The following is a 57,671-nucleotide window of genomic DNA, read 5'->3' as shown; positions in this document are numbered from 1 at the left end:
ACGCTTTTTTTGCGAAATATGATTTGACTCATGAACTCTTGTCTTTTGAAGTTGTCAAACAAGAAGCAGACTCCATGCTGGTAGCTGCACAGCAAAAAACAGTGAACCAAGGACAGAATGACTATCGCGACCATATTACCCAAGCCCATCATACCTTTGTGCTCGAGAATGGGCAGTGGAAGATTAAAGAAACGGTTATGACAAACACCGAATTCATTGATTAAGGAGTATCTCTATGAAAACATTTCAGAATTGGCCTGATCATTACCCCGATCCTAGCTGGTTTATTCATGATCGGTTTGGGTTGTTCATTCATTTTGGCTTATTTAGTATTGGTGCACGCCACGAATGGTTTATGACCACCGAAGAAATTGCCCCCGAAACTTATCGAGAAACTTATTTCGACCAATTTAATCCCAATTTATTTGATGCTGCTGTTTGGGCCCAAACAGCTAAAGATTGCGGTGTTCAATATATAGTCTTTACTACGAAACATCATGAAGGGTTCGCCCTATGGGATAGTGAATGGACCGATTATAAAGTCACCAATACACCCTTTAAGCGAGATTTACTCGCAGAATTATTGCCTGCGTTTCGTGATGTGGGAATCAAAATCGGACTCTATCATTCGCTGATTGACTGGTACCACCCTCATTTTACGATTGATGGATTGCATCCTCAAAGAAGTGACTTAGCCGCTCGAGAGTCCAATTCTCAACGGGATATGCTTATTTATCAAGATTTCATTGCTGGTCAAGTGACCGAACTATTGACTCAGTATGGTAGGATCGATTATATGTGGTTCGACTTTCCTTACAGTCATCGTGATTGGGGCTGGTCTAAAGGAAAAGGAACAGAAGACTGGGACAGTTCGCGACTGGAAAAAATCTGTCGGACACTCCAACCGGATATGCTGATCAATGATCGCTTGGAACTTGGTCGGGGAATTACCACCCCTGAACAATTTCAACCAGAAAAACCACTGGAAAAAGACGGTTTACCTGTTCTTTGGGAAGCCTGTCAGACAATGTACGGGACTTGGGGCTATGATCGCGATGCGTTGGAATGGAAATCAAGTGATATGTTGGTGAAAATGTTGATCGATACGGTTTCAAAAGGGGGTAATTTTTTATTGAACATTGGTCCTAATCCCCGAGGAGAGATCGATCCGCGGGCAGTCAAACGAATGCAGGCGATTGGTGCATGGATACGGCTGCATAAAGAAGCTATCATCGATTGTGGTCCTAGTAAATACCCGGTACCTAAAGATTGTCGTTATACTCAAAATGGCAAGAAACTCTATTTGCATGTATATAGCTATCCCTTCAAACATATTCATTTGCCGGAAATTGCTGATCAAGTTCGCTTTATCCGCTTCTTGCATGATGGCTCTGAAATTTTTTATCGTGGCTTTGATCCTAATGAAGTCATCACTTCTACGGAAGCTGTCATTGCTCCTAATGATCTAGTCGTCACGCTGCCGGTAGTGCCACCTAATGTTCTCATTCCAGTCCTTGAGATTACATTGAAGTGAAAAGAGTAGAACAAAGAATACCGTAAAGCGCTAGACAATATCTCTAGCAAATAGACGGCAGACAGTAAATCTTCCTCGCAAACCCACGACGAAGATTCACTAGACTGCCGTCTACTATTTAAGTACTTGCTTTAAATACTCGCTTTAGATACTCGCTTTAGGTATTCTCTCCATGTATTCTTCTTAGGAATCTCTTCTTATCGTCCACTTTAAAACAAGTCACGTTTTCCTAGAGAACGTTTCGCTTTACTGCTCTTTAGTCAACAACGACTGCCATTTCTGAAATAGTTGGCTAAAGGTTTCTTTCCCTGGATCTGTTTCTTCATAAACTTTTAGGCTAATGATAGCTTGCAGCCAAAAAGCTTCTGTGATCACTGCCGCACCTTCTTTTGCATCTGGGATATCTGCCCAAATCGCTAATGCGATCGCTGGGGTTTGTGCTAGTTGTTCTTGGGTCACTTGCTGTCCGTTGGCAAAAGTCGTTAATGTAAACTCATCGCTTATTTTTTCATAGGTCGGATACGTATACCCTGCAGCTTCACCTACTACATAATAAAAGAAATTGTCATTGTGATTGATCACAGAATAGCCTTTGTCAAAATAAAGAGCGACTGGTGCCATATTTTGATTCCAGCGTGTCCAATAGGAAATCTCACAGTTTTTCGTTAAGGAAAGCTTTTCCTTTCGATTCAAACGATAAAACCCATCATTCCATACACGAACAACAAAACCTAAGTCAGTCACATAGTCCACCAAATCATTCACATACGCAATGAATACTTCAATCCCACTTGCTTCTGGTCCATATGCTTCTTTGGCAGCTTCAACTAAAGTCGGAAACTCTTCTAGACGGTCAAAATCAACAAATTCATCCGCACCAATATGGAAATAATGGCTGTCTACAAATAGCTCTGCGTATTCTTTGTAAATCTCTCGGATGAAAGCGACAGCTTCTTGGTCAAGAATGTTCAATGCCCTAGCATCGACCTCACCAGTCGCGTTAGGTAAACACCATTCGGGATGGGTGGCTAAGACTTGCTTGAGATGTCCTGGGGAGTCAAAATCAGGAATGATCTCGATACCGTAACCTTTGGCATATGTGATTAGTTCTCGGATCTCTGTTTTTGTTAAATGTTCGGTTGATACAATCTCCGGAAAACGTTCAGACTCGATTCGAAATCCTTCATTTTCTGAAAAATGGACTTGCAAATGGGTGAACTGAAAAAAAGCCATACTGTGAACGAGTGCTTTTAGTTCTTTTAAGGAAAAATATTTGCGGCCAATATCGATCATTAGGCAGCGCTCCTTGATTTGGGCGGTGTAGCTGTTTTTTTGTTGTTTCTTCGTCACTTGATTCAAATAGTAGGTTGTCAGACCATAAAATAATTGCTGGGGATCTTTCGCAGTAATCGTTTTTTGTTCCTCATCAAGAATAAAATCTGCCGTTAGTGCAGGTTCGATCTTAATTTTTGGTTCCTCTTCTAATGAGACACCAATAGAAGTATAAAGTTCTCTCGCTTTTTGAGTCATTTCTTTCATTGTCACATTTCCCTTCATTTTTCGCATTTTCAGCGTTTTTGGTTGATTTTGCGATATTGTCCTGGTGTTACACCAACGATCGTTCGAAACTTACGCGTATAGTTCGAGACATCATAATAACCGTTGTCCCGAATGATTTCTTTGATCGGTAGATCGGTTTCGACTAATTCTTGTTTGATTTTTTCTAACCGCAGTTCTTGGATATACTTAGAAAATGTTTTGCCACTTTCTTTTTTCACAAATCGGCTAATATAAGAGACAGATACTTTAAATTCTTCCGCAATAGATTCCAATGACAGCTGAGAAGACTGAAAGTTTGCTTTGATGTAAGCAAAAATCGTTTCATTCAACTCCGATTCTTGATTTTGTGGTCGATCCCTCACTTTTTCGCAAATATGCTGGACCAATTGTTGCAACACCGTTCCTAGCTGCATCAGAGTGGTAAAATCTGCATGTTCGGCTGCAAATAGCAAAATCTCCTCTCCCACTAATTCGCCTCCCGTTTGTGCAACCGTATTCAATAAATAATAGCCATACATCTTTTGGACCGGCTGAGATCGTTGTTTACTTAACCCGTCTTTGATTAACCAATGCACCGTTTCAATTGCGATATCGCTATTTCCTTGATTCAATGCTTGGATCAGTTTTAATTTTTGACTGTCGGGATACTGGATCGCCGAGCGTTGTTCTTCTGCGGAAATTTCAAGGTAATAAATGATTTGCTGGTTGTTACTGACATGATAATCCAATGCAGCTAATCCTTCAATATAAGATTCATTGATAGCCGTCAATTCATTGACGATGGTTCCCACCCCAATTGCTGGAAGCAGTCCAATCGCAGCTGCTATTTTTGCCGCGACTTCTTGAACGATCTCTTCCTGTTGGTATCTGTGATCAAATCCCACAGTCAATGCGATCACTTCAGTGGAAAGGATCTCGGTGGCGTAGGCTGTGTACCCTTGGCTGCTGATTTCTTCAATATAGTCAATCAGAAAACAGCTCTCGCCGGCTTTATATTTTGAAGCCACGGTTTTGGTATCGATCGTGATGACAAAATAATTGTCCGCAGGAAAATGAATATGAACGGCTTCGATCAGCCTTGCAACTTCTTGTTCCGAACGCAGACGACCGCTCATCAGCTTTCTAAGAACTTGTTCTCGAGCATGCGGTGTCTGCATCTGGATTTCTTTATGCAGTTCCTGCTGTTCTTCTAAAACAGCAGCCAATGTATTATGAACATCATCCATCGAATTGACCGACATCTCCATATCTTTATGGAATTCTCGAACCAAATGTTCGATTTTGCGGATCGGTCGATAATTTCTGATCCCCATTAATGTAACAGCAATGATCCCCACGAATAGAATACACATAAAAATAAGAATGAAATGTTCTTGAACGCGATTGACCAGCGATAATGCTTGTGATGGATTGGTTACCGATACCACTGAGATATGCAGTTCCTCATTGGGAATTGATTGAACGAGGTACTTTTGCTGATTAAACTGAAAGGTGTCCTGAGTGGTGATCTGAGCCATTTCTTGGGGATCATTCAAAAAAACTGTCAAATCGTTATGATTTGTGCTAGCTAAAATCTGAAACTCATCATTGATCAAATAATTCGTACTCGCACCATCACTATTGGTCAAGTCCAGCATTTTTGCTAAGCTGGCTTCTTTGATCTCATAAATAGCTGCTCCATAGACAGTCAGTTCATCATTTTGTAACGGCACAATGTAGAAGAATCGGGAATGATGCCGTGCCAATGATGCCCCTTCGATAGTCAGCAACGTTGGATAAGCTTTCTCTAGCTGATCGATCAGCTGTCCTTGCTGCATATCATTATCTGGGATTACTTTTTCTAAGAAACCTTCGACGGATAATTTGCCAATCGAAGAAAAAAAGTTCTCCGGTTCTTCTTTATAGTATAAATAAACTTCTTCGACAAACTCATTCGTGATCTTGTAGGTTTGCAGGCTTGCTTTGCCTTCCTTTGAATAATAGGGATGGGTCAAAAAATTTAATGAGAGTTGATGGTCATCCGTCATTTTCTGGGTCAGGTAGTTCAATTGAAGGAAGTTGTTCTCTAAGGAGTATTTCAATTGAATCAACTGATTCTTTGCCGTTAATGCAACCTGTTCATTGATACTTTTGACAGAAGTCGCATACCAAATCCACGAGACCGTTAAAAAGGGGATCAGGAATACCAGCAAGTAGGAACTGATTGAGCGCGCGATCCCTCTGAACGTGTTTTGCCCGTTTTGATCGTAAAACTTTTTCACTTTTATCACCTGACCCTTGTTTCATTCGCTGCAATTTAAACGCTTACATAATAAGAAAATAGAGACTATTTTTTTATTACATTTTTATCTTAGAATTGCAACTGTTTTAACTAGTTTTCATTTCAAAAGTTTGCAGTAACCAATTGTAGCAAGCACCAATCAAATTGGACTCATTCCCAAACTGGCAACAGGCAACATTTGGCAATCGAACTGTACTAGGAATCTGCGCTGCAATCTGCTGAATCTTCTTTTCTAATAGCGGCAGTAAAAAGTCGCTTTCACTGATTCCGCCTCCAATCAAAACAATTTCTGGATCAAGAATGTATTGTAGGTTGTAGCAGGCCACGGCTAGCTTTTCAATAAAGCGATCCACCCAAATCGTCACTGCCGGATCGTTTTGCTGGTAGTAAGCAACAACTTTATACCCATCAATCGAGGGATCTTTTTTTTCGGCTGCAACTTGTTCTACCAATGTTCTTGTTGCACCGGCAATACTCCAAATTTCCCAATCTTTCTTTTCGACTTCAGGAAACAGCATATAACCAAACTCGCCAGCTAAAAAGTGTTTGCCACGAATCAACTGGTTATCGACCATCAATCCGCCTCCCACAGAGGTACCTAAAACAATGACAGCAAAACTGCTAGCGCCTCTTCCTCTTCCCAGCCATTTTTCTGCTAAAAGCGCGCAATTGCCATCATTCTCCGCGATGACGGGTTTTTGATAATAGTCCGTTAAGAAAGAAACCATGCGATTACCAAATCCCTCATAAAGCGGTGAATCCATCCCAATCTGTTGTGTCACTGGATCGACTAATCCTGTCGTACTAATAGCAATTCCGGAAAAGTCTTTTGGATAGTCATTATCAATATGTGAAATCAATCGGTCGATCACAGTTGAATAGTCTTTATTCATCGGAAAGCTTCCTAATTGTATTCTTTCTCCGTGACTATTCAACAACCCCGTCTTGATCATTGTCCCTCCGATATCTACTGCAAGAATCTTCATTCCAACGCTCCTTTGCTTGTATGTGCTTTCAGTATAAGCATTCTCTAGAAACAGAAGCTATATGTTTTTCTTGCAACTATGTGTCAAAAATCGCACATAACAAAAAGGCTGAAGCAATTCGCTCCAGCCTTCTAAATTCAGCTTTTTTATACTCCGATAAAAAACTAGAAAAATGTGTGAGTCAGTGTGATTTTCACAAAGATCTTTCTTCAAAAAATTTTCTTCGAACTATTCTTGCTGAACATCGCTTTCCGTTTCTTCTTCATACAAACTCGATACGGTCGTATACCATTCAAAAATATGGGTAATGATCACTTTTGCCGCAGCATATACCGGGATCCCCAGAATCACGCCGACAAGTCCGAAGAGTTTACCCGAAGTCAGCAATACTAATAAAATCGTCACGGGATGGATCGACAACTCGTTTCCTAAAACGAGTGGTGAGATCAATCGCCCTTCAATAGTCTGTTCGATCACAAAGACGACCAGGACTTTCACCAACAGGACAGGACCACCGACGATACCCAAAAAGACCGCCGGAACCATCGCTAGAAAAGAGCCTAGGTATGGAATCAAGTTCAAAAAGCCAGCTGCGATCCCTAATGTGATGGCATAATCTAGGCCGATCAAACTAAAACCGACCATAAACATGATGGCTACTGCAAATGCGACTGTTAGTTGCCCTCGAATATAAGAAGAAACTTGATCATTCATCTCTTTTAAAACCGTCAATGATGGTTTACGCATTTTTGTCGGCAAAAATTTCACGAAATAAGGTGCTAACTGTCGTCCATCTTTTAAAAGATAAAAGAGAATAAACGGCATCGTTATGACAGCCAATACCACCGTTGCAACGGCCCCAAAAAAGCTGCCGATATTTTGAATCGTGCTCCGTGATAAGTTTTGAATGATGTCGGTCATTGATGCAATCAACTTCTCATTAGATGCTTCCAATTGATCTTGAACTTGTGAGAAAATCGGATCGGACAAAATCTCATTGACTTTATTTTCAATGATATCCAAATATCCGGGCAAATTCTCAACGAAACTCATGGACTGTTCTTGGATCTTCGGCACAATCACCACAACGCCCCAGACGATCAATCCGATGACCAAAATAAAAAGACCGAAAATACTATAGATGCGTTTGATTCCCTTTCGTTCCAGATAATCAACCGCAGGATTCATCAAGTAATACAAAATCCCCGCCAAAATGATTGGCAATCCAACAATCGCCAGAAATTGCCAAATTGGCTCAAATAGATAGGATACTTTCGTAAACATAAACAAGATCAATAAGACGAGTAGAACCACTAATAGACTCGTGACTGCTTGATTATTTAAAAACCACTTCCAAAACCAGGACAAAGGGCGCTTCTCTGTTTCCTTCATTTCCCCGCCTCCTACTTGTAGATAACTTTCATACCAACTTCAAGGGTCGGCAAATTGAAAGGTTCTAAATAGATAGCGCTGGTCAGTTGCTCTTCGGGTACTTCATCGAAGATAAATGTCACATGCTGGATCGTTTGCAAAATTTGATTTGCGATAGGACCGACATGTGTCACGGTGTACGACTGATCCCCAAAAATAAGTGTATCGCCGTTTTCTACGACCAAATCTTGAGAATCTGGAATCGATTGGATCACTGAATACTCCCTTAAGATCTCTGTTGCTTGGTCGCCGAAAAAAATCAGCATTTTTTCTTTTTGATCGATCGCTTGTGGCCCAATCGCTTTGATTGTTCCTTGTTTCATACAACAACCTCCCCTTTATGTTCTTTTTTTATTATAACATAAGAAGTTTTTCTATCCGCCCATTTCCGCATTCTATGGTAGAATTAATAAGAAATCAAACTATTAGGAGGCTTTTTTTATGTTGCAAACGATCTACCTAGGCACTTATACGCGTCGCGAAAGTAAAGGGATCTATTCGATCACTTTAGATACAGAAAAAGAACAATTGGTCGACTTGACCTTGCGTGCGGAAGAAAAGAGCCCAACGTATCTTGCCCGCAGTAAAAAAGAAAGAGTTTATACTGTGACCGAAGTTGATGGCGCAGGCGGTTGTGGTGCTTATACGCCTGAATTTGAGTTATTGAATACTGTGACCGAAGAAGGCGCACCATTGTGTTATGTAGCAGTAGATGAACCTCGTCAACTTGTTTATGGTGCTAATTATCATAAAGGTGAAGTAAACGTCTACAAAATATTGGCGGACGGCAGTATTGAAGCCACTGATCACATCTATCATGATGAACCTGTTGGTCCTCACGAAAATCAAGACAACCCTCATGTACACTACACAGACTTAACGCCGGATCAACGCTTAGCTGTATGTGATCTTGGAACAGACCGTGTGTATACGTATGACGTTTCTGCTGAAGGAAAATTAACAGAAGCGGCTGTTTATGGTGCAGCTGCCGGAACAGGCCCTCGTCATTTAGTGTTCCATCCTAACCACCAATATGCTTATCTGGTAGGAGAACTAGACAGCTCTTTGACTGTTTTACGCTACAATGAAGCTGATGGCAGCTTTGAAGAAATCCAAAAAGTACCGACTTTACCAGAAGATTTCACCGACTTTAATAGTGGGGCTGCTGTCCGAGTATCAAAAGATGGACGTTTCGTTTATTCATCCAATCGTGGACACAACTCTCTCGTTGTCTTTGAAGTAACTGAAGATGGCGCTGGATTGAATTTCATTCAACGTCTATCAACGGAAGGTGACTTCCCGCGAGACTTTGACTTGGACCCAACCAACAAATTCTTAGTTTGTGCCAATCAAAATTCCGACAACTTGACTTTGTACCGTCGCAACGCCGAAACTGGTGAACTCACTACTATTCAAAAAGACGTTTACGCGCCTGAATGTGTTTGTGTCTTATTTGAAAAATAAAACGATCAGGAGGACTCCCCCATGTTTGATAAAACACCCATCGAGCTTTTACTGAAAGATTTTTCAAATATTTATAATAAGTGCCAGTCAACTTATGAATTGGTCACTAGCCGTCGTTACAATGAAGCCCTCGTCTTATTGACTACGGCTGAAACCTATGCCATTGCAGAAAAAGCCTATATTCGTTGTGATACCTTTAAAGAATTGCAAACATCCGAAGTTACTGGCTTCTTTGATGCTTTTGAGATTTACTATTTTGAATTGAAACAAGTCCTTTTCCATGATGACGATGACTTTGTTTCTCTTAAAAGTCGTTTGGAAAAAATGAAAGAAATGTATGAAGCATTGACAGCCGCATTCAATTTGTTATGATGGTACCAAATAGACGAAAAGGTGATCTCATGAACCAAGAAGAAGTGCTTGAGCGCTTAAAAGAAGAGTTAGAACTTCCTTTTTTCCAAGCAAAATTAGAGGAAAAAAACTATAGCGAAGAAGACTATCAGCAGGTAAAAGCCGATTTGATTCGCTACTTCGATGAATATGTCCGCAATGTAGAAAACTAATCTGATTTTCTTTTACAAGAACATAGAAAGGGTCTGTGTCATAAGTAGCAACTAGACAAGACGATCCGAGGATAACTGGGTGTCATCCATCGTCTATTGGCGATGGAAACTTGCTGAAGCGCAAGCACAGTCTCATTCTCCTCGGAATCGTTCGTTTGTTGCATGACTTATGTCACAGCCCTTTTTGGCTTTTTAGTACACGATTTTGAAATTCTGATTCGTCTCAGCTTCTAGTACTGGGTGTTGTTTCAAATAATCAGCAATCAATTCAGTCATATCCACTTGGATCTCCCGTACAATTTTGTCGGCTGTAAACATCGCGTAATTCCCACCGCCTACCGCTCGGTATTGATTTACGACAACTTCCAGCTCCTGTTCCGGCGTGATAGGCTCATTATGGAACAACAAGCGTGTGATTCGTTTGCCAACTGGCTGGTTCATATCAATCGTATAGTCGATTCCTTCGTACATATCATAATTGTAGTATTGCGGTTTCGGCTCGATAAAGGCTGGATTAAAGACGATTTTCCCTGCTTCGACGGCTAAGTAATTCGCTGTCTGTTCCAACGCAAGACGCAACTCTGCTCCGGTCACTTTTACGACAGCCAATGTATTAGGATAAATATAATTCGTGATGACATCCCGCATCGTGATCGTTGTACCGAAGCCTTTCCCTTCATTATTGAAGAGCGCTGTCCCAGATATTTCCGCTCCGCTGGCAGCCATCTGAACGCGATTGATAAATTCCACGTATGGATGTTCCACGATCCGTGCCTGCATCGGATCAGTAATTCGCATATCCCCGTTCACTTTCCCTAGCGGCTGATCCAACCAGCTTTCCAATTCCGTCTCAATTGGTTCGATCATTGCCAAAATTGCTTCATCGGCTGAAACTTCTGCCACTGAATGCAATGTCGCTTGTTGATCCGTAATCACTGTTTGTCCCTCTTTTTTCTCTATTGTTAATTGGATTCGGCCGATTTGGCTGCCCCGATAACCTGGCTGGACCACAGGGACCCCATTGACAATGGCGGCGATTTCCCGATGTTGGTGTCCAGTAAAGAAAGCGTCAATCCCCGGCACCTCTTGCAGTAACTCATAGCCTTCATTCTCTCCGGTCAACAATTCGGTGGCTTCACCGGTTACCAAATCTTTCTCAAAACCGCCATGATAGCTGACGATGACAAGATCTGCTTGTTTTCTTAGCTCTGGCACATATTTTTTTGCCGTTTGGATAATGCTTTCGAACCGCATCCCCTTGATGGTAGCTGGTTGTTCCCAATGAGGAATATACTGGGTCACCAATCCCAACACCGCAATCTTAATCCCATCTTTTTCAAGGATCGTATAGGCTTTGCCGAAATAGGGCTGTCCCTCTTCATTTAAGATGTTCGCTGCTAAAACAGGGGACTGATAACTAGCGATTGCTTCTTGAAGATACGTTAATCCATAATTAAATTCATGGTTTCCTAAAACATGGACATCGTATGCCATGTGATTGATCACTTTGGTCAATTCTGCTACCGGATGCTGGCTTTTGGCAATATAATAACTCAGTGGGGATCCTTGGATAAAATCGCCATTTTCGATCATTACAACAGGACCATCGGCTTCGGCTTTTAACTGCTTTAGTTTCGTTGCGACTTTCGCTGCCCCAATAGCCAGATCGTGGTCGTCGGCGAAATTAGTTGGGTAGACATAGCCGTGCATGTCGCTGGTTTCAAGAAAGGTGATTTGCATTTTCTCATTACTCCTCTAACATTTATGTAAAAGAGACCGCAGGGATATCTGACGGTCTCTTTCGGGTTGATAGGGTCATTGTCTGGCCCTTTTACGAGCAGAACTATTGATTCCAAACATCCTCAAGTTGTGGAATGGAATCTTTAATCAATTTATCGGTATCTTTGTCAGTATTCGACAAAATATTCTCCATGATGGAACGAACTTCATTGTAAGCTGAGTCTGCATTTTCAATTACTGGGATCGAGAAAAGTTCTTTTGTTGCTTCACTTAACTCAGAAGCAACTTTCGTATCTGGATTGTTCTTGTATTCATCACTATCTAAAACAGATTGAACAACTGGCATGTATCCTGTTGAAACTGCCCATTCTAATTGTGACTCAGGAGAAGTCAAAAACTTCATGTATTCAAAAGCAGCGGTACGTTCCTCTGGAGATGCACTTGTGAACATATATAAGTCTGTTCCTTGTTGTAGATTGATTTTTTCTGGGCGGGCAGAGACACCATATTCAAATTTGCCTTCGGTGTCTTTTTTGACATATCCTTCTCCAGCAATCGAGCCGATGAACATCGCAACTTGTTCGTTTGCGAATGGTCCTGAAAGATATTGATCGGATCCAGCAATACGGAAGTAGCCGTCTTTCACACCTTCCGCATAATAATTGATGACTTCTTTCGATTCATCGCTGTCTAGCTGTAAATCCTTGTTAAAATCAACACCTTTGTTCTTCATGCCAATAGCATAGTAGTTATTCAATGAATCAAAGCCAGCACCAACAACGCTGCCATTTGATTTTTCGTAAATTGTTTTTGAAGCTTCTTTTAACTCATCTAATGTTGTCGGTACTTCTACACCATATTCTTTTAAAAGATCTGCATTGTAGAATAACATTTCCGTTGATTTGTTGAAAGGAATACCATATTGGACACCATCAATTTGTGCACCTTCTAATAATGAAGAGCGAATTTCTTCTTGGTCACCCCAACCAATCGTATCATTATCGATATACTCGCCTAAATCAACAAGCATTTCATCTTGAGCTGCATTCCAAAGCCAACCTGGATACGCTTGTGTGATGGTTGGCAAATCTTTTGGTGAAGGTAGTGTCGAATTGATTTTCGCCTGCAGATCGGAGTACTGAGATTGATTTTGCAGTTCTACTTTCACATTTGGGTTTGCTTCCATAAACTCATCTGTCAGTTTCGTCAGTGCTTCTTCTTGTGCACCATTCATTGCATGCCAGAATGTGACAGTAGTATCTTTCGGAACCTCTGTAACGATCTCATCGCTGCCTTTTGCACTGTCATTTGAGCCATTGTTGCCGCATGCCCCTAACACTAAAGTTGCCGCAGCCACTGCTGCAAATGCTAGTTTTTTTGATTTCATTCTTTACTCTCCTCTATCCTTTTATAGTTCTATTTTCTCGCCACGTTCTGGCAATATTCTTTCGCCATACGGATTCACCAGTTTCTCTGGTTTCAAGGTATGGATTGGAACCAATCTTTTTGGTTCGATCCACGCAATAATCTGATCAAGATCCTCAGGAACTGCGTGTCCCGAAACCGGTAGCCGTACAAACTCAATTTCCAGCTTTGCTAACAAAGCGAGAAACTCTTCATAGGCAGGATCAAAAGCCCCCAACGGTTGTGCATCGCTATGGATATACAGACTGCCTGGTTGTAAATTTTCAAAATGGTCAACTGCTTGCCAGACATACTGGCCAGTGTCGACACATAAAGAACGATAATCAATTTCTAGCGCAGGATCTAACTCTGCTAAGGAAGCTCCGCCTTCAACCGTGTAATAGGGAACTTCTCTGTCAAAGATTTCTTTCAGTAATGCTGCTTGGTGTGCTTCAAGGACGATCGTTCGAGGACAAGCATCCACCAAAGCTAAAAAGCGCTCTACATTGGCAGGATAGCCGTTGAAAGTGATTTGCCGTTGTGGATTTTTTTCGACCAACTCGACAAAAGCCGCTACCAATTCTTTCTCACTGGCTACTTCGATAGTATCTGGATCGCTTTCTCTTTCAGGAAAACTGATACTGACTCCTTCCATCATCAATAGATCCGTGTGTTTGGCTAACTGACAAAATTCTTTTGTCCGCTCTGGATGATAGCCATGCAACCGCAAATCGCCCGTATAGGCAATAAAGTGATCCGGTGTTCGAATCAGCAATGCCGCGGCACCATAGGCGTCGTGGTCCACAGGAACGATCTCTACTTCGATCTCACCAACTTTGATTACATCGTGGGGTTCCAAGCCAATCATTTCCCGCACAAAGGCAGGGGCTTCATGAGGAGTAGGAATCAAAAAATCACCGGTGCGATTCAATGCTTTTAGGATCGCTTTGGTTTCTTTCAAGGTATACAAAGGGATTGCAGGGTCCAAATAATTGACCATCTTTGAATGATCAAGATGGGCATGAGATAGAAAAACAGCTGTTTCTTGATAGTCCTTTTGTTCTGATCCATGATACGTATAAGACAGACGAGGATCATAGACATTGCGCAATTGCGGGACCCAGCGATGATCCACTAAGGTCTGTAATGCTTCGTCGGGTAATGGCTGCTCTGGGTGATACTCCGAACCAAAATCGAAGAAAATATGGGCATCTTTGTATGCCACTTCGATGACGGTGCCGCCGATCGTGAGAATACCACTGTGAAATTTAACTGTTGTTTTAGCCTTTGATGCCATCTTTTGCCACTCCTTTAATAATCTCTTTTCTAAAAATCAAATAAATGATCAAAATCGGAATGACAGTCAATGTCGCAGCTGCCATCTGCAAATGAACATCGCTACCGCTTTCTGATGTGAAGGCCGCTAGCCCATTGTTCAACAACCGATATTTTTTTTCATTCGTGACTAACAATGGCCACAAGAAAGAATTCCAGCTCGAGATAAAGGTCAAGATGCCAACAGTCACTAGTGCCGGTTTAGACATTGGGATCAATATCCGCCGTATGTAAGCCATATCGCTTGCACCATCGATTTTTGCTGCTTTATAAAAGGTATTCGAAATGCTTTTCAAATAGCCATTCAGGTAATAAATATAAAAGATACTTGTCAGAAAGGGAATAATCAACGCACTGTAAGTATTCAACAACCCCATTTGAGCAATCGTGTTGTAGTTGGTAAAGATGATTGATTCATAAGGAACCATCAATAAGGAAATCATTAGAGCAATCACAAGCCCTTTGAATTTGAATTCCAAACTAGTCAATGCAAAAGCTGCCAGAATAGCAGTAATCAATGTGGCGATAGTCGTGACTGCTGAAACAAAGACTGTATTCAGAAAGTAACGGAGAAATGGTGCTTTGGTAAAGACTTCGGCATAGTTGCTCCATTGAAAGGACTCCGGCAAAATCGTAGGCGGAATACTGGTGGCCTCACTATAAGTCATCAGTCCCGCGAGAATCATATAAATAAACGGAAAAATCGTGATGATCGCTAAGAGCGCCAAAAAAATCAGAGAGATGAGGGTTACGACTTTTTTCATCTTATTCCCCTACTTTCTTTAAAATTTTATTTTGGATAAAGGTCACCGCCAAAATAATAACAAAGAGAATCACAGTCGCAGCCATTGCGATCCCAGGACGGCCCGCAATATGGAATTTGTCATAAATATAATAGACAGCTGTGGTTGCGCTTTTGGCGATACCGGGTTGACCACCAAACAAGGCATAGACTTGTGTATAGACTTTAAAGGCACTGATGATATTAACGGTCAACAAGAAGGCAAATGTCGGAATCAACTGCGGAAAAGTAATCTTGCGAAAAATCTCCCAGTTATTGGCGCCAAACATTTTTGCGATCTTATAATGTTCTTTGTCAATGTTACGCATCCCTGCTAAGAGAATAATAATATTGAAGGCCAAACTGCTCCAAATCCCAAAAATGATCAGTGTCGGCATACTCATATTGACATTATCCAGCCAATTGACGGCGGGAATCCCCACTAAGCCCAGCAAGTAGTTGATGATCCCATAAGACCCATTAAAGAAATAGCGAAACACAATCCCAATGGCGATGGTACTGGTGACATACGGCATAAAGAAGATCGTCTCAAAAAAGCTCTTATGTTTCACCTTTTCAAAGATGATCCAAGCGATCGCTAGTGAAATCACTAATGCAATAGGAACCACAGCGAATGCAAACCAAGCTGTATTCTTTAGCGCCTTGAAAAACACTGGATCCGTCAGCACTTTTTGGTAGTTTTCTAATCCGGCATATCGCTGATTGATCAATGATCCTTTTTGAAAACTCATAAACAATGAACGAAATAATGGATACACACTAAAGAGCAAAATAATGACTAGTGAGGGCAATAAGAACAGCCAAGCTTTGGGTTGATTTTCGGGATTATAATTTTTCTTGAACATCAATAAACTCGCTCCCCTTTTTCATCAAAGATGAACGCTTTTTTGTAATTGAAGTCAAAAGCTAAGTGTGCTCCTTCTTCAATGATTTCTTCGATGCTAACGATCGATTTAACGTGGATGTCAGCCAGATCAAAGTTCAAGATCCGTTCACGACCAATTAGTTCAACACTTTTTATCTCGGTATTGAATAATGGTGTTTGGGTCGTCGTTAACACATCTTCTGGACGGATCCCTAAAGTATAATGACCATCTGTCAACGGTTTCTTGAAGCGGATATCCACGAAGCACTCTGTAGGGATCGTGAATTCTGGATGATGCATGACACCATCTGTCACTTCCACTGGCAAGATATTGATAATTGGGTTTCCGATAAACTTTGCAACGAATAAATTATTGGGTTCTAAATAAAGATTTTGCGGATCATCATTTTGCTGGATCACGCCTTCATTCATCAAAATGATTTTGTCACTGATAGACAACGCTTCTTCTTGGTCATGAGTCACAAAAATCGTCGTGATCCCAACTTCTTTGACTAAGCGACGAATCTCCTCGCGAATCTTTAAACGCAAACGCGCATCTAAATTACTCAATGGTTCATCCAGCAATAGTACTTCAGGATTTTGGACTAACGCACGAGTGATGGCAACCCGCTGTTGCTGCCCACCAGACAATGTACCAGGTTTTTTATCCTTCAATTCTTCAATATTGGTCAGCTGCATATATTTTTCAGCAATTTGCTGCGCTTCGTTTTTCTTGATTTTTTTATCACCAACAGTCAGTGGAAACATGACATTTTCTAAAACGGTCATATGAGGATACAAGGCATAATTTTGAAAAACAAAGCCGATATTGCGATCCTTTGGCTCCGTTTTCACCACGGAATTTCCGTTAAAGCGGATATCCCCATCTGTCGGACTCAACAATCCAGCGATCAAATTCAAAATCGTTGACTTCCCACAGCCACTAGGCCCAAGTAAACAAACAAGATCGCCCTTCTCGATCGTAAAATCCACCGCTTTCAAAGCTTCAAACTTGTTGTCAAAGACCTTCTTCAACCCAACTACTTCTATCAAAAAAAGAACCTCCATTATTTTTCTCTTTGCCGCTTTTGTTCGACCAGCAAGATAGGAACACAAAAACAGCTGAATTCTTACAGGCTGTTGTCAAACGCTCAAAGAAATTCGATTTTTATGATAACAAATGAATATTTTTATTCGGTACTGTTATTGTAAATCTTTTGTAAAACCCTTTGGTAATTATGAAAGAAATTTTAATTAACTAGCAGAACGATGAGAAAAAAATGAGATTGTTGAACGACAGAATATTGCATTGTAAGGCTTTTTTTCTTGCAAAATAAATAAAAAATCCAGCTAAAATAAATAAAAAAAGAAAAAACAGGCACCTCATTTATTATTTTTTATCTAGACCACTCAAATCAAAAAAACAGACTAACGATCAAAATAGGGTAGCTTTCTCAAAAACTCACCACTTTAAAATAACAAAATCGGGATAAGATTTAAAAAATCCTATCCCGGTTCGATTTATGGACGCGCTAGATCTGTATGTCCAAGCAAAAATTGTTGTGTAGTCACTTGATCCAGAAAATGGCGATCATGTTCAATGATCAACAACGTCGGTTGGACAAGTTGGATCACTTCAGCTAACTGATTCTGATTAAAGACATCCAGATAATTCAAGGGTTCATCCCAGATAAACAGCTCAGCAGGGGTTGCCAACGATTTTGCCAATTCCACACGCTTACGCTGCCCCATACTCATATCTTCGATTCGGGTCTGAAAGACATTTCGCTCCACGCCCAATTTCTTCAGATTATTCAACAATTCTTGATAATCCAATCGGTGTGATTCAGCAAACTCAGTCAAGGTGCCTCGATTATCCTCGTAATTTTGGCGAACACGACTGATGGACAAATGTTGCGGCATCCAAACAGAGCCGGTGACAGTTCCAGTAAAATGACCTAATAGGCCAGCCACTAAACTCGATTTGCCAGAACCATTTGCACCCAAAATACCAATCCGGTCACCAGCTTCGATGGTAAAATTCAACGGATCAAACAACGGTTGCTCATACGTCAATTGCAAATTTTCCACTCGCAGCAAAACTTTGTGATGCGTGGCTTTAACATTCATAGAAAGGGGATCGATATATTCGATGTCTTTCAACAACTGTTCTTTGACTTGTGCTTGATCTTCCATCCGCTTGACGATTGCTTTGGATCGTTTCATCGTTCTGGCTGCCCGAGCACCAATCGCTCCTGTGTCATAGACTGCTCCACTGCCTTTTTTTGTTGGTGATCCCAGTTTATCTCGTTCCCGTCCTCGTGACCATTCTGCTTTTTCGGCAGCCGTTTGCTTTAAACGGCCGATCTCTTTTTTCAGTTTAACATTTTGCTCCTGTTCAAACTGATCTTGCCGTTGCTTTTGTTCTTCGTAAACAGAAAAGTTCCCCTGATAAATCACTAGTCGGCTTTTTTCAATCGATAAAATGTGATCCACCACTTCGTCAACAAAGTGTCGATCATGGCTGACGACGATAAAGCCTTTTTTCCGTTTTAGATAAGCAGCTACATGAGCACGAGCTGTAATGTCTAAATGATTGGTGGGTTCATCGATCAACGGAAAGTGTTCCTCATCGATGAACAGTAGTGCAAGTAAAACTTTGGTTTGTTCCCCACCAGACAATGTCTCAAATGGACGCCAGAGGACATCTGGATCCAACTGAAGCAAATTTAACTCTCGCTCGATCTGCCATTGCTCAAAGTCACACAGATCTTGTAATGTATCATAGGTTAGTTGTTGCGGATCTGCCACTGGTTGAGGAAAGTAAACGAATGCTTGCTGATGGGTGATAGTCCCGCTATAAGGCAATTGGTCTTGCAGTAATTTGAGTAAAGTAGTTTTCCCCCGACCATTTCGACCGATCAAACCTAATTTCCACTGGGTATCGATCACCAAATCAGCTTGATCGAACAGCAGATGATTCTGAGTATCGAAGCCAAAACTTAATTGTTCTATTTTTATATTTGACACTTTTGTACCTCCTGTCTATCTCTAGACAAAAACCGCGCCTATTTTCAGGTCAGGTTCCAGAAAAGTACACAAAAAGACCCTCCAGAAAAACACACCAATCCTGAAAATCTGCACACTGCTCCCTAGAGAACATGATTCTATGCAGCTTCCAACAAATTGGTTAGTTTTTCAATGGAGGATCCCTCATTTCGTTTATAAGTTGTTTTCAGTATAGCATCTACCGCGAAAAACCGCAATTGGCGATACTTGTTTTTAGATTAGCAGTGAAACGATACTAACAAACTGTTAGGTAAATTTATTCACAATGTCTTTTGCAGTCATTTTATTATTTTGAGTAAAAAAACATTTATAAAAATAAAAAAACCATCAGGTTGGTTAGTCCTGATGGCAAAAGGAGTAAAATGAAAAATAAAAAGGTTGTTGGTTGTGAATTCATTATACATCCACCATCATCATTTTACATAAGAATAACATAACATTTAAATTAAATAACTCTCGTTTAATAAACGAACTTTATCATTTTTTTAACAAGAGTGCTGTCATCCGCTGAATTGCAAAAGAGATTTCATCAGTGGCTTCGTCTTGTTTTTTCTCTGCCGCATCGAAAGCTTCCCGATCGACCCCATCAGCAATACTTAGAATCATTTCTTCACAGCCAGCAACATACTTCGTATATGCTCGTTCAAATTTCTTGTGGATCCCCATGACCGTTGCAGGCGGGCGTAATTTAGAGATCTGTTCCAGCATCAAACGATATTTGTCCGTTCCTTTTTTAAAGGACGCTTCGATTGTTTCCAGACGCTCTGGTGATAGTTCAGATTCCTTTTTTTTATCGAGAGCCTGACGAATCTCTTCATAATTCGGATTCATGGTTTCCCCGATTTTCTCTGTCTCTTTCACTAGATCATTGATTGTTTGTACATAAAAACCTAAATTCGGTCGCACGATTCATTCCCCTACTTTCTTCTTAGCTATCTTTTATTTTACCGTTTATTGCCAAAAATGAAAAGGTCGGCAAAAGCAGATTGTTCATTCGCCCCTATTATTCATTTACGACGATTGGTGTGAACAAAAACCGCAGTCAGAATACTCTGCCTGCGGAATAAATTTAGAGACTGCTTATTTTTTGCCCATTGCACGTTGGACAGCTTTAACGATCTCAACGATCGGGATGATCGCGAAGGATGCACCTAGAACGATTCCCCATTGATAGAGATCTAAATGAGCCACTCGGAAGATGTCATTTAATCCAGGAACAACAATGATGACCATCATCAATGCAAAAGAAAGCAAGATTGCCCAGTTAAAGGTTTTGTTGCGGAAAGGTCCCACTTTGAATAATGATTGGTAAACAGACTTAACGTTAAAGGCATGGAACAGTTGCATCAATCCTAGTGTAGCAAACGCCATTGTCAATGCATCCGCATGGATTGCATCATAGGTATCGTGTACCGGCCATTGAATTGCTGACCAGTAGACGAACAAGACCGTTGCAGCTTCCAAGATCCCTTGATAGATGATACTGCTCATGACTCCACCAGAGAAGAAGTTCGAATTCCGGCCACGAGGGGCATGCTTCATCAAATCTTTCTCAGCTGGCTCCATTCCCAATGCGATTGCAGGGAAAGTATCTGTTACAAGGTTGATCCACAACAGATGGATCGGCAACAGTGTATCCCAGCCCCATAAGGTAGCTAAGAACAATGTCAAAACTTCACCTAAGTTAGCCGCTAACAAATATTGGATCGCTTTTTGGATGTTTGAGAAAACTTTTCGTCCTTCTTCAACAGCCACAACGATTGTTGCGAAGTTGTCATCAGCCAGAACCATATCCGAAGCACCCTTAGATACTTCAGTCCCAGTGATTCCCATACCAACACCGATATCAGCTTGTTTCAGTGCTGGCGCATCATTGACACCATCACCTGTCATAGCGACGACTTTGCCTTCATGTTGCCATGCTTTCACGATCCGAACTTTATGTTCAGGTGAAACCCGTGCATAAACCGAGTAATGAGTCACTTTTTGTGCAAACTCTTCATCACTCATTTTGTTCAATTCAGCACCCGTCAATACAGCTGCGTCATCACCAGGCTTGATGATTCCTAGACGTCCAGCGATTGCTTCTGCTGTGTCTCGGTGGTCTCCTGTGATCATGATTGGACGAATACCAGCTTCTTTAGCTACTCGCACAGCATCGGCTGCTTCAGCCCGTTCAGGGTCGATCATCCCTACAAGACCAGCAAAGACTAGATCATTTTCTACGATTTCTGATTCCAAGTTTTCTGGTACTGTATCTACATACTTGTATGCCATTCCCAAGACACGAAGCGCTTGTTTGGCCATATCTGTATTGTTGAACAAGATTTTTTGTTTTTCTTCTTCAGTCATTGGTACTTCTTGTCCGTTCAACAAGACTTTTGACGCACGTCCCAATAAGACATCAGGCGCGCCTTTCACTGCAACTAAGTAACGACCATCTTCTTGTTCATGGATCGTACTCATCAATTTACGATCAGAATCAAATGGCAGATCCGCTACACGAGGTTCTGCACTCACTTGATCTTTCACATGGAAGCCTTGATCCATCCCGAATTGAACAAGTGCTGTTTCAGTAGGATCACCAATCAAGTTGCCTTCCTCACCGAACTTAGTATCATTCGCGAAGTTCATGACTTTCAGAGCCATTGTATCCAATGGAATGTCTTCAGAAGCAGCATGTTGCTTGTCATTGACATAAAGTTTTTCAACTGTCATTTGGTTTAGTGTCAATGTACCTGTTTTATCTGATGCGATGATGTCTGTCGCACCCAATGTTTCTACTGCCGGTAATTTACGAATAACAGCGTTTCGTTTGGCCATGACTTGCGTGCCTAGTGCTAAGATGATCGTTACGATCGCTGGCAATCCTTCTGGAATCGCAGCAACCGCAAGAGAGATTGATGTCAGCAACATGTCGACCCAAGAAGTATTATTGAAGATCGTACCAACAAAGAACATAATTACGGCGATCACGATGATGGCGATCGTCAAGAATTTACCAAGTTCATTCAAGTTACGTTTCAACGGCGTTTCCGTTTCTTCGGCTCTTGCTAACATACCAGCGATCTTACCGACTTCTGTCGCCATCCCTGTATTGACAACGACCCCTTTTCCCCGTCCATAAGTCACATTACTGTTGGAGTAAGCCATATTGACACGATCACCGATCCCAACATCTGTTGCATCGATCACAGTCAATTCTTTTTCTACGGGTACCGATTCACCAGTTAATGCCGCTTCTTCGATTTTCAGAGAACTAGCTTCTAATAAGCGTAAATCAGCTGGTACCACATCGCCGGCTTCTAAAAGAACGATATCTCCGGGAACCAGTTCATCGCTTTTGATCGTCACCGTATGCCCATTTCGTAATACATTGGCATTGGGCGTTGACATTTCCCGCAACGCTTCGATGGCTTGTTCGGCCTTCGCTTCTTGAACCACGCCCATGATCGCATTGATAATAACAACGGCTAAAATAATGATTGAATCGACGATTTCATGTGACACGACAGCAGAAATGATCGCAGCGGCTAACAAGACGATGATCATCAAATCTTTGAATTGTTCAAAGAATTTTTGAGCCATCGATTTTTTCTTACCTTCTTCTAATTCATTGGCGCCATATTGTGACAGACGACTTTTGGCTTCGTCATTTGTCAAACCGTTGGCATCGGTTTGCAGCTCTTTCAGAACAGCCTCAGCTTCTTGTGCATAAAAAGCTTGCGAGAGTTGCTCTTTTTTATTCTCTTCAGACATGTTTTTCCTCCTTTATTCTTCTTCCTTCTTTATTGTACATGAAATGAAAAAAAATAGACTCATGTATGCACTAAAACACATACACGAGTCTCACTATTTAAGGCAACACCAGAAATTTCTTTCAGGATGGTGATGTTGCCGCAACGATAAGCTGCCAGTTACTCCCTCATGATCATCTCAATAAAGACCATTATACAAAATGTTTCATTCGGTTGCAATTTCATTTTCTGAAAAAAGAACAGAAATGATTAAATACTGTCTCGCTTAGGCAATGATTGATCCGTTAGGCATTCCCTTTGGAGCTTCAACGATTTTTAATCGTCCTTCGGTATCTTCCGCGGAAAGGATCATCCCTTGACTGATTTGCCCCCGCATCTTACGTGGTTTCAGATTAGCTACGATTACGACTTTCTTACCAATCAAATCTTGCGGCTCTGGATAAAACTCAGCGATTCCTGACAAGATTTGTCGATCTTGATCATCACCCGCAGCTAAGCGAAATTGAAGCAGTTTATCTGCTCCTTTGACTTTTTGACAGTCGATCACTTCAGCTACTTTCAATTCGATCTTGTCGAAATCATCGTATTTGATCTCTGTTTTTTCAGAAGCAAGAACCGTTTCTTCTGGGTTCCATTTGACTGTTTCAGCAGTGCTTTGCGTTCCTTCCGCCATTTTCTTCTGGATATAAGCGACTTCCGTCTCTAATTCCAAACGAGGGAAGATTGGCGTTCCTTTAGCCACTACTTTGGTATCACTAGGAAATTCACCGAACCGCAAGTCTTTCAAGTCCATGGCTTCTGAAGTTAAGCCTAACTGATGGAAAATATTTGCCGGTGTTTCGGTCATGATCGGTTGCAGCAAGATTGCTACGATTCGCAAGCTTTCTGCAAGATGGACCATCACACTGTCTAATTCTGCTTTTTTCTCAGGATCTTTGGCCAATACCCACGGTTGTGTTTCATCGATGTATTTGTTGGCACGAGAGATCAACGTCCATACTTCCGACAATGCAGTACTGAATTCCATCTTGTCCATTGCTTCATGGTAGCGACCTACGACGTTGGCTGCGGTTGTTGACAACTCACTATCGTAAGGAGTTACTTTTGAGGCATATTTAGGAACGATTCCTTCACAATACTTATTGATCATAGCGATAGTGCGGTTTAATAGATTACCCAGGTCATTGGCTAGATCATAGTTTACCCGGGAAACAAAGTCTTCTGGTGTAAAGACGCCGTCACTGCCAAAAGGCACTGCCCGCAGCAAGTAGTAGCGCAAAGCATCCAAGCTATAGCGCTCAACAAGCATCTCTGGATAAACGACATTGCCTTTAGATTTCGACATTTTGCCGTCTTTCATCATCAGCCAACCATGACCGAAGATTTTTTTAGGCAATGGCAAATCTAATGCCATCAGCATGATTGGCCAATAGATCGTATGGAAACGAACGATTTCTTTCCCAACCATATGAACATCTGCCGGCCAGTATTTTTGGAACAATGAATCGTCATCGGAACCATAGCCTAGTGCTGTAATATAGTTTGATAAAGCATCGATCCAAACATAGACCACATGTTCAGGACTCGCCGTTACTGGAATCCCCCACTTGAAAGTTGTTCTGGAGACAGCTAAATCTTCTAAACCTGGCTTGATGAAATTATTGATCATTTCATTCTTACGGGATTCAGGTTGGATAAATTCTGGGTGCTCATCATAATATTGCACCAGACGATCTGCATATTTGCTCATGCGGAAGAAGTACGAAGACTCTTTTACTAATTCTACTTCGTGGCCGCTTGGTGCTTTCCCACCGATCACATGTCCTTCTTCATCACGATAAACTTCTGCCAATTGCGTTTCTGTGAAGTATTCTTCATCAGAGACAGAGTACCAGCCTTCATACTCGCCAAGATAAATATCTCCTTGGTCCAATAATTGTTGAAAGATTTTTTGGACTGCCTTTTTGTGATAGTCGTCCGTTGTCCGGATAAATTTATCGTAGCTGATGTCCAATGTTTTCCACAATTTTTTGACATCGGCAGCCATTTTATCTACATATTCTTGTGGATCAACACCTAGTTCTTCCGCTTTTTTTTCGATTTTTTGCCCGTGTTCATCAACACCAGTCAAATAAAACACATCAAAGCCCATTAGACGTTTATAACGTGCTACTGCGTCGCAAGCTATCGTTGTATAAGAATTTCCGATATGCAATTTGCCGCTTGGATAATAGATTGGCGTCGTAATATAAAATGTTTCTTTTTCAGCCATGGGCGTATGTCCTCCTTTTCACCTGTAAAGTGTATACTAAGGTAGTATACCATAATTTTCTGTGAGTTTTTCCTTTTTTCTTTTGCCCAAATTGATGAGATAATTTTACTATCAGCTCCTTTTGGTTTATGAGCTGTTTTTTTGCTATAATAGGAATGAACGTTTGAAAGAGAGGGTTTTTCGCTTGAAAAAACAACAACAGCGCTTCATGATCTTAGCTGTTTTAACGATCATCCATTTGATTTTTTCTAGTTTTTATTTGTATTTTTACGGCTATTTCAATGGGCAAAATCTAGCTAGCTTCTTTGTGGTCATCACATCATTGCTTCGTTATGGGTTCCTGCTATGGATCGCTGTGTGGGGATATTTAGCCATGAAGCACACACAAAAAGCGGCATTCTTCTATTTAGCACTCTTTTTTATCAATTTGATTTTTCCCTATTTTTTTAACTAATCCATCATCATTATTATTTCATCATATCAGGAGTAGGAGACAGGAATGAAAGAATTCACCTCAAAAACAGCAGAAAAAGAGTATTATGAAAAAGAAGCTTCTGAAGCAGAATTTTTAACTTGGTATCGCAGTCAGGACCAGCCAAAATATGAGAAGCCTTCTGTGACAGTCGATATGGTCTTGATGTGTTACAACAAAGAAGAAGAAGAACTGAAGATTGCACTGATTCAGCGAAAAGGGCATCCCTTTCGAAATTCTTGGGCTTTACCGGGTGGTTTCGTCAATCCGAATGAGTCAACTGGTCAAAGTGTCATTCGCGAGACGCAAGAAGAGATCGGCGTAACCATCTCAAAGCAAAACATCGAACAACTCCATACCTTCAGCACACCAGGGCGAGACCCGCGGGGCTGGGTCATTACGGTCAGTTATCTCGCTTTTATCGGCGAAGAACCTTTGAGCGCTGGGGATGATGCCAATCAAGTCCGCTGGTTTTCATTAGAGAGAAAGGCGAACCAAATCTTTTTATCTAGTGGCGATGTTGAGATTATCTTGGACCTAGTCTCGGGACAATCTGTCGGTAAGGATACATTGGCTTTTGACCATAGCGCGATTATTTTGAAAGCATTTGAACGAGTGGCAAACAAAATGGAACACGAACCACAAGTACTGCTGGTTCTCGGCGAAAGCTTCACGATCACTGAAGCACGTAAAGTCTTCGCTAAATTTTTGGGGATCGATTTTAAATTGATTGACCATTCAAATTTCAAAAAAGCCATGCTTCAATATTTCACGGAAATCGGTGAAAAGCCCGTCGGTATTGGACGCCCTTCGAAAATCTATGAATTGAATGCTGATGTGCTTGGCGACAAAATGTAGGCCGTGCAAAGAGGCTGCAACACAAGCAAACAAGAACCGAAACGATAGACGAATCACTTTCAGCTGAGCATAAAGCCAGCGTCTGTGGGTTTGTGTATCGTTTGGGTATTTTTTGTTTTGCGTGACGTCACAGCCTCTTCGCTGGTTAATCATAATTAGTGAGCAGAATTCCTAGAAACAAAAATCCAAAGATTTTTTCTATCCCCTAGGCGATCCCTGGCGCTCCTCCCAGTTCGTTTCACTTTCGATTACACGCAACATTTGCGTCATTTTTTGACAATCTTTGGCCGACAAAGAAATAAATCGGACTTCTTTGCCGTACCACTCTGCTTTGTACGTGATTTTACGAATAAACTGATGCCAGTCGCTGACTGAAAAATTCCCTGTAGATCTACAAGTCTCATCGATCAGCCGTTCCAAAAAAATCGTATCGTATTGTTTGACCAGATGAAAGGTTACTTGATCGATGTATTCTTTTTTTTGATCACGATGCGCTCGATATAGCTGAGAAACTTTTCCTTTTTGTTTTTGATAATTACGAGCATGACTAAGCACCATTTTTTTTCGTTTGACAGCTTTTGCTTTCACATTTAGTTTTCGTTCTGCACGGGCCAGCCTTTGTTGAGATTTGATGGCATTGGTACTGATAAAGGGTAACTGTGCATTGGCCTCTACCAACACTTCTGGATGATAAACCAAGGCAATCTTTCGTTGGTTCTTCGGCAAGGGCTGAATTTCTTCGATGCAAAGAATCGAAATATAAAATTCAGTATTGTTTCTTGCAGAAATCGTCGCCGATTTAATCTGACCATTGATTGGCCGATGACGCTTGACTGCAACGAATGATTTCAATTTAGGCAATTTCAACTGATCATCGACCAAGTAGATCGTATGTTGTTGATTGTTTGTCGTATACGATTGCCAAATATTCTTTTTCGTCTTCAGTTTAGGAAAGCCTGCTCGCTTTTGAAAATAGTTGCGAAAAGCCCGTTCCAAATTGCGCTGGGCGTTGGCCAGTGCCAAACTGTCGGTCTCTTTTAAAAAAGGATACTCTTTTTTTAATTTTGCAGGTGTTAGTTTTTCTTTTTCTGCATTTGTAGTAAGTTCTTCCATCTTTGCTTTTAGCAATTGATTATAGGTGAAGCGTACGCAACCAAACGTTTGGATAAAGAACTGCTTTTGTTCCTCTGTAGGATAGATCCGAAATTTGTATGCTTTTAAAACACTCAGTTTCATCTCCTCCTAAACAGGTCTACCCCTTTTTTTGTGCCAATTTTTTCTGATACTGTGCCGCTTCTTCCTTCGTAGCATAAATAAAATGCCCCTCTGCGATTTCTTCCATGGCACGAGGCTTGTCATCTGTTGGTTCGCTGACGTATTTGATGCGCTTCCGTTCTCGTTCATGATCTGGGTCTGGCAGTGGAATCGCCGACAAGAGACTCTCTGTGTACGGATGGACCCCATAATGATAGATTTCATCACTAGAACCTACTTCCAAAAGTTTACCATTATGCATCACACCGATGCGATCGCTGATATGTTTGACCATTGATAGGTCATGGGCAATGAATAGATAAGTCAGCTTATGTTCTTGCTGTAAATCTTGCAGCAAATTGACGATTTGGGCCTGAATCGAAACATCCAGAGCCGAAATCGGTTCATCACAGATGATGAACTTGGGATCTACCGCTAGTGCTCGGGCAATCCCAATCCGTTGCCGCTGTCCTCCGGAAAATTCGTGGGGATAGCGAGTTCCATGACTTGGGTTTAAACCAACAGTTTTCAACAAATCATCTACGCGCTGGTTGCGTTCCTTTTCGTTTTTTGCCAATCCGTTGATATCGATCCCTTCAGCAATGATATCGCGAACTTTCATTCGAGGATTCAATGATGCATACGGATCTTGGAAAACCATTTGTACTTCTCGACGGAAATCAGCTAAATCTTTTTTGCCTTTGATTTTCATGACATCTTGTCCATCAAACAAGATTTCTCCTGCCGTGGGATGATTCAGTCGAATGACCGTTCGACCAGTCGTTGACTTCCCACTACCGGATTCTCCTACTAGTCCAAAGGTTTCTCCTTCATAGATCTGAAAGGAGATATCATCTACAGCCTTGACTTCGTCTTTGCGGCCGACATTAAAATATTGTTTTAAGTTCTTTACTTCAAGCAACACTTTCTCCAATGGGTTCTCCTCCTTTATACAGATGCCTGTCTAGTTTTTTCTTGGAATTTTTTCCAACGAATCAAGATTTCATCCGGAGGGGTAACCTTAGGAGCTTGCGGAGCTAAAAGCCACGTAGCTGCTTTATGGGTCGGTGAAACATCAAAGAATGGTGGTTGCTGTTCGGCATCGATCTGCAAAGCAAACTCATTTCTAGGATAAAAAGCATCCCCAGTCGGCGGATCCAACAAATCTGGTGGTGAGCCAGGAATCGCATAAAGACGATCCCCCGTCCCCTCCAAGGTAGGCATGGAACCTAACAGCCCCCAAGTGTAAGGATGCTGTGGATTATAGAATATTTCTTCTGCTGTTCCCACCTCTACGATTTTGCCGCCATACATGACGGCTACCCGATCTGCCACATTTGCTACTACTCCTAAATCATGGGTAATAAAAATGATCGATGAATTGATTTTTTGTTGGATATCTTTCAACAACTCAAGGATTTGGGCTTGAATCGTTACATCCAGTGCCGTAGTCGGCTCATCAGCAATCAGGATCTGTGGATAACAGATTAATGCGATGGCAATGACGATCCGTTGCCGTTGTCCCCCTGAAAATTGATGCGGATAATTTTTCAAACGCTTCTCAGCATTCGGAATCCCTACCAGATTCAAAAGATCCAAGGCTTGTCGGAGTCCTTCTTTTTTACTAAGTTTGTTATGTTTCATCAAAGATTCGGCCACTTGTTTGCCGATGGGCATCGTCGGGTCCAGAGAAGTCATGGGATCTTGGAAGATCATCGCAATTTCTTTTCCGCGAATCTTTTGTAGTTCTTTCTCAGATTTCTTGAGAATATCCGTTCCATTGAATAGGATCTCTCCATTATCTATATTGGCGTTACTAGCTAATAATCCCATGATACTGCGGGTAGTTACTGATTTCCCACTACCGGATTCGCCAACGATCGCTAGTGTTTCGCCTTTGTATAGTTCGAAACTGACATCGCGGATCGCTTGGACTTTCCCTGCAAAGGTATCAAAGGAGATCTCTAAATTTTTCACTTCTAACACTTTTTCCATAGCAATCACTCTTTCATTTTCGGATCAAAGGCATCACGGAGTCCGTCAGCAAGTAAGTTGAATCCGATCATAATGACCGACAACGTAACCGCCGGCACCCACATTTGGTAAGGCAAGAATAAAAAGGTCTTGTACCCGTCGCTCAGTAACATCCCTAGCGATGCTGAAGGCGGCTTTAAGCCCAAACCGATAAAGCTTAGAAAAGCCTCGAAGAAAATCGCTGATGGGATACTGAACATCATCTGGACAATAATCACACTCGAAATATTCGGCAAGATATGCTTCATCGCAATCTTCATACGGCTCTCACCTAATGTCGTAGCAGCTAGCACAAACTCTTGATCTTTTAATTTCATTGTTTGCGCGCGAACGATCCGAGCCATTGGAATCCAGTTGGTGATAGCCATCGCAGCTACGATCGAAAAGATTCCTGGTTTGAAGACGACCAGCATCAAAATCATCACCACTAGATTCGGAATCCCAGAAAGGATCTCTAAGAAACGTTGCATGATATTATCCACTCGTCCCCCTAATAAACCGGAAATCAATCCATAGGTCACGCCAAAGATGATATCTAGCAAAGCGGCAATAAAGGCAATCAATAGCGAGATTCTCGTTCCGACAAATAAACGGCTCAACAGATCCCGTCCTAGTCCGTCGGTTCCTAGTAGATAGTAAGTGCCTTCTGGAACATTGGCAGCAGCATATTTATCAACCAATTCACCACCAACCATTGCATACCCATTTAATCCTGGGAGATTGAGTCCGGGAATTTTGGGAGGCAGATTCGTGAACTTCACGTTTTGCGCAGTAGGGTCATGGGGAGAAACAAAGATCGTAATAATCGAGATTGCAATAATGATCAGCAATAGTACGATCGAAAATACAGCTGCTTTGTTTTTCTTCAAACGGCGCCATGAATCTTGGAAAAAGGTCAGCGATGGCGCAGCAATTGCTTCTCGTTCTTCTTTGGTATTTTTTTGTAACGGCTGAAATTTGGCTGCATCAATGGCAGCTACTTGATTGATTGTTTTCTCTTCCATTAGCCACGGCTCCCTTCTGACACACGGATACGCGGATCAACGATACCATACAAAATATCTACCACTAAAATCACAAATACTAACATGGCAGAGTACAAAATCGTGACTGCCATGATTGTTGGATAATCATTTGTCATGATTGATTTTACGAATTGTTCGCCAATCCCCGGAATCGCAAAAATATTCTCAACAACCAATGAACCCGTCATCAATCCAACGGCTAAAGGTCCTAACAAGGTAAGCAGCGGGATCAAACTGTTCCGCAAACCATGCTTGAAGGCGATCTCCCAGCGGCTCAGCCCTTTGGCACGAGCCAACTCAACGTAATCACTGTGGAGCACCTCGACCATCTCGGTTCGAATAAAGCGGGCAGAGTCTGCCAGTGGCGACATGGCTAATGCGATCGTTGGCAAAATCGTGCTTGCAAAAGTTTCCCATTTGGCGATTGGCAAGACACCTAATTTGATGGCAAAAATGTATTGCAGCAAAACGGCAAAGACAAAGTTCGGAATCGAACGTCCCAAGATCGCTACTAGCGTTGACGTCGTATCAATCCATGTATTTTGTTTCATAGCGGAGATCGTCCCTAAAATGATACCGAAAAAAGTCCCAAAAATAATTGCCTGCAGCCCCAATTGTAAAGAAGGACCAATCCGACCAGATAATAGATTCGCTACCGGTTGATTTTTGAATTGGAATGAAATTCCAAAGTCGCCTTTAACTAAATTCGTCAAATACAGCCCATATTGAGTAATCATCGGTTTATCTAAACCTGCTTGTTCATTCAATAAGGCAATCTGTTCGGGACTCAGTTTTTCTGCATTGGTATAAGGTGTTCCTGGTAAAAATTGCATTAAGAAAAATGTGATCGTGGCAATCAACCATAAGGTCAATACCATATAGAATATCCGTTTCAATAAATATTTCAAAAAACCGTTCACGCGTCTTCCCCCTAGGTATTTTGACTTCTTATCAATAATTATGTAAATTAAGTAGTACGAATCATTAAAAAGGAGTCAACTTATGCGGATAAAAAAAAGTAGTGGGCTGATCGCCCTCATATGTACCCTTATTTCCATTAGCTGGTTGTTTTTCAAAAAGGAATTGACCCTGTCAACTATCTCGGATGCACTATTTCTTTGGGCTTTATTCTTCTTGATCATCGGCGGTTTTCTTTGGGTCTTTGCCTCTGGCTTCTTTGATCATTTCCAATATTCAATGAAAAAAGCTTTTTCCAAGAATAAAACCGATTACCTTAAACTCTCCGATGTTGGTAAACAAAGCTATGGCTTTTGGCTATGGCCAGGAATTTTTTTACTGCTACTTTCTTTGCTCTTTTTATTAATCAATACTCTTTAATTTAGTAACCTATCGTTTCGTGTCTTTTGTCGACTGCCTTTCTGCTTTAGAAAAAAAAGCCGGCTGAGACTGTATTCAAGAGAAGATTTCCATACGTGACAAATAGTGAAGCACTTGGCATTTTGGAGAAGCAGCAGCTTCTCCATTTTTGTTATGCTTGTTATTCCAGCTATTCATCGATAATCGTCATCTTGTATCCAGTTACTGTCCCAGCCGCTAGGCATTCAAGTGGTTATTCAATCGATGTCCACTTGTAATCGTATTGTGCGCCTGCTGCATGAGCAACGACACCTTTTACATTTGGTGCACGTAAATGAGCTTCTGCTTTTTGGTAAACTGGGATTACTCCTTGTTCACTCATGATTAGTTTCTCCGCATTGACTAAATCTTCCCAACGCTTTTCTGGGTCATTGACGTTAGTCGTACTTGCCGATTTAATCAAGGCATCATACTCTTCATTGCTCCATTGACCACGGTTATATGAGTTGCCAGTCGTGAATAAGTCTGTAAAACTGCTAGCATCTGCATAGTCAGCTCCCCAACCACCCATCAACATATCAAAGTCTCCAGCGTTGGAACGATCCAAACGAACAGAGAATGGTACGGGGCTTAACGTTACTGTCAAACCATCCAATGTTTTTTGCAATGTATCTTGTACATATTCAATGATTTTCTTCGTAGAATCTGTATCAGAGGCTAAGATATCAAATTCAAGAGAATCGATTCCCAATTCTTCTTTAGCTTTTTCCCAATGCTCTTTGGCTTTGGCCTCATCATATTCTAAAACACTGCCTGCTGATTTAGTAAAATCAGTATTGTCGGATGGGCTAAAGGTCATGCCTTCTGGTACTAGACCTGTCGAAGCAATTGAGCCGTCCCCTAAAATCGATGTCACTAAAGCGTCACGATCAATGGCATACGAAATTGCTTTACGTAAATTTTCATTGCGGAATGGTGATTTTTCATCGCGTTGATTGACTTCAAAATAATAGGTCGTTGCTTCTGGTTGAGAGACAAACGCTTCATCATTGGCCATTTGCTGTGCAAGTTCCCCTGTAAGAATGACATCATCAGCTTGACCATCTTGGAACAAGTTCAATGCAGTCGCTGATTCTTTAACAACACTCACATTGATGGTTTCTAATTTCACTGTATCTTTATCCCAATACTGATCATTCTTTTCGTATGCCCATTCGGTATCGGTTCCTGGTCCATCAAATCCGGTAAGAACAAAAGGTCCATTATAAACGGCATTGTCGCTCGTTGCCGCATATTGATCCCCGTGTTCTTCAACAACCGCTTGACTTTGTGGGAAGAAAGATGGGAATGCCAGCAAGTAGTCAAAGTAAGGAGTGGCCTTTTCTAATGTGATCTCTAACTCATGATCGCCAACTGCTTTGATTCCTAATTCAGACGGATCTTTCTCTCCGGCTGTGATAGCTTCCGCATTTTTTACTGGTGCGTACAAGTAGGCATACTCTGAAGCCGTCTCAGGCTTGACTGTTCGTTGCCAACCATAGACATAATCAGCTGCTGTTACAGGTTCGCCATTTGACCATTTTGCGTCATCACGCAATTTGATCTTATAAGTCAATCCATCTTCACTGACTTCTGCTTCTTCTGCTGCTCCAGCTGGCTGCGGTTTGCTGTCAGCGTCTAAGCGGTACAACCCCTCATATACATTATTTAGCGCACTGAAACTGATTGTATCTGTCGCAAGGGACAAATCGGCACTTGGCATTTCTTGTTGAACCACAACATTGAATACCTGTTCCGCATTGCTTTCGCTGCTGGCAGCTGATCCGCTGCTTGAATTATTTGAACCACCTGTGGTACAGCCTGCTAAAACTAAGCCGCACACAGCAACCAATCCATATGCCCATTTATTTTTCATCCTGAACTACTCCTTAATTGATTTAATTTTCAGAATAATCGCTCTTTTCTGAAGTTAGATTAGATTTTAATTAATAATTATTAAAAAAGCAATCTTTTTTTGCAATTTTCAGCATTAAAAAACACGATAAAAGACAATAACTTTGAAGAATTTCTACTAAATATTCCTAGAAAACTAATAAATATGCTACTTTCATCTTCTTCTCATTTTTATTTTAAAGACCATTTTTTCTTTTAAAAAAAACAAAAAGAGTTGTGTCATAAGTTAAAAAAAACAAGCATATATCCGAACAATCAATGAAAGACACTCACTTTACAGCCGTGTCTTGTCGCTAATCTTGATGATTCTTGCGACCTTCATTTTTGATCATTCGGATATCATTTGTTTTAACTTATGTTCCAACTCTTGACTAGTTTTAAGAAACATCTTAGCCACTATAACTGTCTGTGTCCGTTTTGACAAGCAATGTTCAACTAGAAGACTTAAGAAACTAGCGATTCTCCGCCAGCAGCAACAACTTCGTCTCGCAAAAAGGCAGTCAAACGCTCACCTATTTGTTCATCTGGATGACGGGGATCAACTAAGCTGATCTCTTGCTGCCAGATAGTGTCGCTTTTTTGGAAGGCACTCACAAAGCCGACCAATTGCTCACCTTCAATAGCTGCAATGACAACTTTATTCGGCTGCAGTAATTCTTCTGCTGTCCGCTGCTCTTTTTGATAGGTAGACGGATAAATTAGAACGGCTAAGTCGATCAGCTGATCACGTAAAATATAATTCTCTCTATCAAATTCAGTAATGATCATGATTTGCCCCCTTCGCATTTCGCGTGTTCCACTAGATGAATTCTATCAATAAATCGATAAAAAGACGAATAAATGACTTTCCGCGCTTCATACTTGCTCGTTACTTGAAATAAATAAGACCAGACAACATCGGCCTATTCTCGCAAGCAACCTATCCTCTTACAAGTTATATTCCTAGTTGTCTGATCTATCTATCGTTAAATCAATTCGTTTTAATTGACAATCTGTTCGTGCCGCTTAATGAATGGCGCCCCCGATTGCTTTGATGTCTTCTTTTCCTTGATAATCGACAATCGCACCGATTGCCGCTTCCAATCCTTTCGCAATATCTTGTAAGCTCATAGCCGGTTGACCAGGCTTGTCAACAACTTGCTCTGGAATGAATGGGACATGAATGAAGCCCCCTTTAAGCGTTGGGTATTTTGTATCGATCATGTATTGTACTTGATACATGATGTGGTTGCAGACAAATGTACCGGCAGTATTTGAAACAACAGCAGGAATCCCGGCTTCTTTCATCGCAGCTACCATTGCTTTGATCGGCAACTGACTGAAATAAGCAGGTTGGCCTTGAGGCTGGATGGCTTCATCTACTGGTTGATTGCCTTCGTTGTCTGGAATACGTGCATCATCGACATTGATCGCCACTCGCTCAGGTGAAATAGCAAAACGTCCGCCTGCTTGTCCAATATTCAAAACAACATCAGGTTGGATCTCTTCAATTTTAGCTTGTACAACTTCAGCTGATTTGCCGAAAACAGTAGGAATCTCTAATTTAACTATCTTTGCTCCGTTGATTTCTTCTGGTAATAATTTAACAGCTTCCAACGCTGGGTTGATTGCTTCTCCGCCAAATGGATCAAATCCTGTGACTAAACATTTCATATTGATCATCCTTTCTATTCCTTTTTACCACTAAAATGCCCAAAAGTACATCAATCCGATATGGATCACAATTAGCAGCACGGCAATCGGTGCTTGGGTTTTGATTACTGCATTCGAATTTTTCATCTCGAGTAATGCGACGGGTAATGCATTGAAATTGGCTGCCATCGGTGTCAACAATGTTCCGCAAAAACCGGCAGTCATCGCCAGTGCTCCTGCTACAACGGGATCTCCCCCTTGAGCGATTACGAATGGGACACCGATTCCGGCAGTAATGACAGTAAATGCCGCAAAGCCATTTCCCATGATCATTGTAAATAAAACCATGCCTAAACAATAGGCAATCACACCAATCAAACGATTGCCTTCGGGTACTACACCTGAAATACCATGGGAGATCACTTCTCCAACACCAGCAGCATTAAAAATCACGCCTAGAGCCGCTAGTAATTGTGGCAAGATACCAGCAGTACCGACTTGTTGGAACATACGATCGGAATCATCCAGCACTGTTTTTGGTTTAGCAGAGGTCAATACCATTGCTAAAATCAACGCCAAAACAGAAGCGATCCCGATCCCAACTTGTCCGCCTAAAGGTGTGTAGGAAATCGCAACTGCGATGACTGCTAGCGAGATACAAGGGATAAAAATCTTACTGCCGATTCTTTCGGCGGCTTGTTCTGCTTTTTGTTCATCGACATCCACGATTTTACCAATTCGAACTTGCTTGAAGAACGTCAATACACCCATACAAATAATGATGATCCCATCAATGATGTAAGGAATAAAGTTTCCGAAAGCAAAAACGATACCAAGTAAAAGCCAAAATGTTGCTGTACCCAGTCGTGTTGGATGGGTCGCATCTTTAAAGACTCGAACAGCAGTCATGATTGACAAGAGACCGATCAAAATATAAAAGAATTCTAAAATATTATTGATGATTGCTTCCATTTACTTTTCCTCCTTTTCGCCATATTTTTTAGACAATTTGCGATCGAAAGCCAGATTTGAAAGGGTAGCAATGACTAAAACGATCAGCGCGATAGGGATTGAAGCCTGTGCAATTGCACTGGCGGCTACGTCATAACCCAATGATTTTAACGTTCCAGTGATCAATAAAACACCCGAAGCCGCCACAAACGTATTTTGGGCAAAAAAGTTCCCGTAGTTCTCATTAGCTGCCGCCCGAGCTTTGATTTTTTCCTGATCTGCTTCTTCTAGTTCGCCATACTTGTTCTCCGCTGCGGCTTGCGCCATTGGGTTAACGATTGGACGAATAAATTGCGTGTGTCCTTGGATCCGAATCGAGAAGAAACCTGCTAGTTCTCGAATAAACAAATACAAACTTAAAAACTTGCCTGGGGTCAATCCTTTGATTTTTTCAATCAAAACAACGGCCTGTTGTTTCAATCCAAAGCGTTCTGAGATTCCTACCATTGGTAGTGTGAGTAGGAATAAGGTCACGAGACGATTGTCTACAAATGCCTTTCCTAACATTGATAAGAAATCAGTAAAATCTATCCCCGAAACTAATGCGGTTGCTAATCCTGCGATCAGAACAACGGCGATCGTGTCGAGTTTCAGCAAAAAGCCGACAAGAATTACCAAAATACCAATCAATTTGATCCATTCCATGGAATCATCCTTTCATCATGTGTGTTATTTTTATTTCTATCAATTCTTATAGTATAGACGATTTTTCAAGCCATGAGTATCGGAATTTTGAAAAAATCCAGAGAAACCGCTTTCCTTTGTTGTTATCCAAAACAATTTTTTTCTGAAATAAAAAAATCAGCAAAAGCAGGAACCGCACCCGTCTTTGTCTCAGATCTGGCCTTTTTCAGCGGTCTGTCAACAAAGAGTGCCGTTCACCTACTTTTCTGATTTTGAAAAAACGGTCTTCTGTACCGTTTTTTGATAAAAGTCTGTTCAATGAGCGACTTTCCCGCCTTCATGGTCAGACTTGATTTGATTCTAGGCAGTGACTTGCTTTTTCATCTGTTTGCTACGCAACTGACCGCAAGCTGCATCGATATCCGTCCCATGTTCTTTACGAATCACACAGTTGATGCCATTTTTCTTCAAGATGTCATAAAATGCTAAAACATCTTCTTTCTTACTGCGAGCATACTGATCATGTTCACTGACAGGGTTGTAAGGAATCAAGTTCACATAAGAAAGCTTGCGTTTATTCTTGAGCAATTCGACCAATTGCCGCGCATGCTCTGGTCGATCATTGACATGATCCAGCATGATGTATTCAAACGTGATTCGCCGATTGGTTTTTTCTAAATAGTAGTCAATAGCTTCCATTAGTTTTTCAATCGGGAAACTGCGGTTGATCCGCATCATCGAAGTTCGTACTTCATTATTTGGAGCATGGAGTGAAATCGCAAGGTTCACTTGTAAGCCATTTTCAGCAAACTCTTTGATTTTATGAGCTAAACCACTGGTTGAAACAGTGATATGGCGCGCACCAATCGCTAGTCCTTTCGGATCATTGATAATCTGCAGAAACTGCATGACATTCTCGTAATTGTCAAAAGGCTCGCCGATTCCCATCACCACCACATGGGAGACACGTTCTCCAGCATTTAATTCATCGAAATAATGTTGCACCAGCATGATCTGAGCGACAATTTCTCCAGCAGTTAGGTCTCGTTGTTTTTTTAGCAGACCGCTCGCACAAAATGTACAGCCGATATTACAGCCGACTTGTGTCGTCACACAGACTGACATACCATATTCCTGACGCATTAAGACGGTCTCAATCATATGATTATCGGGTAACTGGAACAAATATTTGACTGTGCCGTCGCTGGCTTCTTGTAAGACGATTTGTTTCAAAGGATTGATCACAAACGATTCATTTAACTTAGTTACCAATGATTTAGGCAAATTGGTCATTTCTTCAAATGTCGCTACTCGTTTCTCATATAACCATTCCCACACTTGATTCGTGCGGAATTTCTTTTCTTCTTGCTCAGTCATCCACAAAGATAAGGACTCTTTGGTTAATCCATAAATTGAAGGTTTCACATTGCTTCCTCTTTTCAAAATAGTCGCTACATACTATAACTGAATTTTGCGTATAAAGCAACTCATCTCCGAGGCTTGTTGAAAGCAGAATTACGAATGCAACACTCTGATCTCAGAATATAAAAAAAGATAAAAGACTGAACGATCTTGTTCTAGACACTGGGCTCTTTTTCCTAATTTATCGTTTCTGCTAAAATTTTCCCTACTAATGCAAAAAACTTTCCTCACGTATCACATATAGTGATGGAAAGTTTTTTTGTATTCACGTATTGAATTCAATGACTTTGCCATCTTTCGCGACTAATTCGCCACGTTGCGGTGGGCTTGTGTGCAGGTAAAGCTGCAATGGCATCTCCAATGTCAATGTCTTTTCTCCTTGCTGAAAGACACCATAGTAACTTGCTTTTTCCTGATCTTCATATGTATGGCTCAATAAATAATACCCTTTTTCAACGTCTTCTTGTTTCTTTTTAGTTTCCCGTAAAAAGCGCCGCAAGTGTTGATAAGTATAAAATAAAAATAGTATCAGTGTTGCCGCTAATAACAAATATCCTAGCATCATGAATGAATCGACGACGTGGAATAAGCCGTCTCGACTCCCACACTGATCATTAATGCCGCATCGACTTCACACATGATTGATTCATCTAGATGACAAACCTTCTCCTTTAGTCGACTTTTGTCGATTGTCCGAATCTGCTCCATCAAGATCACTGAATCTTTACCGATCCCTGTACAAGTCGCTGAGATCCCAATATGGGTCGGCAGTTTTGGCTTAGCCATTTTAGCCGTGATCGCGGCAATGATCACCGTTGGACTAAAATGATTGCCTAAATCATTTTGAATCACTAATACTGGCCGAATCCCTCCTTGCTCCGATCCAACGACCGGTGACAGATCGGCAAAATAAATGTCTCCCCTTTTTACCATAGGACCACCCTAACTTTTATATTCTCGTGGCACCCTTGCAGAAAGCGTGCATGCCACTTCATAATGAATCGTCTCTAATTGTTCCGCTACTTTTTGCATAGTGATGCACTGTCCGTTATCTTCGCCGATCAATGTGACTTTTGTTCCCGCAGGAAATGACCGGGGTAAACGGATCATCAGCTGATCCATACATACACGACCAACGATTTCACAATACTCACCAGCTACCAATAAAGAAAATCCTTGCATTTTTCGCAACCAGCCGTCCGCATAACCAATCGGTACCGTACCGATCCATTCTGCTTGCGGCGTGATATATGTTTCACCATAGCCAATTCCGGCTCCTTTTTCAAGTAATTTCACTTGGACCAATTCAGAAACAAGAGACAAGGCTGGTTTCAATGGATATGTTTCTGGCAATGCCGTTCCTGAAGGATTCAATCCATACATCGCAATGCCATAGCGAACCATGTTCCCTACGGCTTCTGCATGCCACAAAGCAGTAGCACTATTGCCGGCATGGACATACCTTGGCAATTCAGGCAGACATGCCAATGCGGTTTGAAACCGTTGATTTTGTTCTTGCCAATACGTATCATCTGCTTGATCGGCTGTCGCAAAATGGGTGAAAATCCCTTCCCATGTGAACAAAGACTGCTCTTGGAGCCATTTGACAGCCGAGAGTAACTCTTCATTAGAAATAAAGCCAATTCGCCCCATTCCTGTATCAACTTTCAAATGGACCTTCAGCGGATTGGTGACAGGATTTTTTTGCAAGAAAGCAGCCGCTTCTTGCAACCACTCGTTCGTGCTTACTGGAAATGAAAGATTGTAGTAGCTCAGTAAACCGATATCTGCCACAGAAACGATCCCCAACACCAATATTGGTTCACTGAATCCAGCTTCCCGCAACTCGATACCTTCATCGACTGTCGCAACACAAAAACCGGAAGCGCCCCCTTCTAGAGCTGCTGTTGCTGTCTCAATAGCCCCATGTCCGTAGCCATTTGCTTTGACCACAGCAAATAAATCCGTTGCCTTTGGCAAACGCGCCACTTCATTTTCAACATTTTCTTTGATTGCCTCTAAATTTATAATGGCTTTCGTTGGTCTATGGATTGAAACGACCATTCCACTTTCCTTCTTTCTCTAGTGATTCCCTTAACGAATCGCTATCTCTGGCATTATTCATTCTCCAACAAGATTTGCGCAAAGGCAGTCTCATTGGTATGAGTGATACTGACAAACGTCTGATGTAGAGGGTGAGGTGCCTTTGTAACAACGGGCGCTCCAGCCTCGTTGGTCAGAACTTCGATATCTTGAAAAGACAATTTCCCAATTCCTGTTCCCCAAGCTTTCGAAAAAGCTTCTTTACAAGCATACCGTCCCCCAAGAAATTCAATCTGCCTTTTTTTTGGCAGCTTGAAAAACAGTTCAGATTCCTTCTCAGTTAAAATACGCTGAATAAATTGCGGTTTGTTTTCAATCAATTCTTTGATGCGGGCTAATTCTACTGCATCGATCCCGATACCTTTGATCATTTTCTATCCTTTTCTGTTCAGCAAGAACCTTTATTCCATGACTGTTCATTACGATTTTATATCTATCTATTAAATACATCAGCTGCATTTATTTTAGTTTCATTCTACCAAAAAAAAAGGGAATTACCACTCAAAACTAAAGGGTTTAATGGATGGTTAAGAAATTTTTGAGAGGCTCGTTCTCCAGTTTTCTTTGACTATACCGTCTTTTCTCAAAAAGGGCAAAAAAAATATCCGAACAATGATCGATCACGCCAAGTGGCCTCTTGGTCAGTGGCACACATTGGCAGGTTGATCGAAAAAAGTTCAGATAATTTTGTGTCGAAAAAGGTGCTGAAAGCGACCTCTAAGGACTAGTCTTGATTGTTGCGGATAACGAAGCCGCGTTTTTTGTCATTGCTGCGACGGTTATTTTTGCGAGCGCCGTCTTTGCTGTAATTTCCTCGAGCTTTGCCGCTGCGGTTGCCGCCGTTGTCTTTACGGTTGCGGTTGTTGTTGTTGTTGCTGCGACGACCATTTTTATTGAAAGATTTCTTTCCTTGCGGTAATGGTCTTTCTGGTGTGATCTTCACAGGGACAAGATCAGATGGATCTTTCGCGATTGTTTTAAGAAGCAAAGCAGCCAAGTCTTGTGCTGAGTAGCGTTCCAATAAATCATCTGCAGCTTGGAGGTATTTATCCAACCCGTTTTCATCCATTTTCACTTCTACTTGTTCAATTGCTGCACCTAATTGCCCCTTAAAAGCTTCTTTTTCGGTTGGTGGACGCATTGGTGACATCCGTTTTTTAGTTAGATTTTCAATAACATGCAAATAACTCATTTCGTTTGGTGTAACGAAAGTTACGGAGATTCCGCCTTTACCTGCACGGCCCGTCCGTCCGATACGGTGAACATAACTCTCTGGATCTTGAGGAATATCATAGTTGTAGACGTGAGTCACACCAGAAATATCTAATCCTCGAGCTGCAACGTCTGTAGCAACCAAAATATCTAAATGACCGCTCTTGAATGATCGTAATACGCTCATTCGTTTTTGTTGAGACAAGTCTCCATGGATCCCTTCCGCTTTGTAGCCTCGAGCTTCTAGTCCTCGTGCCAATTCATCGACACGACGTTTTGTCCGACCAAAAACGATCGTCAACTCAGGTGTTTGTACATCCAACAAACGAGTCATAATATCGAATTTTTCATAGTCTTTTGAACGAACATAATATTGATCGATCAAATCAGCCGTCATTTCTTTCGCCTTGATTTGAACATGTTCAGGGTTTTTCATGAATTTTACGCCAATGCTCTTGATTGCAGGAGGCATTGTTGCTGAAAATAGTAAGGTTTGACGTTCTTCAGGTACTTGGCTGATGATCTTCTCGATATCTTCCAAGAAGCCCATGTTCAACATTTCGTCTGCTTCATCCAAAACAAGTGTTTCCACTGTACCAAGTTTCAATGTGTGGCGGTTGATATGGTCTAACATACGTCCTGGTGTACCGACAACGATATGGGGACGATCTTTTAGTTGACGGATTTGACGACCAATATCCGCACCACCGTAAACCGCTTGAACCCGGATTTTTTTGTCTTTTCCTAAACGATATAGTTCTTCTTGGGTTTGGATCGCTAATTCCCGAGTAGGTGCAATCACTAATCCTTGTAGTTGGTGATTTGCTGGGTCGATTTTTTCCAACATTGGCAAGCCGAATGCTGCTGTTTTTCCGGTACCGGTCTGTGCTTGACCGATGACATCTCTTCCTTGCAACGCAAGGGGAATTGTTGCTTCTTGGATTGGTGTTGCTTCTTCAAAGCCGGCACGCTCAACAGAAGTCAATAATTCGTTTGATAATTCTAGATCTTTAAATTTCAAATGGATCCTCCTAATTTGGTCATCATCATGATGCCTGTTTTCTTTAATCGAAGCGTACTTTCTTCAGAAACACAAGAGCAGTCCCATCTCTTATCTTTCTCTTGTTACCGAAAAACCGCTTCACGAAGGCATTATAAAAGGCTAAAACAAATCTTTCTGTCTCAGCCATCATTTTATCTCAAAACGTCAATGTTTATTTACAGTAATCATTCTGTGCTTCATCTTTCGGCATTAAATAAGTATAGCACAGAATGAAAATTTCAGCAAGATTTCACGCTTACTTTACATTGCTGTTAGAGAATCAATTACCTCAACCAGGCCCATTCCGTTGCTCCCCTTTAAAACAATGCTATCCGTAGGCTGCAGTTCTTTTTGTAGTTGTGTGATCAGCACCGCTTTTTCCTCTTTGCTAAAGAAATGGACTCGATCGGCTAAGCGGTTTTGATCCAATGCACGTTTCAACGCTTGCATCTCACTACCGTACAAAAAGATCAAATCGAACCTTTCATCTAAATGATCCGCCATCCCGGCATGCATCTTCGCTGAATCAGGACCTAACTCCAACATGTCTGCTAGCACAGCGATCCGTCTGCCAGTCAGAGGCAATTTTCTGAAACTGTCTAAGACTAATCCCATCGCTGTTGGGTTTGCATTATAGACATCGCTTAAAATAGCGGCGCCATTCGCAGCTTTCAACCATTGTGTACGATTCTTTGTCAGTTGAAAATCAGCCAATCCTGCTTTGATTTTTTCTTCTTCAATCCCCAAATAACGGCCGATGCCAATCGCGATCAAGGCATTCTTTACATTGTAGCCGCCGATCACTGGAATCGTATAGACTTGATCCGCTACCGTAAAAGCTGTTTGTTCTTGGGTTTCTTCTTGGATCGTTCCTTTAAGATTGCCTTCACCCAAACCAAAGGTTTCTACTTGCTGAGTCAACTCTGCAAGGTAGGGGGTCAATAAAGGCTCGTCTGCTGGTATCATGAAAAATCCTGCTGGGTCTAAGCCGGCAGTGATTTCCATCTTGGCTTTCGCGATTCCTTCACGAGAACCAAGATTCTCAATATGGGCTTCACCGATCAATGTGATCGCTGCAACATCTGGCTGAGCCAAGTGTGACAAGGCCTCGATTTCCCCCGCATGATCCATCCCCATCTCCAATACAAGAACTTCTGTATCCGCTGGGGCATGCAGAATCGTTAGTGGCAAACCAATTTCATTATTGTGATTTCCTTGTGTTTTGTAGGTTTTGAACTGCTGTGCCACCACCGCATCTACCATATCTTTTGTAGTAGTCTTACCATTGCTACCTGTAATAGCAATTACTTTTGGCGCCAGTTTTTCTTTATAGAATTTTGCCAGCTTTTGAAAGGCAGCTAGGGTGTCTGATACTTCGATGATCATTAGTCCTTCTGGCGGCTGGATTGTCGGATGGCTCCAAAAAGCAGCGATTGCTCCTTTTTCTTGTGCTTGTTGAGCAAACTCATGGCCATCTCTCGTTCCGACCAACGGCACAAACAAACTATCGGTAGTGACCAAGCGGCTGTCAAATTCTACACTGCTGATCATTGTCTGATCGGCACATTCTACGCCAAATAAAGCGGCAACTTCTTTTATCGATAGATTCATCTTATTTATCTCCTTAAGTTAAAAACAGGGAAGATCATGGTCCTTTCAAGCTTCACCTTGAGTTGAACTGATTTCCCTGTTTGTGATTATTCGACATCGGTTAAAAAGGCTTGACGCTGTTTAAAACGGTTGACTCCTAATTGAATCAATTCCTCAATCAAATCACCATATGGCAGACCGGTTTTTTCCCACAACAGCGGGTACATACTAAACTCGGTAAAACCAGGCATCGTGTTCAATTCATTCAGGAATAATTCGTTTTTGTTCGTCAAGAAAAAGTCGCAGCGGCTGAGGCCGCTTCCTCCAAGCATCGTATAAGCTTTTTTGGCAAACTCTTGCGCTTTCGCTTGTGTCTCCTCAGGAATTTGAGCTGGGATCTGCATCTCAATCTTATTGTCAAGATACTTCGAATTGTAATCATAAAAAGCTACATCTTTAACGATCTCGCCGGGCATTGTTGTACGCACATCTTCATTTCCAAGAACAGCGACTTCGATTTCGCGAGCTTCGATCCCTTGTTCTACGATCGCTCGTGTATCATAACGGTAGGCTTCTTGAAGTGCATTTTGCAATTCTTCCCGATTTTCAGCTTTTGTGATCCCAACACTTGAACCCATATTGGCAGGTTTGATAAACATTGGATACAAAAGACTGCCTTCACATTGTTCAAATACTTTTTTAGGATTTTCTTTCCAATAGTTTTTAAGAACGGGTACATAAGGAACTTGCGGAATCCCCGCCGCCTGCAAGATATATTTGGTCATAATCTTATCCATGCCACAGGCACTAGTTAAAACCCCTGCGCCTACATAAGGCATGCCGATGGTCTCTAGAAAACCTTGGATCGTTCCATCTTCTCCATTTGGTCCGTGGAGCAGCGGAAAAACAATCGCATCCTCTTCCTTGATCTCACCAGGTTGGATCGGCGTCCCTTGGTAAGCCGAATCCGTCAGATTCAACACTTCTTTGGATGTAGGGGCTTCAGTCAATAAAGAGCCTTTTAGCCACTGGCCATCTCTCGTGATCATTACTAATTGTACTTGGTAGTAATTATAATATACAGCATTGACTACTGAAAAAGCGGATAGAAGCGATACATCATGCTCTGCACTGCGTCCGCCATATAATAAAATAATTTTCAAAAGAAATTCCTCCTGTATTCATTGTTTCTACCAAAACTAATTCTTCCACATTTTAGCACAAAAACGAAGCTGCGACATTATTTCTTGCCGATTTTAACAACTGAAATCATCCGTAGTTGAATGTTTCTTGATTTCTTCGTACTATTAGACTAGCGAAACTTAAAGAATAGAGGTGCCCGTATGGAACAGGAATCACCATCTAAGAAAAAAAGACTCAGACAGATCGTTCAAGTGTTTCTCAAATACAAAGTGATTCAAAATTTAAGTAAGCAGCAAGATCCCCTCGCTGTACGCAAAGCCTTTGAAGAATTAGGACCCACCTTCATTAAAATCGGACAAATGCTTTCCGTCCGTAGCGACTTATTATCTGACGCTTTTATCAATGAATTCAAACACTTGCAAGACAATGTCAAAAGCGATCCTTTTCCGCAAGTCCAGGCGCTGTTAGAAGCAGAATGGGAACAACCTCTGACAGCCATTTTTACAACTTTGCAAGAAAAGCCCTTAGCTTCGGCATCTATCGGTCAAGCTCACCGTGGGACTCTAAAAGATGGCAAAGAAGTTGTTGTCAAAGTACAGCATCCCGGCATTATTTCCGCTATCCAAGTAGATCTCGATTTGTTTGAAAAAGCGATTCCTTTGATTCGCTATATTCCAGAAACGAATGTGGTGGATCTTAAAAGCGTTCTGCATGAAGTTCGACGCTCATTGGATAATGAAACAAACTTTCTGCAAGAAACGAAAAATGCGCAAGAGTTTTATCACTTCAATCACCACTGGCAGCAGATCGAGATTCCTAAAGTCTATCCTCAGTGGTGTACACGTAAAGTCATCGTCATGGACTATATGGAAGGAGAAAACCTAAACTGTTTGCTTGCTCGAAAAAACAATGAACAATTTTTTCCCAACCGGACAGTAAAAGAAATCAAGAAAGAGGTCGGTACCCTGCTGGTAGAGAACTTTATGAAGCAAGTCTTTGAAGACGGCTTTTTCCATGCAGACCCTCATCCTGGAAATCTCTTCTTGCAACCACTGGACCCCGATCAGCAAACAGCTCCTTTCCATGTAAAAAAGAAAGTTGGTGTTTTAGGCGGTGTCGATTACTCCTTAAAATGGCAGGATGAGGAGACATTGCCGCCTTATCGCTTGATCTTTTTAGATTTCGGAATGATGGGACATCTGGACCAGACCCTTCGCAGTCGGCTGGCAGATGCCTTGATCGCATTGTACACTCAAGATACCCAACAAGTTGGTAGAGCTGTCCTACGCCTTTGCCGTCGGGAAAGAAACTTCGATGAAGTGGATTTCTATCAAGATCTTCAGTCTTTTGTTGAAAATTATTACAACATGCCGATCAAAGATATTGATTTGCAAAAAGTATTAGCTGAGGTCATCACTATCTGTCATGACAATCATCTGCAGATGCACCGTGACATCACGCTGCTGATTAAAGCTTTCGGAACGCTTGAAGGAGTAATCGAGGCACTTGACCCTCAATTATCGATGATGGAAGTGACACAGCCATTTGCTCAGAAATACTTTTTGCAGCAGCTGGATCTTGAAGAAGAAATGAAAAAAAGTTTGTTAGCCAGTGCCAAAAGTCTCCGAGCACTCAGTCGACTCCCTGATCGAACATTAGCTGCTGTCAACACACTAGCTACTGGCAAGCATCGTCTGAATATTGAGATCCGCCATCAAAAACAGCTGCTGGACCGTTTTGATCAAATGATCAATCGGCTAGTGATTGGTATTATCTTAGCAGCAGTGATTTTAGGTTCCTCTCTTTTAGTCGTTGCAAGTCCCCAACAGGGCGGCTTTGTTCATCAAATGGGTATCTTTGGCTATTGTATAGCCTTTGTGGCCATCGTCACCGTTGCCGGAAAATATTTTTATGATCGTTTTCGAAAAAAATAAACGATCCAGCAGTCTCCTCAATGATGGTTACTGCTGGATCGTCTTTTTAATTTCTTGCTCTAGAACTTGTTTGAATTGTTGACGATCCTCTTTCGTGAATGGTTTCGGGCCTTTGGTCCGCTTGCCGGCTTTACGCATTTGTGTTCCTAAATACCGTTGCCCTAATAAAAAGTCGATAGTCTCTGGCAAATATTCTGTGCCGTTATGATGAAAAACACGGGCTTTTTTTGGTAATACAAGTGAAGCTAAGCCATAATCTTGTGTGACTAAAAAATCGCCCGGTTGAATTTCTTTAACAATCTCATAGTCGGCTCGATCGGCCCCCTTATCCACATAGACAAAATGAACAAAATCAGGATATTCTTTGGCCGTATAGTGATCGACACTAGTGACGATCACTACTGGCAATGCAAACTGCGCACCTAATTCAATGACTTCGTTTTTTACTGGGGAACCATCCCCATCGATCAGTAATCGCATCGTCTCGCCCCCTTCCTTTTATTGTAGAAGTTTCTGCTGCAAGATGCAAGACAAGGCTGCATCCTCTCTGATGAGAAAATACAGCCTTGAGTTTAGTCTTTCAGTAACAAGTTTATTAGGAGTCCCGCATGACAAATTGACGCTCTTTTAGTTCATAAACAACATCACAGACTTTCGCTACTTCTTGTTCATGGGTCACTAAGATGATACATTTCTTTTGTTCATGGGCAATTTCTTGAAACAGTTGAACGATATCTTTTGAGGTCGTTTCATCTAAATTACCGGTGGGCTCATCTGCCACGATCAACTCATGTTCACAGCATATAGCCCGGATGATGGCCACTCGTTGTTGCTGTCCACCGGAAAGCTGGGTAACTTTCTTCATAGCTAATTCTTCAGTTATCCCAACTTTAGCCAGGTTTGCCAAAGCATATGCCTTTTTATCTGTTTGTTGTGACTTGGCAATCGCCATTGCGGTAGTCACATTATCCAGTGCCGACATATAGGGCAACAAATTATAAGCTTGAAAGACGATAGAAACATCTTTACGACGGTATTCTCGCAATCCAATTTTGTTCAACAGTTCGTTATCGTAATAAATATTCCCTTCTTTTGGTGTGTCCAATCCCGTGATTAATGAGAGAAAGGTCGTTTTACCAGAACCGCTGGAACCAAGGATCGCGTACATTTTTCCAGAATCAAAGGTCAAATCTACTTCTCGAAAAAGGGCTTCAGATTCTGTTTGGTACCAATAACCTAATTTTTCTGTTTGTAACGTCATGCTATCCCTCCTAGGAAACCAATATTTTTTTTGGATTGAGGCGCAAAATTCCAGCTGAAGATAATAGAATGGACCCAAAGCTGATCCCTACACCTAACAATGCCAATAAGCCGATTTCTTGGAATGAAACCGTAATAGCTAACTCTTGTACTTCTGCCGAGGGTGTAAAAGCGGATAGCCCGCTTCTGCCATTAGGACCGCCGTTGCCCATACTTGGCATTCCTTCCGGACCATTCATCCCTGCGTCCGCTTGTTCCGTTGTCGTTTGTTGAGCCAACAGCTGCTCGCCCACGATATTCCCTACAACATTGCCACTAGCTGCAGCGATTCCCAATGCAAAGAACATACAGATAGCAATCTCGGTAAAAAACTGTAAAATGACTTTTATTCGCGATTCGCCTAAAGATAACAGAACGCCGATCTCATATTTGCGTTCTCTGATCGACAACATTACGATCAATGTCAATATGATGACACCGGCAACCGCAACTAGCACAATTATATTTTTGGCAAAACTTGCAACATTATTCAATGGTGTCAACATCGACTGATACATTTGATCATTCGTTTGGATACTGTAGGTATCGGTATCAATCAGTTTTTCAGCTTGAGCAACGAAACTGTCCATTTCTGAAGGATCACTCAACGTATAAGTCGCCGAATCTAACGTATCCTCATTACCCGCCAATGTATTAACGAGAGTATAGGATGCAAACAATGTATTGGCTGGGTTCAAAAAATTGAACATTTGGCTCATACTGTTCACAACTTCACTGGTTTCATAGATCCCTTTGATCGTTACTTCGACTTCATTGTCTTCACTATCAGAAATAACAAATTTGTCGCCAACTGAAAGCCCATTTGCTTCTGCTAATTCTGATTCGATCAAGACATGATTCGTCCCTTCATCTCCTGCAGTGATGGCTTCACCATCGGTAATTTTCGCGGTGCCTTCTGAAAAACTTGTATAGTTCGTACTTTCGGAAACACCAGTGATTTGAAAATCGCCGCTGCTCATTCTGCCTTCTTGCATATTAGGCATCCCACTTGGCTGGCCATTCGTTGCTCTAGATGAATCCTCCGTAGATTCTGTCGCTGTACTTTCGTCATCCTCACTTGAAATAGCTTCAATGCCACTGACAGCATCGGCTGATGTACTCGCTTCAAAGCTATAGGATGCTACCCCACTTAACGCTGCAATTGCTTGAGCATCACTAAGATTTACCGGTGTATTCTGGAAACTGCCTGGATCGGGCGGTGTCGACTCCCCCTCTGAAGTATCTGAAGAAGCTGTTTGGCTGTTTTGTCGAAGAGACTCCCGATTGGCTTGCAGCGTCACCGTCGCTCCCACGCTTTTTTGTGCGTTTTCGGTTGCGACTAAAGTAGCACTGCGGATTGTCAATCCTGCTAAAACAAAAATCAAAATTGCCGAAAAAACAGCAATCAGCAGCAAACTTCGACCTTTCTTTGCCCACAAACTTTGTAAGCCGCGTTTCATAAAATTCATCTCATATCCTCCTCTACTAAACGTAGCTTGACTATATGTTTACTAGCTTAAGTACACCTTAAAATAGGCATGGTCTATCCACGATATCTTTAGACACTGTCTGCTTCAATCTCGGAAATGGAGGGCTAGAATATCCTTTCAGAATGTTACACTTTAATGGCTTTTCACCAATCATGTATAGCAAAAATAAACTAAGTTGTAGCGGTCATCGTTCGTAGTATTCTTTTTTTGGTTCCTCCAACGAGGGCTACTAGAATTGATCAGCGTCCAAATCCGCCCATTTGGTTTGTCGTGGCAGTTGCGCCAGATTGAGTCAAATTTGAAAGGGTATCTGTTAAAGATAATGTGCCTAATTCAGAAGCATCCTTCACACTTCCTCCTTGATAAAGACCATAAACAGAAGTTTCACTATTGCTGCCGCCACTAAGTAGTGTATAGTCTGCTGATTGTAAATCTGGACTTGAAATCACCACATGTTGAAAATCCTTACTAGGTGCATAGGATAATAACGTATTGCCCTCAGTATCTTGCAAGGTGATCAACGTGTCTGCTGCCTGAGATTGATCGAAAGTAATCGCCACTGATCGTTGTGTTCCGCCACTCACATTCATTGCCATATCAGTGGTTCCTGCAGCGACGAGGGTCCCACCTGTAATTTCAAAGGTTCCATTATAATCTAAAGCGCCATTCCCGCCTTGCGTCGGTCCATTGACAATCACGATTCCACCGCTCATTGTGACATTGCCATTGCTGTCCAATCCATCTCCTTCAGCATCAATTGACAAGGTTCCACCTGTGATGACAACTTCTTTGCTATCGTCTGCTTGATCGCCACCGCCTGGTCCTCCTCCAAAACTATCTTGTCCAAATTGTCCGCTATCCGTCGTGTCGCTGCCGCCGCCGGCATTTACCCCATCATCGCTTGCTAGCACTTGAATATCTCCACCAGCAATGGTGATGACGCTTGCTTCTAAGCCTTCATAGGATTTGTTGACAGTAATCGTCCCATCATTAATGGTTAAACCATTGTCTGCATGAATGCCATCATCTCCAGTCGCTGCTGAAATCTCCCCGCCATTGATGGTGACTGAATCATTGGCGTGGATACTATCATCCGCACTATCGATAGTATAGGAACCACTTGCTAGTAGGATGGATCCACCTGCTTTCATTCCTTTATAACTTTCATCAGCGACGACCGATTGACTATCTGCACCATCAGCTGTCTTAACGGTCATTTCTGCTGATTGAATACTAAGATTTGTCTCAGCTTGGATACCATCCCGACCACTTTGGATCGTAAATATACCACCATCAATCCCAATATAGCCTTTTGTAGCATCTTCGGTATTGTTGGCTTGGATACCATCTCCTTCAGAAGTCGTCAGAGTATAATTCCCATCTCGAATCGACACCGAATCTTTTCCTTTGATCGCATTGTTTTTTGCTGTGATTTCATAGGTGCCGCTTGCCAAGACTAAATCGTCTTTGCTGCGGATGCCGTTGCTATAATTGCCTTCAATGACCAATTTCCCTTCTCCATTGATCGACAAATCGTCTTTGCTATAAAAAGCAGCATCCGGTTCGGTTTCTCCTTCTGCAAAGGTATAACTCGTTCCATCCGTTAACGTATTTGTTGTATCCGCAGCTAATGTCGTAATGACTTTCTCTGCCTGCTCGATAACAACTGCTGAACTGTTAGCATTCGTGATACTTACTCCAGCAAAGATCAAATGAACTTTGGCTTCTTTGTCGACGTTGATTTTCAACTGACCATCTGTCAAAGAACCGCTGACCATATATGTCCCTGCCGAAGTAATCGTTACTGTTTGATCATCAACTGTAAATCCTTCTCCAGCTTCCGTTTGTGCACCCGCCAGTTTTATCGCTATGGCTGAAGATGACTCATAAGAAGCATCCAAATCCTCTTCTTCATACTTTCCATAATAATCTGTATCTTCCAAAGAAGTAGATCCATTCGTAACCGTTGCTTCCGAAGTTCCAGTGGCAGAACTTGAAGAATTTGTTTCAGATTGCTGCGCACAAGCTACCAGTAATAGTGCCAAAAACAATGGGTAGATTTTTTTCATTGGTCTTCCTCCTTATAATTCATCACGATTAGCCGCAACTTTACCGAGTACAACAGGTAAATTGCCATTACGCGTCCGTACATCATCGATCAAAGCCTTTTCTTGTGTTTGATCCTTCAATACTAAGTGATAGCGTAACTCGTAGAGACTACCCATGGTTGTTGTGCGTACCGAATCCAACTTGGCTGTATGAGTAAATTTCTCAAAAATGTCATCAAACAGTTGGGGATAATCTAAGTCTTCTGGAATAGTTATTTTCAATTCCCGTTCGCTCGTCTTACGTCGTTCGCCAAAGGGTACGGTATACAGCATCAATAAAAAGGCAGCTACCACGAATGAAAAAACCACCACATAACCGACATAACCCATACCGGTGGCTAAGCCGATCCCCATGGACCAAAACACACTGGTGATTTCGCGAGAACCTCCTGGAACGGAACGGAAGCGGATCAAGCTGAATGCGCCCAAAATCGCTACCCCAGTTCCTAAATTCCCATTGACCAGCATAATCACTGATTGTACTAGAACCGGCAGTACTGCCAACGTAATGACAAAATTTTTTGTATAAACATTCTTTACCATATGCACTCCGGCAACTAAGAGACCCAGAATCAGTGAGGCACTAATACAAATAATCAAGCCATCCCATTCAAGAGTAGCGGTATCACTTAACAAACTAGATAACATTCTGAATATCCTCCTTTTTAAACAAATGACGTTGGTAGGTTTGAGCATACTTGGAAAAACTAGCTTTGCGCACACCATACTGATTCAATTGTTCAACAAACCAAAGGGGATAGGCCCCCATTGCTTTGACTTCCATCAACACACCAATCTCTGGCGCTATCAATTGTCCATAACTCCCTTCAGACAATGTCAGATTGTTTTCCCGATAACGAATGTTTTGATCAAAGGTCACTCTAAATTCACTGTCTTCTGATGCAAAAAGCGAAAGGCGGTCATAGGCAATCAAAACGCGCGGACTTAAGTCATGGTTTTGTTTAAATAGCCAACGAATTTCGGCGGCAATTTGAAGTGGTTGAATAGTGGTAGGAAATTCCCCGCTTCGTATCCATGATTGATAATCTGAATAGCTTAGAGGAACACGCCGCTTATATACAATGCCATTGACTTTCTTCTTGATTTCTAGGAACACCAAACTGTCCTGAGATGGAACACCATAACTCCGGATGCGAAATTTCTCTTTATACTTTGGCTTATCCATCGAATGACGGATGAAACGAAAATCATCCGTGTCATAGTAAAGAGATAGAATCGTGTGTTGGCCATATTCATCAATCTTCATCCTCTGCTGCAACGCACCCAGAAACGGCTGAAACTGCTCAGACGATAAAAGATACTTGGTTTCTTTTCGTTGAAATACCTTTTTTAATTTCATGGTATTTTCCTCCTTTGATTGCTATAGTCCCTATTTAAGACGCTGAAACTTAAAGACAGCTTAAGCAAAAATCACTTTTTTAAGTTTTTTTTATGTTACTCATGCTATGCTTATAATGAAAGAGGTGACAGAATGATCAAGTTATTACTGATCGAAGACGACAGAACGTTATCAGAAAATATTAAAGAAATCGTTGCAGAAATTGGTGAAATCAGCCAAGCTTTTGATGGGAGTGAAGGTCTGTATGAAGCCCAAAGTGGGATTTATGATTTGATCATTCTAGATTTGATGCTTCCAGAAATGAATGGCTATGAAGTATTGGCAAAATTACGACAGCACACTGTTCAGACACCAGTCTTGATCTTAACCGCCAAAGATGGATTAGAAGATAAGGTCGCTGGCTTTCAAAAAGGCGCCGATGACTATTTGACAAAACCTTTTTATCGGGAAGAATTATTGATGCGTTGCAAAGCCTTGTTAAAACGTTCATTGGGTTTATTTAATGAAAACCAAGTGGTCTATAAAGGATTGACCTGCAATCTCTCTACTAATGAGGTAACGATTGACGAAAAGCTATTACCTATCCAAGGAAAAGAATTTGCATTACTCGTTTATTTTTTGCAAAACCGAGGCATTATTTTGACGAAAGAGCAAATTTTTGACCGTATTTGGGGATTTGATTCAGAAACAACGATCACAGTAGTCGAGGTCTACATCAGCAATTTACGCAAACATCTTCGGGATACTGGTATTGATAAAGAGATCCGGACACTGCGCAATGTAGGCTATATTATGCAAGGAGATTAGCGAATGAACAAAGAACTCTCCAAGAAACAGCGACTTAAATTGTTCTTGATCAATATCAGCGCTTTTGCATTGATCTTTACATTGCTCGGAATCATTGTACTAGAATTATTTGATCAATCTGCATATCAAGAAACCGATATTGCCCTTGAACAAGCCGTCCAAGATACACGTCTGGTCCAAGCAGAGATCAACAACGCCAATCAAAACGAAGCCATTGCCTTACTGCCAAATACAGCAATGCCAAAGATTCCTGGAACCAATCGTTTCAACACCCAATTTATTCTTTGGTCAGAAGACGGTACGATAGTAAACAAACAATCATTAGGCGGACGTTTCTCTCAGCTAGCTTCACTCAAATTAGATACGGAACATTTAAATACGATTCAATCACTGACCGTAAGCGATCAAAATGAAGCGGAGACTTTGCTGTTTCACTCGATCACGGTTGCCGCGCCTACGAACCAATCAGGGGTAGCCTATGTTCAAGTGTTGGCCAATACCAACCAAATCAATAATGCAATGAACAACTTTCAAACAATTTTGATTTTATCGATGATTTTCTTTTGGATCTTGTCAATCGGTATCAGCTACTACCTTTCTTCATTGACAATGCGGCCGATCCTCGCTTCGTGGAAAAAACAGCAAGAATTTGTCGAAAATGCTTCTCATGAATTACGGACGCCTTTGACGATTATCCAAAACAGTTTAGAGCGCACCTTCACTAAGCCCAATCATACGATCATTGAGGAATCAGAAAGTATTGCTCAAGCATTAGCAGAGACCCGGAGGTTGACTGGATTGACAGCGGATTTATTGACGATTGCCCGCAGCGATTCCAACCAGCAGATGTTAGCCAAAGAAACCATTGCCATCGCTCCTTTCATTCAAGAACTGGCAAAACCGTTTCAAGAGATTGCCAAAATGAATAATAAACAATTTGTCTTGGAAAACCTAGCTACGACAACTGCTGTCTTCGACCCAAAAAAAATACATCAAGTATTAGTAATTTTATTGGATAATGCCCTGAAATATACAAGTCAAGGAGATAAGATCACACTGCTGTCAGAAATTTCCAACAAGTATTGGCTGCTCGAAGTTAGAAACACAGGTCCATCTATTAGCGATGAAGACAAGAAACATATTTTTGAACGCTTTTATCGGGAAGATCGCTCCCGTTCAAAAGAAACCGGCGGCTATGGTCTCGGTTTGGCCATCGCCAAACAAATCGTGGAGGAACACAAAGGGCAAATCAGTGTACGTGATCTACAACCTAAAGGCGTTATTTTTCAAATCCGTTTGCCAAAGGAGGGATAAAAATGAAAGTCATTCATTTAAGAGAACATCCTGAATATTTACAGGAAGCGATCGCTTATTTTCAATCAAAATGGGCGAGTCCCGCATCCATGAAAGTGTATGAAGATAGCTTGACCCACAGTTTTGCAGATACCGATCTACCGCAATGGTTCCTACTCGTGGATAACCAAGCCGCTGCTGTCCTCTCGATCATTGGCTGTGGTGGACTGATCACGAATGATTTTATCAGCCGAATGGATTTGATGCCTTGGCTGTGCGCCCTCTATGTCGATCCTCACTATCGCAGACAAGGTGGTGCTCGGCTTTTGATCGAAACTATCAAGCAATCTGCCGCTACTGCTGGTTTCTCGACCCTTTATTTATGTACAGATCTTGTTTCGTTTTATGAAAAATTTGGTTTTGAGCTGATGGGTACAGGCTATCATCCTTGGGGAGAAGAATCGATGATCTATCGCTATCCCCTACAGAAATAGACAAAAAAACAGCCTTGAACACGAATGTTCAAAGCTGTTTTTTATTCACAGTACTATTACTAGTAGAATACCCTATCTCCACAAAAGGAATATTCCGACACCCTGCATCCGGCAGGTGGATCGCTCCTTGTGCCTCTGTTATCAATCTGGTCAGTCAAAGCTAGACCATCTCGACTCGTCGCATGAGGTATACTTTACCATAATTGATAAAGAAAAACTACTGCTTTATCAAAAAAATTCTTTAATAAGTGTTTTCGAAAGAAAAGATGCTCAGCTTTCGGTTAAGAATGTTGCAACTTTCGTTGTGATCAAATCAATCGCTACGTGGTTCTCGCCGCCTTCTGGAACGATGACATCTGCATAGCGCTTCGTAGGTTCGATAAATTGATGATACATAGGCTTGACTACTGTCAAATATTGTTCAATAACGGAATCCAGCGTTCGTCCGCGTTCTTCCATATCTCGTTTGATCCGACGAATGATTCGAATATCATCATCCGTATCTACATACAGTTTGATATCCATCAAGTCTCGCAAACGTTCGTCTTCCAAAATCAAGATTCCTTCAAGGATGATCACTTCTTTTGGTTCCTGAATGATCGTTGCTTCACTGCGAGTATGTGCCACATAATCATAGACCGGTTTTTCGATCGTTTCGTAGGCAAGGAGTTTCTGCAGATGTTCGATCAATAGATCGGTATCAAAGGCAAACGGATGATCATAGTTTGTGTTCAACCGTTCTTCAAAGCTCAAGTTGCTTTGATCTTTATAATAAGAGTCTTGTTCAAGCATCATAATGGAATGATTGGGAAAGTGATTGAAAATCGCTCGGCTCACACTTGTTTTTCCACTACCAGAACCACCAGTCACACCAATAATAATGGGCTTGCCATTCGTCATTCAATTAACCTCTTTCGTCTCTAAAATTTACACTGTTTCTATTATAGCGAAATTCTGAAAAATTACTATTCATTTCTAAGAAATCAGTCTTTTAATAACGATGGCAATTGATCCAACGACTGGATCTCATAGGTTGGGAGAACTGTTGAAGCCGCTTTTTTGTTAGGATTCAGCCAGATTGTATCGATCCCTGACAAATGTCCGCCCAAAATATCTGAAGACAATGAGTC

The 57,671-nt window shown here is 41.6% G+C and carries 53 protein-coding genes (2 of these 53 only partly in view); 12 read left to right on the top strand and 41 right to left on the bottom strand.

Annotated features, from left to right (window positions below):
* A protein-coding gene (locus FE005_RS06390) for a hypothetical protein (protein ID WP_060813083.1) crosses the window boundary here: on the top strand, positions 1-224 show its final stretch. It extends 262 nt beyond the left edge of the window; 224 of the gene's 486 nt are visible here — the last part of the coding sequence; its start codon lies beyond the left edge, outside the window; it ends in the stop codon at positions 222-224.
* Between the two features lie 11 nt (positions 225-235).
* On the top strand, positions 236-1,534 hold the full coding sequence (locus FE005_RS06385) for an alpha-L-fucosidase (RefSeq protein ID WP_138371479.1): 1,299 nt from the start codon (positions 236-238) through the stop codon (positions 1,532-1,534).
* 246 nt (positions 1,535-1,780) lie between these two features.
* On the opposite strand, the gene FE005_RS06380 is transcribed toward FE005_RS06385, so the two are convergent.
* From FE005_RS06380 to FE005_RS06360, 5 genes are all read right to left on the bottom strand, one after another.
* Positions 1,781-3,073: a family 20 glycosylhydrolase gene (locus tag FE005_RS06380; protein WP_230321080.1), complete on the bottom strand. Its 1,293-nt coding sequence runs from the start codon at positions 3,071-3,073 to the stop codon at positions 1,781-1,783.
* 29 nt (positions 3,074-3,102) lie between these two features.
* Complete coding sequence (locus tag FE005_RS06375) at positions 3,103-5,361, bottom strand: helix-turn-helix domain-containing protein (RefSeq protein ID WP_138372197.1); 2,259 nt, start codon at positions 5,359-5,361, stop codon at positions 3,103-3,105.
* A gap of 100 nt (positions 5,362-5,461) precedes the next feature.
* A complete protein-coding gene (locus FE005_RS06370; RefSeq protein WP_103300335.1) occupies positions 5,462-6,361 on the bottom strand; it encodes an ROK family protein in 900 nt (299 codons plus the stop codon).
* Positions 6,362-6,589: 228 nt separating this feature from the next.
* Positions 6,590-7,753, bottom strand: a complete 1,164-nt coding sequence (locus FE005_RS06365; RefSeq protein WP_003128601.1) for an AI-2E family transporter — start codon at positions 7,751-7,753, stop codon at positions 6,590-6,592.
* Between the two features lie 11 nt (positions 7,754-7,764).
* Positions 7,765-8,115 (bottom strand): PTS glucitol/sorbitol transporter subunit IIA, encoded by a 351-nt coding sequence (locus tag FE005_RS06360; RefSeq protein WP_003128600.1) that lies wholly within the window; start codon positions 8,113-8,115, stop codon positions 7,765-7,767.
* A gap of 118 nt (positions 8,116-8,233) precedes the next feature.
* Here FE005_RS06360 and FE005_RS06355 point away from each other — a divergent pair, with 118 nt between their 5' ends.
* Genes FE005_RS06355 through FE005_RS06345 form a run of 3 tightly spaced genes read left to right on the top strand, consistent with a single transcriptional unit; the run spans position 8,234 to position 9,819 of the window.
* Positions 8,234-9,256 carry a lactonase family protein gene (locus tag FE005_RS06355; RefSeq protein ID WP_138371477.1) on the top strand — a complete coding sequence of 341 codons (1,023 nt, stop codon included), beginning with the start codon at positions 8,234-8,236 and terminating at the stop codon, positions 9,254-9,256.
* Between the two features lie 21 nt (positions 9,257-9,277).
* Complete coding sequence (locus FE005_RS06350) at positions 9,278-9,628, top strand: hypothetical protein (RefSeq protein ID WP_003128598.1); 351 nt, start codon at positions 9,278-9,280, stop codon at positions 9,626-9,628.
* A gap of 29 nt (positions 9,629-9,657) precedes the next feature.
* The gene (locus tag FE005_RS06345) at positions 9,658-9,819 is read left to right on the top strand and encodes a hypothetical protein (RefSeq protein ID WP_021149110.1); all 162 of its coding nucleotides are present in this window, start codon (positions 9,658-9,660) and stop codon (positions 9,817-9,819) included.
* 192 nt (positions 9,820-10,011) lie between these two features.
* Here the strand turns inward: FE005_RS06345 and FE005_RS06340 are convergent, their stop codons facing one another.
* The 10 genes from FE005_RS06340 to metG all read right to left on the bottom strand — a co-directional run bounded on the left by FE005_RS06340 (position 10,012) and on the right by metG (position 25,064).
* Positions 10,012-11,559, bottom strand: a complete 1,548-nt coding sequence (locus FE005_RS06340) for a bifunctional UDP-sugar hydrolase/5'-nucleotidase (RefSeq protein WP_003128596.1) — start codon at positions 11,557-11,559, stop codon at positions 10,012-10,014.
* Positions 11,560-11,662: 103 nt separating this feature from the next.
* Positions 11,663-12,946 (bottom strand): ABC transporter substrate-binding protein, encoded by a 1,284-nt coding sequence (locus FE005_RS06335; protein WP_103300332.1) that lies wholly within the window; start codon positions 12,944-12,946, stop codon positions 11,663-11,665.
* Positions 12,947-12,967: 21 nt separating this feature from the next.
* Positions 12,968-14,260, bottom strand: a complete 1,293-nt coding sequence (locus FE005_RS06330; protein WP_138371476.1) for an MBL fold metallo-hydrolase — start codon at positions 14,258-14,260, stop codon at positions 12,968-12,970.
* A complete protein-coding gene (locus tag FE005_RS06325; RefSeq protein ID WP_041119808.1) occupies positions 14,244-15,062 on the bottom strand; it encodes a carbohydrate ABC transporter permease in 819 nt (272 codons plus the stop codon). Before FE005_RS06325 ends, FE005_RS06330 begins: the two co-directional genes overlap by 17 nt.
* A 1-nt stretch (position 15,063) precedes the next feature.
* A complete protein-coding gene (locus tag FE005_RS06320; protein WP_029487291.1) occupies positions 15,064-15,945 on the bottom strand; it encodes a carbohydrate ABC transporter permease in 882 nt (293 codons plus the stop codon).
* Complete coding sequence (locus tag FE005_RS06315) at positions 15,945-17,018, bottom strand: ABC transporter ATP-binding protein (RefSeq protein ID WP_081131448.1); 1,074 nt, start codon at positions 17,016-17,018, stop codon at positions 15,945-15,947. Before FE005_RS06315 ends, FE005_RS06320 begins: the two co-directional genes overlap by 1 nt.
* Positions 17,019-17,486: 468 nt before the next feature.
* Positions 17,487-18,995 (bottom strand): ribosomal protection-like ABC-F family protein, encoded by a 1,509-nt coding sequence (gene abc-f / locus FE005_RS06310; protein ID WP_138371475.1) that lies wholly within the window; start codon positions 18,993-18,995, stop codon positions 17,487-17,489.
* 516 nt (positions 18,996-19,511) lie between these two features.
* On the bottom strand, positions 19,512-19,940 hold the full coding sequence (locus FE005_RS06305) for a hypothetical protein (protein WP_138371474.1): 429 nt from the start codon (positions 19,938-19,940) through the stop codon (positions 19,512-19,514).
* A 174-nt stretch (positions 19,941-20,114) separates the two neighbouring features.
* On the bottom strand, positions 20,115-22,793 hold the full coding sequence (locus FE005_RS06300; protein ID WP_138371473.1) for a cation-translocating P-type ATPase: 2,679 nt from the start codon (positions 22,791-22,793) through the stop codon (positions 20,115-20,117).
* A 264-nt stretch (positions 22,794-23,057) separates the two neighbouring features.
* Entirely contained in the window at positions 23,058-25,064 is a 2,007-nt protein-coding gene (gene metG / locus FE005_RS06295) for a methionine--tRNA ligase (protein WP_003128586.1), read from the bottom strand.
* A gap of 184 nt (positions 25,065-25,248) precedes the next feature.
* Here metG and FE005_RS06290 point away from each other — a divergent pair, with 184 nt between their 5' ends.
* Positions 25,249-25,518: a hypothetical protein gene (locus FE005_RS06290; RefSeq protein ID WP_005472766.1), complete on the top strand. Its 270-nt coding sequence runs from the start codon at positions 25,249-25,251 to the stop codon at positions 25,516-25,518.
* Between the two features lie 45 nt (positions 25,519-25,563).
* A complete protein-coding gene (locus FE005_RS06285; RefSeq protein ID WP_060813097.1) occupies positions 25,564-26,394 on the top strand; it encodes an NUDIX hydrolase in 831 nt (276 codons plus the stop codon).
* Positions 26,395-26,592: 198 nt separating this feature from the next.
* Here the strand turns inward: FE005_RS06285 and FE005_RS06280 are convergent, their stop codons facing one another.
* The 5 genes from FE005_RS06280 to opp3b are packed head-to-tail and all read right to left on the bottom strand — an operon-like array spanning position 26,593 to position 31,627.
* Positions 26,593-27,630, bottom strand: coding sequence for an RNA-guided endonuclease TnpB family protein (locus tag FE005_RS06280; protein WP_081131391.1), 1,038 nt, complete (start codon positions 27,628-27,630; stop codon positions 26,593-26,595).
* A 16-nt stretch (positions 27,631-27,646) separates the two neighbouring features.
* Positions 27,647-28,582: an ABC transporter ATP-binding protein gene (locus tag FE005_RS06275; RefSeq protein WP_003128581.1), complete on the bottom strand. Its 936-nt coding sequence runs from the start codon at positions 28,580-28,582 to the stop codon at positions 27,647-27,649.
* A 14-nt stretch (positions 28,583-28,596) separates the two neighbouring features.
* Positions 28,597-29,649, bottom strand: coding sequence for an ABC transporter ATP-binding protein (locus tag FE005_RS06270; protein ID WP_029487296.1), 1,053 nt, complete (start codon positions 29,647-29,649; stop codon positions 28,597-28,599).
* Entirely contained in the window at positions 29,649-30,686 is a 1,038-nt protein-coding gene (gene opp3C / locus FE005_RS06265) for an oligopeptide ABC transporter permease (RefSeq protein WP_003128579.1), read from the bottom strand. The genes FE005_RS06270 and opp3C overlap by 1 nt, the downstream gene beginning before the upstream one ends.
* Positions 30,686-31,627 (bottom strand): oligopeptide ABC transporter permease, encoded by a 942-nt coding sequence (gene opp3b / locus FE005_RS06260; RefSeq protein ID WP_003128578.1) that lies wholly within the window; start codon positions 31,625-31,627, stop codon positions 30,686-30,688. The genes opp3C and opp3b overlap by 1 nt, the downstream gene beginning before the upstream one ends.
* 82 nt (positions 31,628-31,709) lie before the next feature.
* Between opp3b and FE005_RS06255 the strand changes: the two genes are divergently transcribed.
* Complete coding sequence (locus FE005_RS06255; protein ID WP_003128577.1) at positions 31,710-32,045, top strand: DUF3899 domain-containing protein; 336 nt, start codon at positions 31,710-31,712, stop codon at positions 32,043-32,045.
* Between the two features lie 232 nt (positions 32,046-32,277).
* On the opposite strand, the gene FE005_RS06250 is transcribed toward FE005_RS06255, so the two are convergent.
* From FE005_RS06250 to FE005_RS06190, 13 genes are all read right to left on the bottom strand, one after another.
* A complete protein-coding gene (locus FE005_RS06250) occupies positions 32,278-33,939 on the bottom strand; it encodes a peptide ABC transporter substrate-binding protein (protein ID WP_003128576.1) in 1,662 nt (553 codons plus the stop codon).
* Positions 33,940-34,421: 482 nt separating this feature from the next.
* Entirely contained in the window at positions 34,422-34,745 is a 324-nt protein-coding gene (locus tag FE005_RS06245; RefSeq protein ID WP_021149088.1) for a hypothetical protein, read from the bottom strand.
* Between the two features lie 237 nt (positions 34,746-34,982).
* A complete protein-coding gene (gene pcp / locus FE005_RS06240) occupies positions 34,983-35,630 on the bottom strand; it encodes a pyroglutamyl-peptidase I (RefSeq protein WP_081131449.1) in 648 nt (215 codons plus the stop codon).
* 30 nt (positions 35,631-35,660) lie between these two features.
* The gene (locus FE005_RS06235; RefSeq protein WP_003128573.1) at positions 35,661-36,581 is read right to left on the bottom strand and encodes a DUF979 domain-containing protein; all 921 of its coding nucleotides are present in this window, start codon (positions 36,579-36,581) and stop codon (positions 35,661-35,663) included.
* Positions 36,582-37,265 (bottom strand): DUF969 domain-containing protein, encoded by a 684-nt coding sequence (locus FE005_RS06230; RefSeq protein WP_103300327.1) that lies wholly within the window; start codon positions 37,263-37,265, stop codon positions 36,582-36,584.
* 339 nt (positions 37,266-37,604) lie between these two features.
* Positions 37,605-38,621, bottom strand: coding sequence for a 23S rRNA (adenine(2503)-C(2))-methyltransferase RlmN (gene rlmN / locus FE005_RS06225; RefSeq protein WP_050762675.1), 1,017 nt, complete (start codon positions 38,619-38,621; stop codon positions 37,605-37,607).
* Between the two features lie 310 nt (positions 38,622-38,931).
* Positions 38,932-39,231, bottom strand: a complete 300-nt coding sequence (locus tag FE005_RS06220) for a hypothetical protein (RefSeq protein ID WP_081131396.1) — start codon at positions 39,229-39,231, stop codon at positions 38,932-38,934.
* On the bottom strand, positions 39,228-39,599 hold the full coding sequence (locus FE005_RS06215) for a type II toxin-antitoxin system PemK/MazF family toxin (protein WP_003128565.1): 372 nt from the start codon (positions 39,597-39,599) through the stop codon (positions 39,228-39,230). The genes FE005_RS06220 and FE005_RS06215 overlap by 4 nt, the downstream gene beginning before the upstream one ends.
* 9 nt (positions 39,600-39,608) lie before the next feature.
* Positions 39,609-40,730: an alanine racemase gene (gene alr, locus FE005_RS06210; RefSeq protein ID WP_081131397.1), complete on the bottom strand. Its 1,122-nt coding sequence runs from the start codon at positions 40,728-40,730 to the stop codon at positions 39,609-39,611.
* A 53-nt stretch (positions 40,731-40,783) separates the two neighbouring features.
* Positions 40,784-41,140, bottom strand: a complete 357-nt coding sequence (gene acpS, locus FE005_RS06205) for a holo-ACP synthase (RefSeq protein ID WP_003128562.1) — start codon at positions 41,138-41,140, stop codon at positions 40,784-40,786.
* A gap of 353 nt (positions 41,141-41,493) precedes the next feature.
* Positions 41,494-43,002 (bottom strand): DEAD/DEAH box helicase, encoded by a 1,509-nt coding sequence (locus tag FE005_RS06200; RefSeq protein WP_138371472.1) that lies wholly within the window; start codon positions 43,000-43,002, stop codon positions 41,494-41,496.
* A gap of 282 nt (positions 43,003-43,284) precedes the next feature.
* A complete protein-coding gene (gene murF / locus FE005_RS06195; RefSeq protein WP_138371471.1) occupies positions 43,285-44,634 on the bottom strand; it encodes a UDP-N-acetylmuramoyl-tripeptide--D-alanyl-D-alanine ligase in 1,350 nt (449 codons plus the stop codon).
* An 86-nt stretch (positions 44,635-44,720) separates the two neighbouring features.
* Positions 44,721-45,776, bottom strand: coding sequence for a D-alanine--D-alanine ligase (locus FE005_RS06190; RefSeq protein WP_003128558.1), 1,056 nt, complete (start codon positions 45,774-45,776; stop codon positions 44,721-44,723).
* A gap of 180 nt (positions 45,777-45,956) precedes the next feature.
* On the opposite strand from FE005_RS06190, the gene FE005_RS06185 reads away from it, so the two are divergent.
* Positions 45,957-47,690 carry an AarF/ABC1/UbiB kinase family protein gene (locus FE005_RS06185; protein ID WP_081131398.1) on the top strand — a complete coding sequence of 578 codons (1,734 nt, stop codon included), beginning with the start codon at positions 45,957-45,959 and terminating at the stop codon, positions 47,688-47,690.
* A 27-nt stretch (positions 47,691-47,717) separates the two neighbouring features.
* Here the strand turns inward: FE005_RS06185 and FE005_RS06180 are convergent, their stop codons facing one another.
* From FE005_RS06180 to FE005_RS06155, 6 genes are all read right to left on the bottom strand, one after another.
* On the bottom strand, positions 47,718-48,170 hold the full coding sequence (locus FE005_RS06180; protein WP_003128555.1) for a YaiI/YqxD family protein: 453 nt from the start codon (positions 48,168-48,170) through the stop codon (positions 47,718-47,720).
* A 115-nt stretch (positions 48,171-48,285) separates the two neighbouring features.
* The gene (locus FE005_RS06175; RefSeq protein WP_138371470.1) at positions 48,286-48,951 is read right to left on the bottom strand and encodes an ABC transporter ATP-binding protein; all 666 of its coding nucleotides are present in this window, start codon (positions 48,949-48,951) and stop codon (positions 48,286-48,288) included.
* A gap of 10 nt (positions 48,952-48,961) precedes the next feature.
* Positions 48,962-50,458, bottom strand: coding sequence for an ABC transporter permease (locus tag FE005_RS06170; RefSeq protein ID WP_138371469.1), 1,497 nt, complete (start codon positions 50,456-50,458; stop codon positions 48,962-48,964).
* A gap of 260 nt (positions 50,459-50,718) precedes the next feature.
* Complete coding sequence (locus FE005_RS06165; RefSeq protein WP_103300319.1) at positions 50,719-52,548, bottom strand: carbohydrate-binding domain-containing protein; 1,830 nt, start codon at positions 52,546-52,548, stop codon at positions 50,719-50,721.
* Positions 52,549-52,560: 12 nt separating this feature from the next.
* Entirely contained in the window at positions 52,561-53,235 is a 675-nt protein-coding gene (locus FE005_RS06160) for a DUF4956 domain-containing protein (protein ID WP_003128549.1), read from the bottom strand.
* Complete coding sequence (locus tag FE005_RS06155) at positions 53,225-53,947, bottom strand: polyphosphate polymerase domain-containing protein (protein WP_103300318.1); 723 nt, start codon at positions 53,945-53,947, stop codon at positions 53,225-53,227. The genes FE005_RS06160 and FE005_RS06155 overlap by 11 nt, the downstream gene beginning before the upstream one ends.
* A 132-nt stretch (positions 53,948-54,079) precedes the next feature.
* Between FE005_RS06155 and FE005_RS06150 the strand changes: the two genes are divergently transcribed.
* The 3 genes from FE005_RS06150 to FE005_RS06140 are packed head-to-tail and all read left to right on the top strand — an operon-like array spanning position 54,080 to position 56,541.
* On the top strand, positions 54,080-54,754 hold the full coding sequence (locus FE005_RS06150; RefSeq protein WP_003128546.1) for a response regulator transcription factor: 675 nt from the start codon (positions 54,080-54,082) through the stop codon (positions 54,752-54,754).
* Positions 54,755-54,757: 3 nt separating this feature from the next.
* Positions 54,758-56,068: a cell wall metabolism sensor histidine kinase WalK gene (locus FE005_RS06145; RefSeq protein WP_081131404.1), complete on the top strand. Its 1,311-nt coding sequence runs from the start codon at positions 54,758-54,760 to the stop codon at positions 56,066-56,068.
* A 2-nt stretch (positions 56,069-56,070) separates the two neighbouring features.
* Entirely contained in the window at positions 56,071-56,541 is a 471-nt protein-coding gene (locus tag FE005_RS06140) for a GNAT family N-acetyltransferase (RefSeq protein ID WP_138371468.1), read from the top strand.
* A gap of 270 nt (positions 56,542-56,811) precedes the next feature.
* Here FE005_RS06140 and udk read toward each other — a convergent pair whose 3' ends face one another.
* Positions 56,812-57,441 carry a uridine kinase gene (udk, locus tag FE005_RS06135; RefSeq protein ID WP_003128539.1) on the bottom strand — a complete coding sequence of 210 codons (630 nt, stop codon included), beginning with the start codon at positions 57,439-57,441 and terminating at the stop codon, positions 56,812-56,814.
* A gap of 83 nt (positions 57,442-57,524) precedes the next feature.
* On the bottom strand, positions 57,525-57,671 hold the 3' portion of the coding sequence (locus tag FE005_RS06130) for a YjjG family noncanonical pyrimidine nucleotidase (protein WP_138371467.1). 537 nt of this gene lie beyond the right edge of the window; only the last 147 of its 684 coding nucleotides appear in the window; its start codon lies beyond the right edge, outside the window — the gene reads right to left on this strand; its stop codon occupies positions 57,525-57,527.

Source organism: Enterococcus sp. M190262 (assembly GCF_005843965.1).
GTDB lineage: Bacteria > Bacillota > Bacilli > Lactobacillales > Enterococcaceae > Enterococcus_D > Enterococcus_D gallinarum.
Note: the sequence above shows the minus strand (reverse complement) of the source record. Positions and strands in the feature narration are given on the sequence as shown.

Bases quoted from the DNA above. Each gene is read 5' to 3' on its own strand.
- FE005_RS06325 (WP_041119808.1), bottom strand. From the start codon at position 15,062: ATGAAAAAAGTCGTAACCCTCATCTCTCTGATTTTTTTGGCGCTCTTA.
- FE005_RS06350 (WP_003128598.1), top strand. From the start codon at position 9,278: ATGTTTGATAAAACACCCATCGAGCTTTTACTGAAAGATTTTTCAAAT.
- FE005_RS06340 (WP_003128596.1), bottom strand. From the start codon at position 11,559: ATGCAAATCACCTTTCTTGAAACCAGCGACATGCACGGCTATGTCTAC.
- FE005_RS06235 (WP_003128573.1), bottom strand. From the start codon at position 36,581: ATGGAAGCAATCATCAATAATATTTTAGAATTCTTTTATATTTTGATC.
- FE005_RS06360 (WP_003128600.1), bottom strand. From the start codon at position 8,115: ATGAAACAAGGAACAATCAAAGCGATTGGGCCACAAGCGATCGATCAA.
- udk (WP_003128539.1), bottom strand. From the start codon at position 57,441: ATGACGAATGGCAAGCCCATTATTATTGGTGTGACTGGTGGTTCTGGT.
- FE005_RS06255 (WP_003128577.1), top strand. From the start codon at position 31,710: ATGCGGATAAAAAAAAGTAGTGGGCTGATCGCCCTCATATGTACCCTT.
- FE005_RS06165 (WP_103300319.1), bottom strand. From the start codon at position 52,548: ATGAAAAAAATCTACCCATTGTTTTTGGCACTATTACTGGTAGCTTGT.
- FE005_RS06250 (WP_003128576.1), bottom strand. From the start codon at position 33,939: ATGAAAAATAAATGGGCATATGGATTGGTTGCTGTGTGCGGCTTAGTT.
- FE005_RS06370 (WP_103300335.1), bottom strand. From the start codon at position 6,361: ATGAAGATTCTTGCAGTAGATATCGGAGGGACAATGATCAAGACGGGG.
- FE005_RS06230 (WP_103300327.1), bottom strand. From the start codon at position 37,265: ATGGAATGGATCAAATTGATTGGTATTTTGGTAATTCTTGTCGGCTTT.
- FE005_RS06345 (WP_021149110.1), top strand. From the start codon at position 9,658: ATGAACCAAGAAGAAGTGCTTGAGCGCTTAAAAGAAGAGTTAGAACTT.
- FE005_RS06320 (WP_029487291.1), bottom strand. From the start codon at position 15,945: ATGTTCAAGAAAAATTATAATCCCGAAAATCAACCCAAAGCTTGGCTG.
- rlmN (WP_050762675.1), bottom strand. From the start codon at position 38,621: ATGACTGAGCAAGAAGAAAAGAAATTCCGCACGAATCAAGTGTGGGAA.
- FE005_RS06380 (WP_230321080.1), bottom strand. From the start codon at position 3,073: ATGAAAGAAATGACTCAAAAAGCGAGAGAACTTTATACTTCTATTGGT.
- FE005_RS06280 (WP_081131391.1), bottom strand. From the start codon at position 27,630: ATGAAACTGAGTGTTTTAAAAGCATACAAATTTCGGATCTATCCTACA.
- FE005_RS06330 (WP_138371476.1), bottom strand. From the start codon at position 14,260: ATGGCATCAAAGGCTAAAACAACAGTTAAATTTCACAGTGGTATTCTC.
- FE005_RS06185 (WP_081131398.1), top strand. From the start codon at position 45,957: ATGGAACAGGAATCACCATCTAAGAAAAAAAGACTCAGACAGATCGTT.
- murF (WP_138371471.1), bottom strand. From the start codon at position 44,634: ATGAATCTATCGATAAAAGAAGTTGCCGCTTTATTTGGCGTAGAATGT.
- FE005_RS06215 (WP_003128565.1), bottom strand. From the start codon at position 39,599: ATGGTAAAAAGGGGAGACATTTATTTTGCCGATCTGTCACCGGTCGTT.
- FE005_RS06385 (WP_138371479.1), top strand. From the start codon at position 236: ATGAAAACATTTCAGAATTGGCCTGATCATTACCCCGATCCTAGCTGG.
- opp3C (WP_003128579.1), bottom strand. From the start codon at position 30,686: ATGGAAGAGAAAACAATCAATCAAGTAGCTGCCATTGATGCAGCCAAA.
- FE005_RS06220 (WP_081131396.1), bottom strand. From the start codon at position 39,231: ATGATGCTAGGATATTTGTTATTAGCGGCAACACTGATACTATTTTTA.
- FE005_RS06170 (WP_138371469.1), bottom strand. From the start codon at position 50,458: ATGAATTTTATGAAACGCGGCTTACAAAGTTTGTGGGCAAAGAAAGGT.
- FE005_RS06180 (WP_003128555.1), bottom strand. From the start codon at position 48,170: ATGCGATTACTGATCGATGGGGATGGTTCCCCAGTAAAAAACGAAGTC.
- FE005_RS06355 (WP_138371477.1), top strand. From the start codon at position 8,234: ATGTTGCAAACGATCTACCTAGGCACTTATACGCGTCGCGAAAGTAAA.
- FE005_RS06160 (WP_003128549.1), bottom strand. From the start codon at position 53,235: ATGTTATCTAGTTTGTTAAGTGATACCGCTACTCTTGAATGGGATGGC.
- FE005_RS06175 (WP_138371470.1), bottom strand. From the start codon at position 48,951: ATGACGTTACAAACAGAAAAATTAGGTTATTGGTACCAAACAGAATCT.
- FE005_RS06145 (WP_081131404.1), top strand. From the start codon at position 54,758: ATGAACAAAGAACTCTCCAAGAAACAGCGACTTAAATTGTTCTTGATC.
- FE005_RS06365 (WP_003128601.1), bottom strand. From the start codon at position 7,753: ATGAAGGAAACAGAGAAGCGCCCTTTGTCCTGGTTTTGGAAGTGGTTT.
- pcp (WP_081131449.1), bottom strand. From the start codon at position 35,630: ATGAAATGTTTAGTCACAGGATTTGATCCATTTGGCGGAGAAGCAATC.
- FE005_RS06140 (WP_138371468.1), top strand. From the start codon at position 56,071: ATGAAAGTCATTCATTTAAGAGAACATCCTGAATATTTACAGGAAGCG.
- FE005_RS06335 (WP_103300332.1), bottom strand. From the start codon at position 12,946: ATGAAATCAAAAAAACTAGCATTTGCAGCAGTGGCTGCGGCAACTTTA.
- FE005_RS06300 (WP_138371473.1), bottom strand. From the start codon at position 22,793: ATGTCTGAAGAGAATAAAAAAGAGCAACTCTCGCAAGCTTTTTATGCA.
- FE005_RS06285 (WP_060813097.1), top strand. From the start codon at position 25,564: ATGAAAGAATTCACCTCAAAAACAGCAGAAAAAGAGTATTATGAAAAA.
- FE005_RS06155 (WP_103300318.1), bottom strand. From the start codon at position 53,947: ATGAAATTAAAAAAGGTATTTCAACGAAAAGAAACCAAGTATCTTTTA.
- FE005_RS06245 (WP_021149088.1), bottom strand. From the start codon at position 34,745: ATGATCATTACTGAATTTGATAGAGAGAATTATATTTTACGTGATCAG.
- metG (WP_003128586.1), bottom strand. From the start codon at position 25,064: ATGGCTGAAAAAGAAACATTTTATATTACGACGCCAATCTATTATCCA.
- alr (WP_081131397.1), bottom strand. From the start codon at position 40,730: ATGGTCGTTTCAATCCATAGACCAACGAAAGCCATTATAAATTTAGAG.
- FE005_RS06150 (WP_003128546.1), top strand. From the start codon at position 54,080: ATGATCAAGTTATTACTGATCGAAGACGACAGAACGTTATCAGAAAAT.
- acpS (WP_003128562.1), bottom strand. From the start codon at position 41,140: ATGATCAAAGGTATCGGGATCGATGCAGTAGAATTAGCCCGCATCAAA.